Source organism: Ensifer adhaerens (assembly GCF_001270265.1).
In the GTDB taxonomy this organism is placed as follows: Bacteria; Pseudomonadota; Alphaproteobacteria; order Rhizobiales; family Rhizobiaceae; genus Ensifer; species Ensifer adhaerens_B.
In genome coordinates this window covers 426,715-483,481 of record NZ_LGAP01000002.1, presented here as the reverse complement: position 1 = coordinate 483,481, position 56,767 = coordinate 426,715, and the positions used below count along the sequence as shown (strand labels likewise).

Annotated in this window: 52 protein-coding genes and 2 pseudogenes; 20 read left to right on the top strand and 34 right to left on the bottom strand. The window is 62.4% G+C overall.

Annotated elements, in window-relative coordinates; translation table 11 throughout:
- Positions 1 to 210 precede the first annotated feature (210 nt).
- Positions 211 to 1,572, top strand: coding sequence for an NAD(P)-dependent oxidoreductase (locus AC244_RS07080; RefSeq protein ID WP_053248071.1), 1,362 nt, complete (start codon positions 211 to 213; stop codon positions 1,570 to 1,572).
- A 20-nt stretch (positions 1,573 to 1,592) separates the two neighbouring features.
- Positions 1,593 to 2,906 carry an NAD-dependent dihydropyrimidine dehydrogenase subunit PreA gene (gene preA, locus AC244_RS07075; RefSeq protein ID WP_053248070.1) on the top strand — a complete coding sequence of 438 codons (1,314 nt, stop codon included), beginning with the start codon at positions 1,593 to 1,595 and terminating at the stop codon, positions 2,904 to 2,906.
- Positions 2,907 to 2,963: 57 nt separating this feature from the next.
- Here the strand turns inward: preA and AC244_RS07070 are convergent, their stop codons facing one another.
- On the bottom strand, positions 2,964 to 3,986 hold the full coding sequence (locus tag AC244_RS07070; RefSeq protein ID WP_053248069.1) for a zinc-dependent alcohol dehydrogenase family protein: 1,023 nt from the start codon (positions 3,984 to 3,986) through the stop codon (positions 2,964 to 2,966).
- A gap of 105 nt (positions 3,987 to 4,091) precedes the next feature.
- Here AC244_RS07070 and AC244_RS07065 point away from each other — a divergent pair, with 105 nt between their 5' ends.
- From AC244_RS07065 to AC244_RS07050, 4 genes are all read left to right on the top strand, one after another.
- Entirely contained in the window at positions 4,092 to 4,991 is a 900-nt protein-coding gene (locus AC244_RS07065) for a LysR family transcriptional regulator (RefSeq protein WP_053248412.1), read from the top strand.
- A 59-nt stretch (positions 4,992 to 5,050) separates the two neighbouring features.
- Positions 5,051 to 5,422: a VOC family protein gene (locus AC244_RS07060; protein WP_053248068.1), complete on the top strand. Its 372-nt coding sequence runs from the start codon at positions 5,051 to 5,053 to the stop codon at positions 5,420 to 5,422.
- Between the two features lie 139 nt (positions 5,423 to 5,561).
- Entirely contained in the window at positions 5,562 to 7,238 is a 1,677-nt protein-coding gene (locus AC244_RS07055) for an adenylate/guanylate cyclase domain-containing protein (RefSeq protein WP_053248067.1), read from the top strand.
- Positions 7,239 to 7,390: 152 nt separating this feature from the next.
- Positions 7,391 to 8,320 carry a DMT family transporter gene (locus AC244_RS07050; protein ID WP_053248066.1) on the top strand — a complete coding sequence of 310 codons (930 nt, stop codon included), beginning with the start codon at positions 7,391 to 7,393 and terminating at the stop codon, positions 8,318 to 8,320.
- A 12-nt stretch (positions 8,321 to 8,332) separates the two neighbouring features.
- Here the strand turns inward: AC244_RS07050 and rutR are convergent, their stop codons facing one another.
- Entirely contained in the window at positions 8,333 to 8,986 is a 654-nt protein-coding gene (gene rutR, locus AC244_RS07045; protein ID WP_053248411.1) for an HTH-type transcriptional regulator RutR, read from the bottom strand.
- 285 nt (positions 8,987 to 9,271) lie between these two features.
- Between rutR and AC244_RS07040 the strand changes: the two genes are divergently transcribed.
- Together AC244_RS07040 and hydA are read left to right on the top strand one after the other, a co-directional pair.
- Entirely contained in the window at positions 9,272 to 10,522 is a 1,251-nt protein-coding gene (locus AC244_RS07040) for a Zn-dependent hydrolase (RefSeq protein WP_152975870.1), read from the top strand.
- Positions 10,523 to 10,604: 82 nt separating this feature from the next.
- Positions 10,605 to 12,056 (top strand): annotated as a pseudogene (gene hydA, locus AC244_RS07035) (dihydropyrimidinase); the annotation flags it as partial.
- Between the two features lie 107 nt (positions 12,057 to 12,163).
- Here hydA and AC244_RS35015 read toward each other — a convergent pair.
- A pseudogene (locus AC244_RS35015) lies at positions 12,164 to 12,559 on the bottom strand (cupin domain-containing protein); the annotation flags it as partial.
- Positions 12,560 to 12,680: 121 nt separating this feature from the next.
- Between AC244_RS35015 and AC244_RS07025 the strand changes: the two are divergent.
- The 10 genes from AC244_RS07025 (at position 12,681) to AC244_RS06985 (ending at position 23,071) form a co-directional block, all read left to right on the top strand.
- Positions 12,681 to 13,472, top strand: a complete 792-nt coding sequence (locus tag AC244_RS07025; protein ID WP_053248410.1) for an ABC transporter ATP-binding protein — start codon at positions 12,681 to 12,683, stop codon at positions 13,470 to 13,472.
- The gene (locus AC244_RS07020; protein WP_053248063.1) at positions 13,462 to 13,938 is read left to right on the top strand and encodes a GNAT family N-acetyltransferase; all 477 of its coding nucleotides are present in this window, start codon (positions 13,462 to 13,464) and stop codon (positions 13,936 to 13,938) included. The genes AC244_RS07025 and AC244_RS07020 overlap by 11 nt, the downstream gene beginning before the upstream one ends.
- Positions 13,935 to 14,270, top strand: a complete 336-nt coding sequence (locus AC244_RS07015; RefSeq protein WP_053248062.1) for a hypothetical protein — start codon at positions 13,935 to 13,937, stop codon at positions 14,268 to 14,270. Before AC244_RS07020 ends, AC244_RS07015 begins: the two co-directional genes overlap by 4 nt.
- Before the next feature lie 2 nt (positions 14,271 to 14,272).
- Positions 14,273 to 15,157, top strand: a complete 885-nt coding sequence (locus tag AC244_RS07010; RefSeq protein ID WP_053248061.1) for an ABC transporter permease — start codon at positions 14,273 to 14,275, stop codon at positions 15,155 to 15,157.
- Complete coding sequence (locus AC244_RS07005; RefSeq protein ID WP_053248060.1) at positions 15,154 to 16,023, top strand: ABC transporter permease; 870 nt, start codon at positions 15,154 to 15,156, stop codon at positions 16,021 to 16,023. Before AC244_RS07010 ends, AC244_RS07005 begins: the two co-directional genes overlap by 4 nt.
- A 94-nt stretch (positions 16,024 to 16,117) precedes the next feature.
- Positions 16,118 to 17,110 carry an ABC transporter substrate-binding protein gene (locus AC244_RS07000; RefSeq protein WP_053248059.1) on the top strand — a complete coding sequence of 331 codons (993 nt, stop codon included), beginning with the start codon at positions 16,118 to 16,120 and terminating at the stop codon, positions 17,108 to 17,110.
- 80 nt (positions 17,111 to 17,190) lie between these two features.
- Complete coding sequence (locus tag AC244_RS38585; RefSeq protein ID WP_268750762.1) at positions 17,191 to 17,322, top strand: hypothetical protein; 132 nt, start codon at positions 17,191 to 17,193, stop codon at positions 17,320 to 17,322.
- 323 nt (positions 17,323 to 17,645) lie between these two features.
- Positions 17,646 to 18,833, top strand: a complete 1,188-nt coding sequence (locus AC244_RS06995; RefSeq protein ID WP_053248058.1) for an efflux RND transporter periplasmic adaptor subunit — start codon at positions 17,646 to 17,648, stop codon at positions 18,831 to 18,833.
- A gap of 14 nt (positions 18,834 to 18,847) precedes the next feature.
- Complete coding sequence (locus tag AC244_RS06990) at positions 18,848 to 22,153, top strand: efflux RND transporter permease subunit (protein ID WP_053248057.1); 3,306 nt, start codon at positions 18,848 to 18,850, stop codon at positions 22,151 to 22,153.
- Positions 22,154 to 22,390: 237 nt separating this feature from the next.
- Entirely contained in the window at positions 22,391 to 23,071 is a 681-nt protein-coding gene (locus tag AC244_RS06985; RefSeq protein WP_053248056.1) for a Crp/Fnr family transcriptional regulator, read from the top strand.
- Between the two features lie 309 nt (positions 23,072 to 23,380).
- On the opposite strand, the gene ureG is transcribed toward AC244_RS06985, so the two are convergent.
- The 15 genes from ureG to AC244_RS06910 all read right to left on the bottom strand — a co-directional run bounded on the left by ureG (position 23,381) and on the right by AC244_RS06910 (position 33,909).
- Positions 23,381 to 23,992, bottom strand: a complete 612-nt coding sequence (ureG, locus tag AC244_RS06980; RefSeq protein WP_053248055.1) for an urease accessory protein UreG — start codon at positions 23,990 to 23,992, stop codon at positions 23,381 to 23,383.
- A gap of 129 nt (positions 23,993 to 24,121) precedes the next feature.
- Positions 24,122 to 24,793, bottom strand: a complete 672-nt coding sequence (locus tag AC244_RS06975; protein ID WP_082366784.1) for an urease accessory protein UreF — start codon at positions 24,791 to 24,793, stop codon at positions 24,122 to 24,124.
- Entirely contained in the window at positions 24,786 to 25,259 is a 474-nt protein-coding gene (ureE, locus tag AC244_RS06970; RefSeq protein ID WP_053248053.1) for an urease accessory protein UreE, read from the bottom strand. The genes AC244_RS06975 and ureE overlap by 8 nt, the downstream gene beginning before the upstream one ends.
- Position 25,260: 1 nt before the next feature.
- Positions 25,261 to 25,557, bottom strand: coding sequence for a putative quinol monooxygenase (locus AC244_RS06965; RefSeq protein WP_053248052.1), 297 nt, complete (start codon positions 25,555 to 25,557; stop codon positions 25,261 to 25,263).
- Positions 25,558 to 25,698: 141 nt separating this feature from the next.
- A complete protein-coding gene (locus tag AC244_RS06960) occupies positions 25,699 to 26,238 on the bottom strand; it encodes a peroxiredoxin (RefSeq protein WP_053248409.1) in 540 nt (179 codons plus the stop codon).
- Positions 26,239 to 26,430: 192 nt separating this feature from the next.
- Positions 26,431 to 27,132 (bottom strand): TIGR02117 family protein, encoded by a 702-nt coding sequence (locus AC244_RS06955; protein WP_053248051.1) that lies wholly within the window; start codon positions 27,130 to 27,132, stop codon positions 26,431 to 26,433.
- A gap of 12 nt (positions 27,133 to 27,144) precedes the next feature.
- A complete protein-coding gene (ureC, locus tag AC244_RS06950) occupies positions 27,145 to 28,857 on the bottom strand; it encodes an urease subunit alpha (RefSeq protein WP_053248050.1) in 1,713 nt (570 codons plus the stop codon).
- A gap of 4 nt (positions 28,858 to 28,861) precedes the next feature.
- Entirely contained in the window at positions 28,862 to 29,506 is a 645-nt protein-coding gene (locus AC244_RS06945; RefSeq protein WP_053248049.1) for a hypothetical protein, read from the bottom strand.
- A 5-nt stretch (positions 29,507 to 29,511) separates the two neighbouring features.
- On the bottom strand, positions 29,512 to 29,931 hold the full coding sequence (locus AC244_RS06940) for a lysozyme inhibitor LprI family protein (protein WP_053248408.1): 420 nt from the start codon (positions 29,929 to 29,931) through the stop codon (positions 29,512 to 29,514).
- The gene (locus AC244_RS06935) at positions 29,931 to 30,242 is read right to left on the bottom strand and encodes an urease subunit beta (protein ID WP_053248048.1); all 312 of its coding nucleotides are present in this window, start codon (positions 30,240 to 30,242) and stop codon (positions 29,931 to 29,933) included. The genes AC244_RS06940 and AC244_RS06935 overlap by 1 nt, the downstream gene beginning before the upstream one ends.
- Positions 30,243 to 30,258: 16 nt before the next feature.
- The gene (locus AC244_RS06930; RefSeq protein WP_053248047.1) at positions 30,259 to 30,513 is read right to left on the bottom strand and encodes a DUF1272 domain-containing protein; all 255 of its coding nucleotides are present in this window, start codon (positions 30,511 to 30,513) and stop codon (positions 30,259 to 30,261) included.
- Positions 30,514 to 30,525: 12 nt separating this feature from the next.
- Positions 30,526 to 30,828 (bottom strand): urease subunit gamma, encoded by a 303-nt coding sequence (locus AC244_RS06925; protein WP_053248046.1) that lies wholly within the window; start codon positions 30,826 to 30,828, stop codon positions 30,526 to 30,528.
- A 25-nt stretch (positions 30,829 to 30,853) separates the two neighbouring features.
- Entirely contained in the window at positions 30,854 to 31,687 is an 834-nt protein-coding gene (locus AC244_RS06920) for an urease accessory protein UreD (protein WP_053248407.1), read from the bottom strand.
- 117 nt (positions 31,688 to 31,804) lie between these two features.
- Positions 31,805 to 32,779, bottom strand: a complete 975-nt coding sequence (locus AC244_RS06915; protein WP_053248045.1) for a 2-hydroxyacid dehydrogenase — start codon at positions 32,777 to 32,779, stop codon at positions 31,805 to 31,807.
- 131 nt (positions 32,780 to 32,910) lie between these two features.
- Positions 32,911 to 33,909, bottom strand: a complete 999-nt coding sequence (locus tag AC244_RS06910; protein ID WP_053248044.1) for an alpha/beta fold hydrolase — start codon at positions 33,907 to 33,909, stop codon at positions 32,911 to 32,913.
- Between the two features lie 261 nt (positions 33,910 to 34,170).
- On the opposite strand from AC244_RS06910, the gene AC244_RS06905 reads away from it, so the two are divergent.
- On the top strand, positions 34,171 to 34,587 hold the full coding sequence (locus AC244_RS06905; protein WP_053248406.1) for a MarR family winged helix-turn-helix transcriptional regulator: 417 nt from the start codon (positions 34,171 to 34,173) through the stop codon (positions 34,585 to 34,587).
- A 224-nt stretch (positions 34,588 to 34,811) separates the two neighbouring features.
- Here AC244_RS06905 and AC244_RS06900 read toward each other — a convergent pair whose 3' ends face one another.
- From AC244_RS06900 to AC244_RS06850, 11 genes are all read right to left on the bottom strand, one after another.
- Entirely contained in the window at positions 34,812 to 35,930 is a 1,119-nt protein-coding gene (locus AC244_RS06900; RefSeq protein WP_053248043.1) for a branched-chain amino acid ABC transporter substrate-binding protein, read from the bottom strand.
- A 115-nt stretch (positions 35,931 to 36,045) separates the two neighbouring features.
- Positions 36,046 to 36,390, bottom strand: a complete 345-nt coding sequence (locus tag AC244_RS06895; RefSeq protein ID WP_053248042.1) for a DUF6867 family protein — start codon at positions 36,388 to 36,390, stop codon at positions 36,046 to 36,048.
- Between the two features lie 24 nt (positions 36,391 to 36,414).
- On the bottom strand, positions 36,415 to 37,140 hold the full coding sequence (locus AC244_RS06890; RefSeq protein ID WP_053248041.1) for an ABC transporter ATP-binding protein: 726 nt from the start codon (positions 37,138 to 37,140) through the stop codon (positions 36,415 to 36,417).
- Entirely contained in the window at positions 37,137 to 38,030 is an 894-nt protein-coding gene (locus AC244_RS06885; protein ID WP_053248040.1) for an ABC transporter ATP-binding protein, read from the bottom strand. The genes AC244_RS06890 and AC244_RS06885 overlap by 4 nt, the downstream gene beginning before the upstream one ends.
- Positions 38,030 to 39,415, bottom strand: a complete 1,386-nt coding sequence (gene livM / locus AC244_RS06880) for a high-affinity branched-chain amino acid ABC transporter permease LivM (RefSeq protein ID WP_053248039.1) — start codon at positions 39,413 to 39,415, stop codon at positions 38,030 to 38,032. The genes AC244_RS06885 and livM overlap by 1 nt, the downstream gene beginning before the upstream one ends.
- A gap of 4 nt (positions 39,416 to 39,419) precedes the next feature.
- A complete protein-coding gene (locus AC244_RS06875; protein ID WP_053248038.1) occupies positions 39,420 to 40,322 on the bottom strand; it encodes a branched-chain amino acid ABC transporter permease in 903 nt (300 codons plus the stop codon).
- 291 nt (positions 40,323 to 40,613) lie between these two features.
- Positions 40,614 to 43,040, bottom strand: a complete 2,427-nt coding sequence (locus AC244_RS06870) for a GcvT family protein (RefSeq protein WP_053248037.1) — start codon at positions 43,038 to 43,040, stop codon at positions 40,614 to 40,616.
- 242 nt (positions 43,041 to 43,282) lie between these two features.
- Positions 43,283 to 43,837 carry a sarcosine oxidase subunit gamma gene (locus AC244_RS06865; RefSeq protein WP_053248036.1) on the bottom strand — a complete coding sequence of 185 codons (555 nt, stop codon included), beginning with the start codon at positions 43,835 to 43,837 and terminating at the stop codon, positions 43,283 to 43,285.
- 10 nt (positions 43,838 to 43,847) lie between these two features.
- Complete coding sequence (locus AC244_RS06860) at positions 43,848 to 46,805, bottom strand: sarcosine oxidase subunit alpha family protein (protein WP_053248035.1); 2,958 nt, start codon at positions 46,803 to 46,805, stop codon at positions 43,848 to 43,850.
- The gene (locus tag AC244_RS06855) at positions 46,802 to 47,080 is read right to left on the bottom strand and encodes a sarcosine oxidase subunit delta (RefSeq protein ID WP_053248034.1); all 279 of its coding nucleotides are present in this window, start codon (positions 47,078 to 47,080) and stop codon (positions 46,802 to 46,804) included. Before AC244_RS06855 ends, AC244_RS06860 begins: the two co-directional genes overlap by 4 nt.
- Positions 47,081 to 47,161: 81 nt before the next feature.
- A complete protein-coding gene (locus tag AC244_RS06850; RefSeq protein WP_053248405.1) occupies positions 47,162 to 48,412 on the bottom strand; it encodes a sarcosine oxidase subunit beta family protein in 1,251 nt (416 codons plus the stop codon).
- A gap of 228 nt (positions 48,413 to 48,640) precedes the next feature.
- Here AC244_RS06850 and cysQ point away from each other — a divergent pair, with 228 nt between their 5' ends.
- Positions 48,641 to 49,417, top strand: coding sequence for a 3'(2'),5'-bisphosphate nucleotidase CysQ (gene cysQ, locus AC244_RS06845; RefSeq protein ID WP_053248033.1), 777 nt, complete (start codon positions 48,641 to 48,643; stop codon positions 49,415 to 49,417).
- Positions 49,418 to 49,459: 42 nt separating this feature from the next.
- Here the strand turns inward: cysQ and AC244_RS06840 are convergent, their stop codons facing one another.
- The 5 genes from AC244_RS06840 to AC244_RS06820 all read right to left on the bottom strand — a co-directional run bounded on the left by AC244_RS06840 (position 49,460) and on the right by AC244_RS06820 (position 56,604).
- The gene (locus AC244_RS06840; RefSeq protein WP_053248032.1) at positions 49,460 to 52,558 is read right to left on the bottom strand and encodes an efflux RND transporter permease subunit; all 3,099 of its coding nucleotides are present in this window, start codon (positions 52,556 to 52,558) and stop codon (positions 49,460 to 49,462) included.
- Positions 52,555 to 53,634 (bottom strand): efflux RND transporter periplasmic adaptor subunit, encoded by a 1,080-nt coding sequence (locus AC244_RS06835; protein WP_053248031.1) that lies wholly within the window; start codon positions 53,632 to 53,634, stop codon positions 52,555 to 52,557. The genes AC244_RS06840 and AC244_RS06835 overlap by 4 nt, the downstream gene beginning before the upstream one ends.
- A complete protein-coding gene (locus AC244_RS06830) occupies positions 53,631 to 54,689 on the bottom strand; it encodes an efflux RND transporter periplasmic adaptor subunit (RefSeq protein WP_234716864.1) in 1,059 nt (352 codons plus the stop codon). The genes AC244_RS06835 and AC244_RS06830 overlap by 4 nt, the downstream gene beginning before the upstream one ends.
- 247 nt (positions 54,690 to 54,936) lie before the next feature.
- Entirely contained in the window at positions 54,937 to 55,323 is a 387-nt protein-coding gene (locus AC244_RS06825; RefSeq protein WP_053248029.1) for a response regulator, read from the bottom strand.
- A 525-nt stretch (positions 55,324 to 55,848) separates the two neighbouring features.
- On the bottom strand, positions 55,849 to 56,604 hold the full coding sequence (locus AC244_RS06820) for a Crp/Fnr family transcriptional regulator (RefSeq protein ID WP_053248028.1): 756 nt from the start codon (positions 56,602 to 56,604) through the stop codon (positions 55,849 to 55,851).
- Positions 56,605 to 56,767: the final 163 nt, after the last annotated feature.

Below are 56,767 nucleotides of genomic sequence, written 5' to 3'. Positions count from 1 at the left end.
GCACACACCTTTCCTCATCCCGCTCTAATTTGCTGCCACTATTTGCCCTGCCCTGTCAAACAGCGGCCAAGAACAATGGCTTGGCAGGTCTGCCGCAAAGTCCCGGATCGCAAGGCTTTCCGGTCATTTCGATCTCAAACTTTTACCGTTTGATAAAAAAATAAAGCGTGTTACCGTTCCATCATCCTGAGAAAACATTGGGAGCCAAAAATGGGAACGACGCAATCTGGGATCCTCGGCGGCCGCCTGCCGCTCGCGGACTACGAAACCAATTTCTCCGACCTTCATCCAGCCCTCGACAGGCACGAGGCATTGGTCGCCTCCGACCGCTGTTATTTCTGTCATGATGCACCCTGCATGACGGCCTGTCCCACCTCCATCGATATCCCGCTGTTCATTCGGCAGATATCGACGGGCAACCCGATCGGCTCGGCCAAGACCATCTTCGACCAGAACATTCTGGGCGGCATGTGCGCCCGCGTCTGTCCGACCGAAACGCTCTGCGAACAGGCCTGTGTGCGCAACACGGCCGAGGAGCGTCCGGTCGAGATCGGCCGTCTGCAACGGTACGCGACCGACATCGCGATGAAGGAGAACAAGCAGTTCTATACCCGTGCCGCGTCCTCCGGGCAAAAGGTTGCCGTCGTCGGCGCCGGGCCGGCGGGACTTGCCTGCGCTCACCGTCTTGCGGTCAAGGGCCACGAGGTCGTCATCTACGACGCCCGTGAGAAATCCGGCGGCCTCAACGAATACGGCATCGCCGCCTACAAGACCGTCGACGACTTCGCCCAGAGCGAGGTCGACTACGTGCTGTCGATCGGCGGCATCGAAGTCCGCCACGGCCAGGCACTCGGCCGCGACTTCTCGCTTGGCGATCTGACCGAGCAATATGACGCCGTGTTCCTCGGCCTCGGCCTCGCCGGCGTCAACGCACTGCGCATCGAGGGGGAAAACGCGGAAGGGCTCGACGACGCCGTCGACTTCATCGCCGCTCTTCGCCAGTCGAAGACCAAGGCGGACATTCCCGTCGGTCGCCGGGTCGTCGTTCTCGGCGGCGGCATGACCGCCATCGACGCCGCCGTCCAGGCCAAATTGCTCGGCGCCGAGGAAGTGACGATCTGTTACCGCCGCGGCAAGGAACACATGAACGCTTCCGAATTCGAGCAGGATCTGGCGGCGTCCAAGGGCGTCACCATCCGCCATTGGCTGCAGCCGAAGCGCATCGCGCTCAAGGACGGCAAGGTTGCCGGCATCGAGCTCGAATACACCAGGCTCGAAGATGGAAAGCTGACGACGACGGGCGAAACGGGTATTATTGCCGCCGACCAGATCTTCAAGGCGATCGGTCAGACCTTCGAGGCGTCCGGCCTCGGATCGCTGGCGTTCGAAGCCGGCCGCATCGTCACCGATGCAGAAGGCAAAACCTCAGCCGCCAATGTCTGGGCCGGCGGCGACTGCGTGCTGGGCGGCGAGGACCTGACGGTTTCCGCCGTCGCCATGGGCCGCGATGCCGCAGAAGCGATCAACCGGGCTTTCGCCGCGGCCACGCCGCAGGCGAGTGCCGTTGCATAACGGATCGGGAGGACGGAACAATGGCTGATCTTCGCAACAATTTTGTCGGCATCAAATCCCCGAACCCGTTCTGGCTGGCGTCCGCGCCGCCGACGGACAAGGCCTATAACGTCGAGCGCGCCTTCAAGGCGGGCTGGGGCGGCGTCGTCTGGAAGACGCTCGGCGAGGAAGGACCGCCTGTCGTCAACGTCAACGGGCCGCGCTACGGCGCAATCTGGGGTGCCGACCGCCGGCTGCTGGGCTTCAACAATATCGAGCTCATCACCGACCGCGACCTTTATGTGAACCTGCGGGAAATGAAGCAGGTCAAGATGAACTGGCCGGACCGGGCCCTGATCGCCTCGATCATGGTGCCCTGCGAGGAAGAGGCGTGGAAGGCGATCCTGCCGCTGGTGGAAGAAACCGGCGCCGACGGCATCGAGCTCAACTTCGGCTGTCCGCACGGCATGTCCGAACGCGGCATGGGTGCTGCGGTCGGCCAGGTGCCGGAATACATCGAAATGGTCGTGCGTTGGTGCAAGCAATACACGCGTATGCCTGTCATCACCAAGCTGACGCCGAATATCACCGACATCCGCAAGCCGGCGCGCGCCGCCAAGGCCGGCGGCACCGACGCCGTGTCGCTGATCAACACGATCAACTCGATCGTCTCCGTCGATCTCGACAACTTCGCCCCGAACCCGACGGTCGGCGGCAAGGGCACCCATGGCGGCTATTGCGGCCCGGCGGTCAAGCCGATCGCGCTCAACATGGTCGCCGAAATCGCCCGCGATCCCGAAACCTCCGGCCTGCCGATCTCCGGCATCGGTGGCATCACCACCTGGCGCGATGCGGCCGAGTTCCTGGTGCTTGGCGCCGGCAACGTGCAGGTCTGCACCGCGGCGATGACCTACGGCTTCAAGATCGTCCAGGAAATGATCTCCGGCCTTTCGGACTGGATGGATGCCAAGGGTCACCGCGACCTCGACGACATCACCGGCCGCGCCGTGCCGAATGTCACCGACTGGCAGTATCTCAACCTCAACTACATCGCCAAGGCCAAGATCGATCAGGATTCCTGCATCAAATGCGGCCGCTGTCACATCGTCTGCGAAGACACCTCTCACCAGGCGATCACCCAGTTCGTCAACGGCGTGCGCCACTTCGAGGTAATGGACGACGAGTGCGTCGGCTGCAATCTCTGCGTCAGCGTCTGTCCCGTCGAGAACTGCATCACCATGGAAGAGCTGCCGGCCGGAGCCATGGACCAGCGCACCGGCAAGCCGGTCGATCCGAACTATGCCAACTGGACGACGCATCCCAACAACCCGATGGCCCGCCAGGCCGCGGAATAACCAAAACCGACGCCGCCGGATTTTTGTCCGGCGGCGGCGTTTCGAAATCATGCCCGATCAGACCTCGACAACCACCTTGCCGAAGGCACCGCGATCGAGATGCGCCAGTGCCTCGCGGAAATCCGCAAACCGGTAGCGCGCATCGACCACAGGCTTCAGACCGGTCTGATCGACAGCCGCCACCAGATCCTCCAGCGCCCGGCGATGGCCAACGCCGATGCCCTGAATGACAGGCGACTTCAACAGCACCGACGACACCGGTGCCGAGAGCTCGGCGCCTTCGAGCACCCCGATGACCGAGATCCGGCCCTGCACCGCCACCGCCTGCAGCGACCGGCCGAGATTGGCGCCACCGGCGAGCTCCAGGATATGATCGGCGCCGTGATCGCCGGTGATCTCAAGAACACGTTCCACCCAGTCTTCGTTCGCGCGATCGATGCCATGGTCGGCGCCGAGTTCGAGGGCGCGTTTGAGCTTGTCCCGGCTTGCCGACGTCACGATGACTTCGGCCCCATGCGCCTTGGCGATCTGCAGCCCGAACAGCGAAACACCGCCCGTCCCCTGCACGACGACGCGGTCGCCAGCCTTCGGGCGTCCCTTTTCGACCAGCGCAAACCAGGCGGTCACACCGGCGCAGGGCAACGTGCTCGCCTCCCCGTCGTCGAGGCTCTTCGGCGCATGCACGAACCAGTCTTGCGGGAATGCGACATATTCGGAAGCGACACCCGGGTTGAGACCGCCTAGCGCAAACGACGTTGGCCGGCGGGCAGTCCCCGGTTTTTGACCGTCGATCCATGAGGGGTCGAAGACGGAAATGACACGATCGCCGGCTCGAAAGCGCGACACATCGCTGCCGACCGCTTCGACCACGCCCGCCATGTCGGAACCCGGCACGAAGGGAAAGGCGAGCGGCATGCCCATGCCGTTTTCCAGCACCAGCTTGTCGCGAAAGTTGAGCGACACGGCGGTCGTGCGGACCAGCACCTCGCCCGGCCCCGCCTGCGGAACGGGCCGCTCCGTGAGCTTCAGGTTCCGAGCGCCGAATTCATCGATGGTCCATTCCTTCATCAGTCTTGCCATGGTCTTTCCTTTCATCGGATTGATCTGATGAAGGAAGCATAGCGTTGAAATTATCTCTCCAGTTGCGATATGATTTCGCCATATTGGTTCCATGAAGGATACAAAATGAGCTACCTGAACGGCGTTTCGGTGTTCGTGGAAGCGGCCGACGCGGGCGGCTTTTCGGCAGCCGCCGAAAGGCTCAACCTGTCGCGGTCCGCCGTCGGCAAGACGGTTGCCAAGCTGGAGCAAAGGCTGGGCGTTCGCCTGTTTCATCGCACCACCCGCACCCAGAGCCTGACCGACGAGGGCCAGTTGTTCTATGAAAACTGCCTGAGGGCGCTCAGCGAAATCAGGGCCGGTGAGGCCCTGCTGGAGTCCGGTAAACAGGAAATACAGGGACGTCTGCGCCTGTCGATGCCGGTGCATCTCGGCCGCCAATGCATCATGCCGCTGCTATCGGACCTGCTGCGCCAGCATCCGCGCCTGGAATTCGACCTCAACTTCAGCGACCGCAACGTCGACCTCGTCGAGGACGGCTTCGACCTCGCCATCCGCAGCGGCCCGCTGCGCAGCGACCCCGAGCTGATGACGCGCAAGATCGCCGACCAGCGCATGATCGTGTGCGCCTCTCCGGCCTATATCGAGGCGAACGGCGTGCCGAAAAAGATCGAAGACCTGATGACGCATCAGGCGATCCTTTATCGGCGCAGCGGGCAACCACTCGCCTGGTCCTTTCCGGTGAAGGCCGGCCAGACCCAGGCCATCACGCCGCCGGCACGACTGCGGCTCGACGACCTGACGTCGATCGCCGATGCGGCGGCCGGCGGCTTCGGCATCGCCTGGCTGCCATGCTGGCTCGTGGGCAACCGCATCGCCTCCGGCTCGCTCGTGCGCATACTGGCCGATGCGCCCGCCCTCTCCTACGGCACCTATGTCGTTTGGCCGAAAACCCAATATATGCCGCCAAAGCTGCGCCTGCTCATCGATACGCTTGCCGCGCGCCTGCCGCCCATGATGGAATGACTGTAACGGCCGCCGCCGTTGTGAGCGTGGCCAACGCATAAGTCAGGGAGGCGATCGACATGCAGAAAGTGGCAGGCATCGGCGGGCTCTTCTTCCGCAGCGACGATCCGGACGGGTTGGCCGCCTGGTACCAGACCCATCTCGGCATCGACACTGTGCCGTCGAGCTACGACGACACCTGCTGGCAGCAGCGCGCCGGCAGCACGGTCTTTGCCCCGTTCAAGCGCGATACCGACTATTTCGGCCGCAGCGAGCAGATGTGGATGGTGAACTTTCGCGTTGACGATCTCGACGCCATGACGGAGCAACTTCGCGCCGCGGGCATCGCGGTGACGATCGACCCGCAAACCTATCCGAACGGCCGCTTCGCCAGGCTTTACGACCCCGAGGGCAACCCGATCGAGCTCTGGCAGCCGAACCCCGCCGAATAGCGCCGGCAGCAGATGACGCGCAAGACACGAAAACGAAACAGATTGTGTAGAAAAGGTAAGTTGTCGGCGTATGCGATCTGGATAATAAAGGGGAAAATAACCGAAGCCGGCGTTTCGCCGGCGGAGCTGGGCTCGCTATTTGACGATCATTTCCGCCAATAGACGCAAGCGCATACACCTCATTTCCGGGGCCGTGCTTGGTACGTTCATCCTTGCCCATTTTCTCAATCATTCGCTCGGCCTGATTTCCATCGATGCGATGGAGGCCGGCCGCGAGGTCTTCAACGCCGTCTGGCACAGCGTGCCCGGCACGATCCTGCTCTATGGTGCGCTGCTGGCGCATTTCACCATGGCGCTCGATAGCCTCTATCGCCGCCAGACGCTGCGCATGCCCATGCGCGAGGCGCTCAAGATCGTCTTTGGTCTCAGCCTGCCTTTCCTGCTGATGGGCCACGTGACCGCCGCGCGGGTCGAGCCGCTGCTGACCGGTGTGGAGGCCGATTATCCCGGCATGCTGCGGGCGCTCTGGTCCAGCTGGACCAATGCCACCCGCCAGTCGCTGGCCCTCCTGCTCGCCTGGAGCCACGGCTGTCTCGGCGCCTGGTTCTGGATGCGCGGACGGACCTGGTTTCCGCGCTACGAGATCCTGCTCTATACGATCGCGATCCTCGTGCCGATCTTCGCGCTTCTCGGCTTCTTCAGCAGCGCCCGCTCGCTCGAGCGCGTCTATGCGGAGCACGGCGGCTATGGCGACAGCGCGGTAGCCAAGCCGCCCTACGATGTCGACCTGCTCGAAAATATCCGGCTCGGTCTTTATCTCGGCTTTGCCGGCCTGATCGCCGGCACCTTCGCCTTGCGTGTCCTGCCCAAGGGTGGCCGCATCCGCGTGCGTTATCCCGATGGCCGCGTCGCCACCGTCAATCTCGGCTTCAGCGTGCTGGAGGCAAGCCGCGCCGCCGGCATCCCGCATGTCTCGGTCTGCGGCGGTCGCGGCCGCTGCTCCACTTGCCGCGTACGCGTGATCCAGGGCCTCGAAGGCCAACCGGAGCCCGAAGATGCCGAGCTGACGACGCTGACGCGGATCGGCGCACCCGACAATGTCCGCCTTGCCTGCCAGTTCCGCCCGATCCACAACGTCACCGTCGTTCCTATCCTCGATACCGACAGCATCGGCATCAAGAAGCAACTCGTGCGCCAGGACGGCGAAGGCCGTGAACGGCGCATCGCCGTGCTCTTCTGCGACCTGCGCGGCTTTACCAGCATCGCCGAGCACAAGCTGCCGTTCGACACCGTCTTCCTCCTGAACCGCTATTTCGAGATGGTCGGCGAAGCGGTGGAAGACTCGGGCGGCGTCATCGACAAGTTCATCGGCGACGGTGCTCTCGCCATCTTTGGCCTGAAGAACTCCTTTACCGAAGCCTGCCAGCAATCGCTTGCCGCCGCCGTGCGCATCTCCAAGGGCATCGATGCCCTCAACCAGACCTTCCACGGCGAACTCGACGAGCCGCTGCGGATCGCGATCGGCATGCATGCCGGCCCCGCCATCATCGGTGAGATCGGCTACGGCCAGGCAACATCGCTGACCGCCGTCGGCGACACCATCAACACGGCAAGCCGCCTGGAAGGGCTTGCCAAGGAGCACGACGCCCAGCTCGCCGTCTCGGCCGAACTCGTCAACCGCGCCGGCGTGGTGATGGAGGCGCACAAACGGCTCGACATCAGCCTTCGCGGGCGTCAGGCGACGCTCGAAACCTGGATCGTCGAGGACGCCGGAGATATCGCCAAGGCCTTGCAACCGTCAGTGGCTCCGGCTTAGAGCATTTCCAGGAAAAGTGCGAAGCGGTTTTCCGTCAGGAAATGCGTAGAAACAGAGAGATAGGGCGTTTCTGTGACTCCGTTTACATCGGAAACGCTCTATAGGTGCGTGGGCGCACGTGCGCCCCGCCACCTCCAGTTCCGGAAGCAAGCATGAAACAGGACGTCTCGCCGAAAACGGCGCACCAGAGCCACGCCACCGGCGTCGAGAAGCTCAAGGCCCATCTGGCGATGCTGACCTTTTCTGCCCTGATCGCCGGTTCCTTCTCCTTCGGCGGATTGGCGGCGCAACATATGGGAGCCGGCCCGCTGACGCTCTGGCGCTACCTGCTGACCGTCGTTGTGCTGGGTGTGCTGACCTTCGGCTATGCCAGGGTGCCGTTTCATATTCCCAAGCAGTTGTGGCGCTTCCTCATCCTCGGCGGGCTGATCGCCGTCTACATGCTGACGATGTTCAAGGCTCTGGAGTTTACCGACCCGGTATCGACGGGCGCGGTCTTCACGCTGATGCCGCTTTTGAGCGCGGGCTTTGCCTTTCTGCTGCTCGGCCAGCACACCCGCCCAGGCGTGCTCGCGGGCCTGATCATCGCAGCGCTTGGCGCCGTCTGGGTGATTTTTCGCGCCAATATCCAGGCGATCCTCGCCTTCGATATCGGCCAGGGCGAGCTGATCTTCTTCGTCGGCGTCATCTGTCACGCGATCTACGTGCCGCTCATCCGCAAGTTCGACCGCAAGGAGAACCCCTTCGCCTTCGGCTTCTGGATCGCCGCCTTCACCGTGCCATGGCTCCTGGTTCCCGGCGCCGCCGGTCTTGCCACCACCGACTTCACGAGCCTGCCGGCGATCGTGTGGATTGCCGTCGTCTATCTCGCCATCGTGACGACAGCGATCACCTTCCTGCTGCTGCAATATGCGTCCCTACGCCTGCCGTCGTCCAAGGTGCTCGGCTACGGCTATCTGACGCCCAGCTTCATCATTCTGCTTGAAGGTATTCTCGGCCACGGCTGGGTCAGCCTGCCGGTTCTCGCCGGCGCGCTGACGACGGCCTGCGGGCTGGCGCTGATGGCGTTGCTGCCCGACTGATCGCGACAGCGTTCAGGAGATCGGCTGTTCGCTCACCTGCAGCCCGTCGACGAACAGGCGTTCGAGAAAACGCGCCGCGTCCTCGAACCGCCCCTCGCCGGAATTGCCTTGCCCAAGCACGGCCCTGACCTGGACGTCGAAGTCGGCATAATGCTGCGTCGTCGACCAGATCGCAAAGATCAGATGGTAGGGGTCGCATTTGGCGATCTTGCCGGCTTTCGTCCAGGCGCGGATGACCTCCGCCTTCTCGTCGACAAGTTCCTTCAGCGGCCCCTTGAGTTCGTCTTCGATATGCGGCGCGCCTTGCAGGACCTCATTGGCGAAGAGCCGGCTTTCGCGCGGAAAATCCCGCGCCATCTCCAGCTTCCGCCTGATGTAGCTGCGGATTTCGGCAACCGGGTTTCCCTCGGCATCGAAGGCGCGCAACGGGTCGAGCCAGGTATCCAGCACGCGGTCGATCAGCGCCCGGTGCATCGCTTCCTTGGTGCGGAAATAATAGAGCAGGTTCGGCTTCGACATGCCGGCCACATCGGCGATCTGATCGACCGTCGCACCGCGAAAGCCGTGGGCCGAAAACACCTCCAGCGCCGCCTCAAGGATGCGCTCTTCCTTCTCCTCCTGGATGCGTGTACGCCTCTGGGTCTTGGCCGCTCTCGGAAGTACCATTTCGTCCCCTGCCGGTGCCTGCGCGTGACAATCCGCGCAGACGGTCTCTGCCCAAATTTCGGCGCCGCCATCTTTTCGGGCAACAACTTCGTTTTTTTGTTTTTCCGGCTTGAGTGCCGCAACGGAAGTTGTAATGTTTACCAACCGGTCAAATTATCAGTCAGTTCGCCAGCAAAGGCAACGACTGATCGAAGGGCACCAGAAAAAACCAAGCCTGGATTTGACCAAGGGAACGTGAGGGCATGCACCACCCAAGGTGCCGCCGAAAAGAATGAGGAGACCGCCGTGGCTGCACCTGGCGAGAACATGCGCGTCAATGCCGACCGCCTGTGGGATTCACTTATGGAAATGGCCAAGATCGGCCCTGGTGTCGCCGGCGGCAACAACCGCCAGACACTGACCGACGCGGACGCCGAGGGGCGCCGGTTGTTCGAGTCCTGGTGCGAGAAGGCGGGCCTCACCATGGGCGTCGACAGTATGGGTAACATGTTCTTCACCCGCGCCGGCACCGACCCGGATGCCCTGCCCGTCTATGTCGGCTCGCATCTCGACACGCAGCCAACCGGCGGCAAGTTCGACGGCGTGCTCGGCGTGCTCTCCGGCCTCGAGGTCGTGCGCTCGATGAACGACCTCGGCATCAAGACCAAGCACCCTGTTGTCGTCACCAACTGGACGAACGAGGAAGGCGCACGCTTTGCGCCGGCGATGCTCGCCTCCGGCGTCTTTGCCGGCGTCCACAGCCAGGAATTTGCCTATGGCCGCAAGGATCCGGAAGGAAAGACATTCGGCGACGAACTGAAGCGCATCGGCTGGGTCGGCGACGAGGAGGTCGGCGCCCGCAGGATGCACGCCTATTTCGAATATCACATCGAGCAGGGCCCGATCCTCGAAGCTGAAAACAAGGACATCGGCGTCGTCACTCACTGTCAGGGCCTGTGGTGGCTGGAGTTCACGCTGACCGGGCGCGAGGCGCATACCGGCTCGACCCCGATGAACATGCGCGTCAACGCCGGCCTTGCCATGTCCCGCATCATCGAGATGGTTCAGGGTGTGGCGATGGAAAACCAGCCGGGCGCCGTTGGCGGCGTCGGCCAGGTGGTCTTCTCGCCCAACTCGCGCAACGTGTTGCCGGGCAAGGTGGTCTTCACCGTCGATATCCGCTCGCCCGACAAGGCGAAACTAGACCGCATGCGCGCCAAGATCGAGGCCGAAGCGCCGGGCATCGCCGACGCCCTGGGCGTCGGCTGCTCCGTCGAGGCCATCGGCCACTTCGAGCCGGTGACCTTCGATCCGAAACTCGTCACCGCCGTGCGCAACGCCGCCGAAAGGCTCGGCTACAGCCACATGAACATCATTTCGGGCGCCGGCCACGATGCCTGCTGGGCCGCCAAGGTCGCGCCGACGACGATGGTCATGTGCCCCTGCGTCGGGGGCCTCAGCCACAACGAGGCGGAGGACATCTCCAAGGAGTGGGCTGGCGCCGGCGCCGACGTCCTCTTCCACGCCGTCGTCGAAACGGCCGAAATCGTCGAATGAGTTTGCGGGCGGGACGAAAGTTCCGCCCTTTTTCGTGGCGGCCCCCGGGCCACCGGAAGCACAATCGCGAGGATGAAAAGCAATGAGCACTGTCATCAAGGGTGGAACCATCGTCACGGCCGACCTGACCTACAAGGCGGATGTGAAGATCGAAGGCGGCAAGATCGTCGAGATCGGACCCAATCTTTCCGGCGACGAGACGCTCGACGCCAGCGGCTGTTTCGTCATGCCCGGCGGCATCGACCCGCACACGCATCTCGAAATGCCCTTCATGGGCACCTATTCCTCCGACGATTTCGAAAGCGGCACGCGCGCGGCCCTTGCCGGCGGCACGACGATGGTGGTCGACTTCGCGCTGCCCTCGCCCAACCAGTCGCTGCTCGAAGCCCTGATCATGTGGGACAACAAGTCGACGCGCGCCAATTGCGACTATTCCTTCCACATGGCGATCACCTGGTGGAGCGAGCAGGTCTTCAACGAGATGGAGACCATCGTCAAAGACAAGGGCATCAACACCTTCAAGCACTTCATGGCCTACAAGGGCGCGCTGATGGTCGACGACGACGAGATGTTCTCGTCCTTCCAGCGCTGCGCCGCACTTGGCGCGCTGCCGCTCGTCCATGCGGAAAACGGCGACGTGGTCGCCCAACTGCAGGCAAAGCTGCTGGCTGAAGGCAACAACGGGCCGGAAGCCCATGCCTATTCGCGACCGGCCGAAGTCGAGGGCGAGGCCACCAACCGCGCGATCATGATCGCCGACATGGCCGGCAGCCCCGTCTACATCGTCCACACTTCCTGCGAACAGGCACATGAAGCGATCCGCCGCGCCCGCGCCAAGGGCATGCGCGTCTTCGGCGAGCCGCTGATCCAGCACCTGACGCTCGACGAAACCGAGTATTTCAACAAGGACTGGGACCACGCCGCCCGCCGCGTGATGTCACCGCCGTTCCGCAACAAGCTGCATCAGGACAGTCTCTGGGCAGGCCTTGCATCCGGTTCGCTGCAGGTGGTCGCGACTGATCATTGCGCCTTTACGAGCGCGCAGAAGCGCTCTGGCATCGGCGACTTCACCAAGATCCCCAATGGCACCGGCGGGCTCGAAGACCGCATGCCGATGCTGTGGACCCACGGCGTCAACACCGGCCGCATCACCATGAACGAGTTCGTGGCCGTCACCTCGACCAACATCGCCAAGATCCTCAACATCTACCCGAAGAAGGGCGCCATTCTCGTCGGCGCCGATGCCGACCTCGTCGTCTGGGATCCGAAGCGCACGAAGACCATCTCCGCCAAGACCCAGCAATCGGCGATCGACTACAACGTCTTCGAGGGCAAGGAGGTGAAGGGCCTGCCGCGTTACACGCTGACGCGCGGCGTCGTCGCCATCGAGGAAAGCACGATCAAGACCCGCGAGGGCCATGGCGAATTCGTCCGCCGCGATCCGTTCCCGGCCGTCAGCACCGCGCTCTCCACCTGGAAGGAAGTCACCGCTCCCCGCGCCGTCCAGCGCAGCGGCATCCCGGCACCCGGGGTGTACCCTTGGTGTTTCGCGGCCTGCACGTCTTCACACCGCTCTGCCCCACCGGACATGTCCCGCCGAACCGGCGGGACGCTTCGGCGCGCTTTCAGGTCGCGCCATCCAGGCACGAGAGCGGCGAGCTCCGGCCAGAGGACGACGCTTTCCTGCCCCCTGGGGTCGGTGCGGGCGATCGCCGCGGAACAGGGCGCGTCGGAGGGGTTCGCCGGCAGATGCGGCACGCCGGCCGGAATGTAGAACATCTCGCCGGCGCGCACGACGACGTGCTCCTCGAGTCGCTCGCCGAACCAGGCATGCGCTTCCCCCGACAGCAGATAGATCGCCGTCTCATGGCCCTCGTGCAGATGCGCCTTGGCACGGGCGCCGGGCAGATGCATGCAGATGCCCGTCGCGCCGATGGTTTCCGCGGCGATGCCCTCGAAATAGCTGAGCCCCTGCCTTCCGGCGCGTCCACCGCCGGGCCGAACCACGCGACAGCCAGGATTGGATGATCGAGACATGACTGTTCTCCAGAATTCCCTGAAAAACCAGCAGAAAACGGCTCCGCTTACAAATCCGCGATTGCATGTTGCCGGTCCGGATAGCAGTCTGACACAGCCAAGCCAGAATGAGTATTCGCCGATGACGTCCAATACCGCATCCGTGGTTTCGGCCCGGAACCTCTGCCTGACCTTCGAGACCGCCGACGGCCCGGTCAACGCGCTGACCGGCGTCAATCTCGATGTCGCCAAGGGCGATTTCGTTTCCTTCATCGGCCCTTCCGGCTGCGGCAAGACGACGTTCCTGAGGGTCATCGCCGATCTCGAAAAGGCGACCTCCGGCACGATCACCGTCAACGGCATGACGCCCGAAGAAGCCCGGCACCAGCGCGCCTATGGTTATGTCTTCCAGGCGGCGGCCCTCTATCCCTGGCGCACGATCGAGAAGAACATTGCCTTGCCGCTGGAGATCATGGGCTACTCGAGGCAGGAGCAGAAGGCGCGCATCGACCGCACACTGGAACTCGTCAACCTCGCCGGCTTCAGCAAGAAATACCCGTGGCAGCTGTCGGGCGGCATGCAGCAGCGTGCCTCGATCGCCCGTGCGCTCGCCTTCGACGCCGATCTTCTCTTGATGGACGAACCCTTCGGCGCGCTCGACGAGATCGTTCGCGACCACCTGAACGAGCAGCTCCTGAAGCTCTGGGCTCGCACCAACAAGACCATCTGTTTCGTCACCCATTCCATTCCCGAAGCCGTCTATCTCTCCACCAAGATCGTGGTGATGAGCCCGCGGCCCGGCCGCGTCACCGACATCATCGAATCGCCTCTGCCGCGCGAGCGTCCGCTCGGCATTCGCGAAACGCCTGAGTTTCTCGAGGTCGCCCATCGCGTCCGCGAAGGCCTGAGAGCGGGGCACAGCTATGAGGAATAGCGGGGCGTCTTCGACCATCTGCCGTGCTGCAGCACGGGCCGACATGAGCGCCTGCGCCGACATTCTCAATCGCTGGATCGACGCGACCCCGTGGATGCCGCGGATACACGAGCACGCCGACGTCGAGCGGTTTTATGTCGGGACGGTTTTTCTCGAACGGACGGTGGTCGTCGCTGAGCGGGACGACCGGATCGCGGGTTTCATGGCCCTCTCCAGCGATCATTATGTGACGGCGCTTTATGTCGACGACGCCTGCCGCGGCACGGGCGTCGGCAGCGATCTGCTCAAGACCGCCAAATCGCTGTCCGCAAGCGAGTTGAACCTCTGGACCTTTGAAGCCAACACGCACGCCCAGCGCTTTTACGAGCGGCAGGGCTTTTCGGCCGTTCGCCGCACCGATGGCGACAATGAGGAAGGCCTGCCGGACATTCTCTACCATTGGCGTGGAGCGGAGGTGCGGCCATGAACCTTGCCTACGCCCTCTGGCTCTTGCTCGCCACGGCCATCTTTCTCGGCGGCGCGACGGCCTCGCGCGCCTACGTCTCCAACAGCAACGTCGGCGTGCTGGTTCTGGCGCTCGGGCTCTACATGGTCGGCAACATCATCATGGTGAAGCTGATGCGTGACGGCGGCCTTGGCTTCGCGATCTCGCTGTCGGCCATAGTCCAATTGGTTCTCGTCAACATCATCGCCTTTGCCGTGTTCGGCGAAAGGCTGAGCCTCACCCAGGCGGCCGGCGTCATGCTCGGTATCGCCGCCATGGGCCTGATGTTGCTGCCGGCAAGCGGAAAGGCATGACGATGCGCGAGGAAAGCTTTCTCAGAGACAAACTCTTGCCCGTCGGCACCGTCGTCGCGCTGCTGATCCTGGTCTGGTATGTCGCAGTTATATTCCTGAATGCGCCGTTCGAGCGTGACACCGCTGCCCGTGCAGGCACCGAGATCGGTTTCTCGCAAATCGTCCACAACACCATGGCGCAGGAGCGGCCGGTGCTGCCGGCGCCGCACCAGGTGATCGCCGAGATCTGGGACACCACCGTCAACAAGCCGATCACCTCGAAACGCAGCCTGGTCTATCACGCCTGGATCACACTTTCGGCGACCCTACTCGGTTTCGGCATCGGTGCTGCGCTCGGTATTCTGCTGGCCATCGGCATTGTGCACAACCGTGCCATGGACCGCTCGCTGATGCCCTGGGTGATCGCCAGCCAGACGATCCCGATCCTCGCCGTCGCGCCGATGATCATCGTCGTTCTGAACGCGATCGGCATCTCCGGCCTGCTGCCGAAGGCGCTGATTTCGACCTACCTGTCGTTCTTCCCGGTGGTCGTCGGCATGGTGAAGGGCCTGCGCAGCCCCGAGGGGATCCAGCTCGATTTGATGCACACCTACAATGCCTCGCAGGCACAGACCTTCTGGAAACTGCGCTGGCCGTCGTCGATGCCCTATCTCTTCACCTCGCTGAAGGTCGCCGTCGCGATTTCGCTTGTCGGCGCCATCGTCGGCGAACTGCCGACCGGCGCCGTGGCCGGTCTCGGCGCCCGCCTGCTGGCTGGCTCCTATTATGGCCAGACCGTGCAGATCTGGTCGGCCTTGTTCATGGCGGCAGCGCTGGCTGCCGTCCTGGTCATGATCGTCGGCTTTGCACATACGGCCGTCCTGAAGCGCATGGGGGCCAAGCCATGAACCTTCCGATCCTCGTCAGTGCCATCGTTTTCTGGCTTGCGGCCTGGGCCGTCAACGAATGGCTGGTGCGCCAGCGTTTTGAAGGCGATGCCGCCAACCGGGCCGCGCGTTTCGCCGTTCCAATCCTCTTCGGCGTCACTCTCCTGGTGCTTTGGGAGGGCATCGTGCGTGGCTTTTCCGTGCCTTCGGTCCTGCTGCCGGCGCCGTCGATGATCTGGCAGCGCCTGATCAACTCGCTGCCGACGCTGGCGGCAGACTTCCGCCAGACCTTCCTGAAGGCGGTGCTGGTCGGCTATGCGCTCGGCTGCGGCCTCGGCTTCGTCGTCGCCATCCTCATCGATCGTTCGCCGTTCCTGCAAAAGGGGCTGCTGCCGCTCGGCAACTTCGTCTCGGCGCTGCCGGTCATCGGCGTCGCGCCGATCATGGTCATGTGGTTCGGCTTCGACTGGCAGTCCAAGGTCGCCGTCGTCGTCATCATGACGTTCTTCCCAATGCTGGTGAACACCATCGCCGGCCTGGCGGCGGCCAGCCACATGGAGCGCGACCTGATGCGCACCTATGCCGCCTCCTGGTGGCAGACGCTCGTCAAACTGCGTCTGCCGGCTGCCTGGCCGTTCATCTTCAATGCGCTCAAGATCAATTCGACGCTGGCGCTGATCGGCGCCATCGTCGCCGAATTCTTCGGAACCCCCATTGTCGGCATGGGGTTCCGGATCTCCACGGAAGTGGGCCGCATGAACGTCGACATGGTCTGGGCTGAAATCGCCGTCGCGGCGGTGGCAGGTTCGGTTTTCTACGGGGTGGTGGCGCTCGTCGAGCGCGCTGTCACCTTCTGGCATCCTTCCATTCGCGGAGGGCGCGCCTGAGAAAGACGCAGAGCCATTCCAGGAAAAGCGTGAAACGGTGTTCCTGGAATGGCGTAGTTCAAAGAAAATGAAGCAAAAACAAGAGGGAACTGACATGAACAAGAAACTTGCATCGCTTCTCGCCGCAGGCGTCTTTTCGCTCGCAGCGTTCCAGGCCGAAGCCGCCGACAAGGTGACGCTGCAGCTGAAATGGGTCACCCAGGCCCAGTTCGCCGGTTACTACGTCGCCAAGGACAAGGGCTTCTACGAGGAAGAAGGGCTCGACGTCGACATCAAGCCCGGCGGCCCGGATATCGCGCCGGCGCAGGTGATTGCAGGTGGCGGCGCCGACGTCGTCGTCGACTGGATGCCTTCGGCCCTTGCCACCCGCGAAAAGGGCGTGCCGCTCGTCAACATCGCCCAGCCGTTCAAGAAGTCGGGCATGATGCTGACCTGCCTCAAGGAGAGCGGCGTCACCAGCCCGGACAAGTTCAAGGGGCATACACTTGGCGTCTGGTTCTTCGGCAACGAATATCCGTTCCTATCCTGGATGGCGCACCTGAAGATCCCGACGGACGGCGGGCCGGACGGCGTGACCGTTCTGAAGCAGGGCTTCAACGTCGACCCGCTGATCCAGAAGCAGGCGGCCTGCATCTCGACCATGACCTATAACGAATACTGGCAGGTCATCGACGCCGGCATCAAGCCGGACGATCTCGTGACCTTCCAGTACGAGGACCAGGGCGTCGCAACGCTCGAAGACGGCCTCTACGTGCTCGAAGACAAGCTCAAGGACCCGGCCTTCAAGGAGAAGATGGTCAAGTTCGTGCGCGCCTCGATGAAGGGCTGGAAATACGCCGAGGAAAACCCGGATGAGGCCGCCGGCATCGTTCTCGAAAATGACTCGACCGGGGCGCAGACGGAAAAACACCAGAAGCGCATGATGGGCGAAGTGGCCAAGCTGACCGCCGGCTCGAACGGCGCTCTGGATGAAGCCGACTACAAGCGCACCGTGCAGTCGCTCCTTGCGGGCGGTTCCGATCCGGTCATCTCCAAGGAGCCGGAAGGCGCCTGGACGCACGAGATCACCGACGCTGCGCTGAAGTAGGAAGAACCGGGCTGAACGACAGGAAAGGGTCGCGCGACGGCAATCGCGCGGCCCTCTTCCGTTTCCGTGGGAGGCCATTCATGGCCCGCCAGGGTTGCCGCGAATTTCCGGGCGTGGGGGTGGTAATTCGGGTCAACGGGCCGTTGATGCGCCTCGATTGTCAAGATCGTGTCGAGATTGCAACCAAGACTGCAGAACAGAAGAAATATTGAGGAACCATCACTTCACCGCACTTGTAAGCACATGATGTGAAGATTACATAGGCGCGGATGTTTGTTGGAGGCAAGCAACACGGAGGAGTTCATTTTCCGAATGTTTTGCCTGCGGGATTAGGTCCCAGTTCTGCCTGCGCTCACGGTCTGATACCGTGTGAGCGGCGCATGAATACAATGGCTGTGCGCCTATGCCTTGCTTCGCCCGGTCCGCGAAAACGAGGCGTCGGCGAAACTGAAAATCGCTTGATTGTACCGGGATCCGGCCTTGTAAGGCACAGATCCGCTTTTATGTCGTTTCCGTTGCCAGGATTGTAAAGCCGATGGCTCAGAAAGTATTACCTGTTCTCAGCGTTTGCGTTGCGATGATCATTGCTCCGTATTCAAGTGCATTTGCCGAGGAAGCGACCAAGGTCCAGCCGGCGCAGAGCCTGCCGTCGATCGTCGTCACCGAGGCGGTCGATCAGTCAATCAGCGATCGCGTCGTTGCAACCGGGACGATACAGGCAGTGGAGCAGGTCTATGTCGCGCCGCTGGTCGAGGGTTTGTCGATCCGCTCCCTGAATGTCGATATCGGCGACAACGTCGAAGAAGGTAGTGTCCTCGTCGTTCTCAACGACGACGCGCTGCGGCTTGAAAAGAGCCAGCTCGAAGCGGCACTCGCCAAGGCGGAAGCCGGCCTCGCACAGCTCAACGCCCAACTCAGCGAGGCCACGGCCAATGCCGAGGAAGCGACACGCGTCAGCGATCGCAACGCAGAGCTTGCCAAGAACGGCACCGTCTCGACGGCCGAGGCCGATCGTGTCCGCGCTCTTGCCGCAGCCACCCGTGCCCGCGTCCGCTCCGCCGAACAGGCCGTTGCTGTCTCCAGTGCCGATATCAAGGTGGCGCAAGCCCAGATCGACGACATCGATCTTCGCCTCACCCGCACCGAGGTCAAAGCCCCGGTCGCCGGTGTCATCTCCGCCAAGAACGCCAAGATCGGCGCGATCGCCAATGGCAGCGGCGAGCCGCTGTTTGCGATGATCCGCGACGGCGCGATCGAGATGAAGGCGGACGTCGCCGAAGCCGACATCATCAAGCTTGCGGTCGGCCAACCGGCGACGATTACGCTAGCGGGCGGCGACACCAAGGTCGAGGGCGCCATTCGACTGATCGCACCGACGGTCGATCCCGTGTCTCGTCTCGGCACCGTCTTCATCAGTCTCAAGGACACCACCAAGGCACGCTCGGGCATGTATGCCAACGCCGTCATCACCGCCCAGGAAAAGCAGGCTGTCGTTCTGCCGCAAACGGCGGTTACCAATGAGAACGGCAAAACCATCGTCCGCAAGGTCGACAATGGTGTGGTGAACATCGTGCCGGTGAAAACGGGCATTTCCGACGGCAAGTTCGTCGAGGTTGTCGAGGGGTTGAAAGCGGGCGAGCAGGTCGTGGCAAGGGCCGGCGCCTATGTGCGCGACGGCGACCGCATCAACCCCGTCAAATCAGCGCAACCAGCGACCAACTGACAGGAACCGTGACCATGAACTTCTCAGCCTGGTCCATCCGAAATCCGATCGCCCCGATCCTCGCCTTCTTCGTGCTGCTGGTTCTCGGCTATCAGTCGTTCGTCGGCCTGCCGATCACCCGCTTCCCCAATATCGACGTGCCGATCGTCTCGATCAACGTCGCGCAGAGCGGCGCCTCGCCGGCTGAACTCGAAACGCAGGTCACCAAGGAAATCGAGGACGCGGTCGCCAGCATTACCGGCGTCGACCACATCCAGTCGACGATCAGCGACGGAGCCTCCACAACGGCCGTCATCTTCCGCATGGAAGTGCCGACGACCCAGGCGGTACAGGACGTCAAGGACGCGATCGACCGTATTCGCGGCGATCTGCCGACCTCGATCGAAGAACCGATCGTTTCCAAGGTCGATGTCGAGGGCCAGGCGATCCAGACCTTTGCGGTCTCCTCGCCCGGCATGTCGCTGGAAGAACTCTCCTGGTTCGTCGATGACGTCATCAAGCGCGAAATCCAGGGCAAGAGCGGCATCGGCCGCGTCGACCGTTACGGCGGTGCCGACCGCGAAGTCCGCGTCGAGCTCAACGAAGACAGGCTCAACTCGCTCGGCATAACCGCCGCCGACGTCAACGGCCAGCTTCGCCGCATGAACATGGACTTAGGCTCCGGCCGCGGCCAGGTCGGCGGCAGCGAGCAGGCGATCCGCACGCTCGGCGACGCCCGCAACGTCGACCAACTCGCCAACACGATGATCTCGGTTCCAAGCGGCCGCTTCGTCCGCCTGTCCGAACTCGGCACCGTCACCGATACCTATGAGGAGCCCCGCTCCTTCTCGCGCTTCAACGGCAATCCCGGCGTGACCTTCGCGGTCTTCCGCGCCAAGGGCGCCAGCGAAGTCAGCGTTGCCGAGACCGTTGCCAAGTCGCTGGAAAAGATCCGGGCGGCGAACCCCGATGTCACCATCGAGATGGTCGACGATTCCGTCTACTTCACCTACGGCAACTACGAAGCGGCGCTGCATACGCTGATGGAGGGCGCGCTGCTCGCCGTCATCGTCGTCATGCTGTTCCTGCGCAACTGGCGCGCAACGCTGATTTCTGCCATCGCCTTGCCCCTATCCGCGATCCCGACCTTCTGGATCATGGATATGCTCGACTTCTCGCTGAACCTCGTCAGCTTCCTGGCGCTGACGCTCGCTACTGGCATTCTGGTCGACGACGCGATCGTCGAGATCGAGAATATCGAGCGGCACATCCGCATGGGCAAGTCGCCCTATCGAGCGGCGATCGAAGCAGCGGATGAAATCGGCCTCGCCGTCATTGCCACGACCTTCACCATCATCGCCGTGTTCGTGCCCGTGTCGTTCATGCCGGGCATACCGGGCCAGTACTTCATCCAATTCGGCCTGACCGTCGCCGTGTCGGTGTTCTTCTCGCTTCTCGTTGCCCGCCTGATCACCCCTGTCATGGCCGCTTACCTGATGCGAGCATCGGATGTCGGCAAGCATCACAGCGACGAAGATACCGGCCTGATGAAGCTCTATGTCGGGCTGATACGGGTGACGACGCGCTGGCGCTACACGACGCTGCTCGCCGCCATCGCCAGCCTGGTGATCTCGGTTTACTTCCTGTTCCAGGTGCCCGGCAGCTTCCTGCCGCCGGAGGACGCCTCGCGCGTCAGCCTGTCGATCGAGCTGCCGCCGGACGCCATGCTCGAGGATACCGACCGGACGACCGCGGAGATCTACGAACGGGTCAAGGACCTCGAAGGCGTCGAAAGCGTCTTCGTACTCGGCGGCGCCTCGCCGAAGGGCGACCTCGAGCTGCGCCGCGCTGCGGTAACGGTGCTTCTGAAAAAGCTCGATCATTCGCTGCTCAACAAGATCGTCAACGACGTCATTGGCGGCCTGCCGGTCATCGGCCAGTACCTGCCGAAGCTGCCGCCGGCCGGTCGCATCATTCCGCAGTCGCAGATCGAAAAGGAAATCTTCGCACGGGTCGGCTCGATTCCGGATGTCCGGGTCATCAAGCTCAACGACCGCGGCGAACGTGACCTCTCGTTCAACCTGCTCTCCAACAACGAGGCCGATCTCGACAAGGCCGTTGCGACGCTCGAATCGAAGCTGCGCAGCGATCCGCTTCTCGCCAATGTCAGCCCCGATGGCGCCCTGCCGCGTCCGGAGCTGCAGATCCGTCCGCGTGACGAGCAGATGTCGCGCCTCGGCATCACGACCGCCCAGATCTCGGAAGTGATCCGTGTGGCGACTATCGGCGACATCGATGCTGCCTTGACGAAGATTGCGCTCGATGGTCGGCTCATTCCGATCCGGGTCCAGATCAACCGCGACTTCCGTACGGATATCGCCGCAATCCGCAATCTGAAGGTCCAGACGGCCTCGGGCTCGACGGTGCCGTTGTCGAGCGTTGCCGACATCAACTACTCCGAGGGCCCAAGCTCGATCAAACGCTATGACCGCAATCGCGTGGTCACGCTGGGCGCCGATCTGCCGATCGGCGTCGCCCTCAACACCGCGTCGGAACGCTTCAAGCAGATCGCCGATGGCGCCGAGCTTCCGTCTTCGGTGCAGTTCCTCGAAAGCGGCGACGCCGAGGTGCAGGCGGAGATGCAGCAGAGCTTCGGCAATGCCATGCTGCTCGGCCTGATGCTGGTGCTGGTGGTGTTGATCCTGTTGTTCAAGGACGTGATCCAACCCTTCACCATCCTGTTCTCGCTGCCGCTTGCCATCGGCGGCGTGGCAGGTGCGCTGATCCTCACCCAGAACGCGCTGTCGATGCCGGTGTTGATCGGTATTCTGATGTTGATGGGCATCGTCACGAAGAATGCGATCCTGCTTGTCGATTTCGGTATCGAGATGATGCATCACGGCATGGACCGGACGCTGTCGATGATCGAAGCCGGCCGCAAGCGCGCCCGCCCGATCATCATGACCTCGATCGCCATGTCTGCAGGCATGCTGCCATCGGCGCTTGGTGTCGGTGAAGGCGGTTCCTTCCGAGCGCCGATGGCGATTGCCGTTATCGGCGGCATCATCGTCTCGACCGTCTTGAGCCTCGTCGTCGTGCCGTCCTTCTTCCTGATCATGGACGACCTGTCGCGCTTGCTCGCCCGGATCTTCGGCCGCTTCGTCGGCAAGAAGGACGAGGAAAACCTGCCTCTCGATCGCGGGGCGCTGACGGAGCTCGTCAACGATCAGGGCAAGACGATCGAAGGCCTGGAAGAGCGCCTGAAGACGATCGAGGACGGCCAGTCGAAAGGCAAGCAAACGGGCAAGGTGATCAATCATCCGGCGCTTGCTGCCGAGTAACCGGCACAAATCACCTGACAATCGGCCCGCACCCACCGGTGCGGGCCTTTTTTGTAAGAATTGTTTGATCGAGGTCAATTTACGTTTCAAAAGCCCGGTTACCCTGACGGTAGAGCATTTCCAGGAAAAGTCCGAAGCGGTTCTTCGTCAGGAAATGCGTAGGAACAAGGAGCTAGAACGTTTCCGTGACTTCATCTGAGGCGGAAGCGCTCTAGACTTTTACTCAGGGCCGGTGTGATGAAGACCTTGCGATTGAACTCGAATGACAGAGCGGTTCTGCTGGGCTCTCGCTTTTTCGAGAAGCTGTCGGCAGCGGCATCCGATGCCATTCTCGAAGGCGCGGTCGTTTCCAACCACGAGGAACACGATATTCTGTTTCACCAGGATGAGCCGGTGGACAGTGTCTTCTGCGTGTCGTCCGGTCTCGTGCGCGTCTATCGGCTCGGCAAGGATGGGCGCGAAGCTGACATCGCCGTCTTCCCCAGGGGTGAGATTTTCGGCGAGAACGCGATGTTCCTCGGCAACCGCGCCACCGCCAATGCGCAGGCGGTCGAATCCTCGATGATTGCCCGGCTCGACAGCCGCAATCTGCGCAGGCTTGCCGAGCAGCATCCGGATATCGCCCAGGCGCTGATGGAACTGCTCTGCCGTCACGGCCAGATGGCCGAGGATTGCCTGGCCGAGGACCGTCTCCTGACGGCGCCGCAGCGCGTCGCGAGCTACATCCTGGGCCACTGCCCCGATGGTTCGACGACCTTCTCGTTCAGGCTGCCGTTCCAGAAGAACGTGCTGGCCGGCAAGCTGGGCCTGGCACCCGAGGCACTTTCGCGCGCCTTTTCTGCCCTTCGCCGCTCGGGCGTCACGGTCAAGGGCCGCATGATCGAGATCCACGACCGCCAAGCCCTGGAGCGCTTCTAGAGCAATTCCAGGAAAAGTGTGAAACGGTTTTCCGCCCGGAATTGCGTAGTTTCAAAGAGTTAGATCATTTCACTGTTTCAACGAAACAATGAAATGATCTAGCGGTCGCAGCCGGACCTAGAGCGCTTCCGCCTTGGGCGGAGTCGCGGAAACGCTCTATCTATTTGTTTTTAGGTATTTCCTGACGGAAAGCCGCCTCGCACTTTTCCTGGACATGCTCTGGCACCGAAGCGCGTCCTTATCCCGTGCGACAACGGTGTTCGAGAATTCCTCACAGTGGCCTCGGTTCGAGCCTGTCGGCGCGCGGCCTCAAAGCCCGCCGTGCAGCGTCAGGAAATCAACGATCCGGTTGACGCCGTCGCCGCGTTTCATGTCAGTGAAGACGAAGGGCTTGTCCGCCCGCATCCGGGTTGCGTCGCGATCCATGACATCGAGGTCGGCGCCGACATAGGGCGCAAGATCCCGCTTGTTGATGACCAGCAGGTCGGACTTGGTGATGCCCGGCCCGCCCTTGCGCGGGATCTCCTCCCCCTGGCAAACCGAGATGACATAGATCGTCAGGTCGGCCAGATCCGGGGAGAAGGTGGCAGCCAGATTGTCGCCGCCGGATTCGATGAAGACGACATCGAGATCGGGAAAACGGCGGTTGAGGTCGGCGATCGCCTGCAGGTTGATCGTCGCGTCCTCGCGGATCGCCGTGTGCGGGCAGCCGCCGGTCTCCACGCCGACGATACGATCCGACGGCAGTGCCTGCAAGCGCACGAGCGCCTCGGCATCCTCCTTGGTGTAGATGTCGTTGGTAACGACCGCGACCGAGTATTTCTCCCGCATCGCCTTGCACAGCTTCTCCGTCAGCGCTGTCTTGCCGGAACCGACAGGCCCGCCGATGCCGACGCGCAGGGGACCATTTTTCGATGCCATGTGACGTTCCTTTCGAAAGCGGCTGCTAGAGCATGTCGCGCAAAAGTCCGCAGCGATTTTGCGATAACGACATGCACAAAAACAAGAGCTTAAAGCGCGTCAAGCGAATCTGAAAGATCGCGGCGCACTTTAAGAGCGGAAAAGCCGCGAATGCAGGGTCTCGTGTCTGAGAGATGAAATATCGGCTGTTATCGTAGCCGAGCCAAGGTTTTCCAGCGACGCAGCCTCCGCTTCGCGCGCCACTGCAGCGATCGTCGGCTCCAGCGCCGCAACCAGGCCGACGCCATCGCGCTGACCGGTGACGCCGCAGCGGATCGCCACCGATATCGCATTCGAAACGGATGCATGGAGATAGGCGGCGATCGCCGGCTCGAGGCCGGTGGCATGGGCACCTGCAACTGCACCGACGGCGACGGGATAGGCGACGCCGTCACCCAGCCGATCTAGCACAGGATGCGGCCAATGCCGCGCCGCTGCGAGAAAAGCCTCGCCCTGCAACATGGTTTCCATGTGCCGCTCACGGCTTGCCGCCATCGACTCGGCAAGCTCGATGACCAAAGCAAGCCGCGCAGGATCGTCGAAGGCTCGATAGGCTTCGGCCAGAAGCACTGCATCGTTCCACCCGGATCCGTGGCGCAGAAGCGTCTCCAGCCACAATCGCAGGCTTTCGGCATCTGTTACATGGCCGTCGTGAACCGCCTGTTCCAACCCATTCGAATAGGAGAAGGCACCGACGGGGAAGGCCGGCGACAGCCAGGTCACGAGGCGAAGCAGCGCCTGCGTATCGACCCGTTCAGCCATGGTTATGATGATGGCCATGATCGTGGCCGCCGGCCGCGTGATAGGCGCCGCGCAGCGGTTGGAACGGCTCGGAAACGTCGACGACCGTGGCACCCAGCCCCTCGAGCATCGCCCGAATGACCGGATCGCGGGAAATCAGAATGCGGTTCGTCTCGATCTGGGCCGGGAGGTGGCGGTTGCCCAGATGCCAGGCCAGTTCGACCAGGTGCAACGGATCGCGTGGGCGGATCTCGTAAAGCGCTTCGGGTGCGGCGACGATGCGGATATAGCCGCCGCCTTCCAGCACGAGCAGGTCACCATCGGCCAGCATCGCCGCTTCCTTCAGGTCAAGCATGACCACATCATCGTTTTCGAGATGCAGCAGCTTGCGGCGCAGATGTCGCGCATCATGGGCCAAGATGACGCTGTGCAACGGCGCCTTGTCCTTGGGTCCGGGCGAGAGCACCTCGGTCGAGCGATAGGGCATGTCAGAGCACCTCGACCTTTTCCGGATGAACGAGTTCGATGCGCGCTTCGATCAGCAGGTCTGCCATTGCGGCCTGGAAAGCCTTCAGATGCGGCTCGGCGAAATGCGCATCGACCGCAGCCTTGTCCTTCCAGGTTTCAACAAACACCAGCGTGTCGGGGTCAGCAGGCTTTTGATAGAGCTCGTAGCTGATGCAGCCCGCTTCCCGCCGCGTCGCCTCGATCAAGGGGCCGGCTAGTGGCAACACGTCCGCGCCTTTGCCCGGGTGAGCCGTCAGATATGCGATAATGTAAACCATTGAACCCTCGACATCTTTTTCGCTGGTCAGTGTAGCAAGAAAAAACCCCGGTGCTAGCACCAGGCCCGAAAATCCGTAGGATTTTCCATGGGCCTGGCGCGCGCACGGGGGTTTCAAAAATCGGTTAGTCCGTCGGCCCGATCAGGCGGCGAGCTTCTGCGACTTCAGCGTTTCGAGAATGTTCTGCGGCGAGGAAACGCCGTAGGGATCGCTGTCGCAATTGTCGGAATAGCCTTCTTCTTCGAACCACTGCTCGACGACACCGTTGTTGACAACGGCGGCGTAGCGCCAGGAGCGCATGCCGAAGCCGAGATTGTCCTTGGCGACAAGCATGCCCATCTTGCGGGTGAACTCGCCCGAACCATCCGGGATCAGCTTGACGTTTGCGAGGTTCTGCGACTTGCCCCAAGCGTTCATCACGAAGGCGTCGTTGACCGAGATGCAATAGATTTCGTCAACGCCTTCGGCGCTGAACTCGGCCGTCAGCTTTTCGAAGTCGGGCAACTGGAAGGTCGAGCAGGTGGGCGTGAAGGCGCCCGGCAGCGAAAACAGCACGACGCGCTTGCCGACGAAATAGTCGTCGGAGGAAACGTCCTGCCAACGGAACGGGTTGGAGCCGCCGACGGCTTCATCGCGAACGCGGGTGCGGAACGTTACGGAGGGTACTTTTCTGCCGAGCATGGTCATCTCCTTCAGTGCAGGCACTCGATCGCGAGCGGTCTTGGGAGAACAGTCGTGATCGGAAATATCAGCCCGCTTCCTACCGGAAATTCCGCTGCGGTGCAGCACGAAAGGCTTCGATTCACGCCCATGCATGGCAGGCATGCGACCGACGCATGCCTGTGATGGTGTCGCATCAAGCCCGACAATGTCTCAGTTGTGGAGCCGCAAGGACAGGCCGAGGGTGGAAGGCAAGGGGCTCCAGAACCCCGTCTGCAATCCGGCTTCTCTCAGAGCCTGCGCCGTCCAGGTGTTGCATCCGAACAGTGCATTGAACGTGCCCTCCGCCTCGAAGAAGCGGTCGGCATAGCCATAGGAAAAGCCCCCGACTGGAACGACGGCGCTGCCGTTCCTGGCAAAGCTTTCAGAGATGAACGTCATGAGCGTCTCGAACTCGGTACGCTCGAGATCGACGCTTTCGACCGAAGGCTGGGGTTCGACGATTGCCCCGGCGATATCCACATGCATGACCGAGCGGTCGAGCGTCAGCGCCCTTACGACCGGCATCGGCTTCAGCTCCGACCATGTCGGCGTTTCCAGGTAAAACGAGCGACCGCCCCAGCCGAAGATCAACCATCGCGCCTGCGGGTGATCGAGAGGCACGCCCGCCTCGCCGGCGAAGGCGAACCGGGCCCGGGTCTCCTCATTGAGCGGGATGGCGATATCAGTGTGGATCGGGCCGGAAAGGATCAGGATACGCTCGCCGGCTTCAGCCGACGCAACCGCAGCGGCCGTGGCCGTCTTCGGCAGCAGCGGCCGTGGGACGATCGTTCCGAGAACGACAGCCAGGACAAGGCCCAGCAGTCCGTATGCGGCCCACTTGAGGACCCGCCAGCTGCCGTTTTTTCGAGACAATGCGTTTGCCGCTCAGAACAGGAAATAGCGTTGCGCCATCGGCAGAACGGTCGCCGGCTCGCAGGTGAGAAGCTCGCCGTCGGCTCGCACTTCGTAGGTCTCCGGATCGACCTCCACATGCGGCGTCAGGTTGTTGTGGATCATCGACGCCTTGCCGATGCCGCCGCGGGTGTTCTTGACGGCAACGAGTTGCTTGGCGACGCCGAGCCTCGCCGCGAGCCCCGCATCGAGCGAGGCCTGCGATACGAAGGTGACGGAGGAATTCGTCCGGCTCTTGCCATAGGCGCCGAACATCGGTCGGTAATGCACCGGCTGCGGCGTCGGGATCGATGCATTGGGGTCACCCATCGGCGCTGCAGCGATCGTTCCGCCGATCAGCACCATATCGGGCTTCACGCCGAAGAAGGCGGGGTTCCAGAGGACGAGGTCGGCACGCTTGCCGACTTCGAGCGAACCGATCTCATGGCTGAGGCCATGAGCGATCGCCGGGTTGATCGTGTATTTGGCAATATAGCGCTTGACCCGGAAATTGTCGTTGTCGCCGCTTTCCTGCGGCAGCGCTCCGCGCTGGCGCTTCATCTTGTCGGCCGTCTGCCAGGTGCGGATCGCCACCTCGCCGACGCGTCCCATCGCCTGGCTGTCGGACGAAATGATCGAGAAGGCGCCGATATCATGCAGGATGTCTTCGGCGGCGATCGTCTCCTTGCGGATCCGGCTTTCGGCGAAAGCGATATCCTCGGGGATCGACGGCGACAGGTGATGGCAGACCATCAGCATGTCGAGGTGTTCCGCCAGCGTGTTCTTGGTGTAGGGCCTCGTCGGATTGGTCGACGATGGAATGACGTTCGGCTGGCCGCAGATCTTGATGATGTCGGGCGCATGCCCCCCACCTGCCCCTTCCGTGTGGAAGGCATGGATCGTGCGGCCCTTGATCGCCGCGATCGTGTCCTCGACGAGGCCACTCTCGTTCAGCGTATCGGTGTGGATCATCACCTGCACGTCGTATTCGTCGGCGACACCAAGGCAGCAGTCGACGGCGGCCGGCGTCGAGCCCCAGTCCTCGTGCAGCTTCAGCGACGTGGCGCCCGCAAGCACCATTTCGACCAGCGCGCCCGGCAACGAGGCATTGCCTTTGCCGGCAAAGGCAAGGTTCATCGGGAAGGCGTCCGCCGCCTCGATCATGCGGGCGAGATGCCACGGGCCAGGCGTGCAGGTGGTTGCGAGCGTCCCATGCGCAGGACCCGTGCCACCGCCAAGCATGCAGGTGAGCCCGCTCATCAGCGCTTCCTCGATCTGCTGCGGGCAGATGAAGTGGATGTGGCTGTCCATGCCGCCGGCGGTGACGATCTTGCCTTCGCCGGCAATCACCTCGGTGCCGGGGCCGACGATGATCGTCACACCAGGCTGCATGTCGGGATTACCGGCCTTGCCGATCGCCGCGATGCGCCCGTCCCTGAGCCCGATATCCGCCTTGACGATGCCCCAGTGATCGACGATCAGCGCGTTGGTGATCACCGTATCGACGGCACCCGCCGCACGCGTCACCTGGCTTTGGCCCATGCCGTCGCGGATGACCTTGCCGCCGCCGAATTTCACTTCCTCGCCATAGGTGGTGAAGTCCTTCTCCACCTCGATGAACAGTTCCGTATCGGCGAGCCGAACCTTGTCGCCGACCGTCGGGCCGAACATGTTGGCATAGGCCGCGCGCGACATCTTGTAGGGCATGGGCTCAGGCTCCTTGGGACAAGTCTGAAGAAGAAGGGGAAAGACGACGAAGACGGCGTTCGGCAACAAGAGCGTCGACGAACTGCCGCTCGGCAGCGAAGGGATGCAACGCCCAACCGGCATGGCCGAAACCGGCAAGAACGACATCATCGTCAGGTGCTGCAAAGCCGGACAGCACGTCGGCGATCACCACCATGCCGCTCGACGGCACCACATAAGGCGCGGGCGCAAACCGGGACAAATCCCGGTCCAACCGCTCATGAGACGCGCTGGAGATGACCCGATGAGCCCGACCGGTCGACACCGCAAAACTCTCGAAACCGGCCGTGTAGTCGTCACAGAAATCATCGAGGTCCGGGTGCGTTTCGGCCAATGCCGCGCGCATGCCGGCAAACTTCTCAGCCGAACGCACGCTCCAGATCTCGCGCGCCTGTCGCACAGGGGCGCTGTTCTTCCAGCGCCCGCCGCCGAGCATGGCAAACGCCGGCCGGCCCGTGTTGCAGACGGCGACGATATCGGTCCTCATCCCGCCGGCGCCGACGGAACGGCAATCGTTGAAGCGGATGACGATATCGGCCGCATCGATCGTTGCGGCAGCGCCGTCCGGCAGCTCTCCGTTCCCCACGATCATGATGGTGCGGCGAGACATCTGGGTCAGTTCTCTGTGGGCTCGAGCAGTTGTTTGAGTTCCTTGGTCCGTGCCGTGGTCAATTGCGCCAGGCAACCGGACACCAGCGCCGGCTCCATCGATCCGCCGCGCGCTTCGAAGCCGGCAAGCTCGCACTGGCCGTCACGGTAGCCGATCCAGGCACGCTGCGCTTTTTTCAACGTCTCCTCCGCACCGACATAGTCGGCGCTGATGTCTCCAAAGTCCTTGTCCTTGGCCCGCATCGCCGCAACGGTCAGCTTGTAGACCGTGTTGAGTTCGGCATCGGCCGCCTCATAATCCTTGTTGGAGCAGATGTTCATATCCGCCTGCGTCATCGCATTGGCGCAATCGACATCGTCCTCCTGCGCCAGGGCGGGCATGGCCGCAAGCAGCAAGGCGCCTGCGATAAGTGTCGTTCGCGTCATCATCCCTCTAGCTTTCCCATGACCTGCTGGCGGAAACCATAAACCTCGCGTTTGCCCGAAAGCGGGATCAGTGTCACTTGCCGCGTCTGTCCCGGCTCGAAACGAACGGCGGTGCCTGCGGGAATGTCGAGCCGCTTGCCATGGGCAGCGCTGCGGTCGAAGTCGAGCCCGGCATTGGTTTCGGCAAAATGATAGTGGCTGCCAACCTGCACCGGTCGGTCGCCGGTGTTGGAGACCTCGATCGTCACCGTCTCAAGGCCGTGATTGAGCTCGATATCGCCGCTTGCGGCAATGATTTCCCCTGGAATCATCTGTCCCTCTCCCCTGTCAGGCCGCGTCGGCGCCGGCGCAGCCTTGCGGCTTCAGCACCCGTTCAGTCGATGCCGGATACTTTGCCAGCAGCGCGGCCGGGCGAACCGGGCGGCGCGTAAACTCACCGCCGCAGTTCGGGCAGGTGCCACCGAGCGTGCCTTCGACGCAATCGACGCAGAAGGTACACTCGAAAGTGCAGATCATCGCCTCGCGGCTGTCGGGCGGCAGATCCTTGTCGCAGCATTCGCAGTTCGGGCGCAGTGCCAGCATCTCTTCGCCTCCTCAGCGGATCGGTTCGTGCACGGTGACAAGCTTGGTGCCATCCGGGAAGGTCGCCTCGACCTGGAGGTCGTGGATCATTTCAGGAATGCCTTCCATCACCTGCGCGCGGGTGATCACATGGGCCCCCGCTTCCATCAGTTCCGCGACCGATCGACCGTCACGCGCACCTTCGACGACGAAGTCGGTAATCAGCGCGATCGCCTCGGGATGGTTGAGCTTGACGCCGCGCTCCAGGCGGCGGCGGGCAACCATCGCGGCCATGGAAATCAACAGCTTGTCCTTTTCGCGCGGGGTAAGATTCATGCGTCGCCACCGGTTTGATTGCGGATTAGAGAACCCAGACTTTCGGCACTGTCGTTTGCTTGCGCAAGTGCGAAATGACCGGGATGAGGATTTTTCTGAGCGAGAAGCCGTCCGCTGCTGCAAAGCGCGCAACCAGCTTGTCACGACCGCCGACTTGGACGTGGCTGACGCCGGCCCCAGCTTGCGTTTCGAGCTGTGCGCGCAGTCGTGGCAGCAGCAATTCGCAATCGGGTCCGGTATAAAACAGCGTCGCAAAGGCCACCCTGTCGCCGAGGACCGCGGCGCGCGCTGCAAGGGCGGCGATATCGTCGGCAAAGGTCAGGTTTTCAGCGTGCAGCAACCGGCCGTCGACGCGAATGCGCCACCGATCGCGAAAGAGGCCAGTCTGCATCGCCTCGCCCATGGCCTTGCGGCCGAGCAGCACGGCTTCGACGCCAAGAAATGTTGCGCCGTCGTCAAGCTCGACGTCAAGCGAGCGCGTGAGCGATGCGCGATCGAACAGGATCGTCTCCTGCGGCAGCCACTCGACCCGCGCCCCGGCTGCCACGTCAATGCGTGTCGTGACATCGACCGTGCCGGCACTGGCCTTGTAGATCTTCTCGCAGGCCTGCGTGGTGACGGTCAGCTCGGTCGCCGCACCGGCTTCGATCTTCCAGGCCATGCGATCACCGCCGGTCAGCCCGCCCGACGAATTGATCAAAACGGCCTCCATGGAACCGTCGAAGGTTTTCGGCAGCCGAATCTTGGCGCAGCCTTCCTGGTAAAGCTCGGCAATGCGCGTTCGGCCGACGGCCGCCTTGGCCACCAGCCGTCCTTTTCCGAACGCCCGCTGCGGGGCGATGATTGCCGCATTGCTCATGTTCATCCGTCGCCATCGTCGGCATCCGGAGACGTCAAGTCAAGCTATTGTTTTGCAAAGAAAATCATCAGAGTGACCGCTTTATGAGCAATCAATGCCCAACGAGCGACCAAGTCCTCACGCCACCCGATCCGGTGGCTCACGCCCGTCGAAGAAGGCGGTGATGTTGTCGACCACCTTCATGCCCATCGCGACGCGTGTTTCCTCGGTCGCACTGCCGAGATGCGGCAGCAGAACGACGTTCTCGAGCACTCGCAGGCCGGCCGGGACATTCGGTTCCGCCTCGAAGACGTCGAGGCCGGCGCCTCTGATGACCCCGTTCTTCAGCGCCTCGATCAGCGCCGGCTCATCCACCACATCGCCGCGCGCAGTGTTGACGAGGTGGGCGCCTTTTTTCATCATCGCCAGCCGCTCGGCATTGATGAGGTGCCGGTTCTCGCCACCACCCGGGCAGTGCAGCGAGACGAAGTCGGCGACCTTCAGCACCTCATCGACGGTATCGAGCTGACGTGCGCCGTAGCGTGCAGCTTCCGCCGCATCGATAGGCGAGCGGTTGTAGAACACCACCTCCATGTCGAAGCCAAAGTGACAGCGCTTTGCCATCGCCTTGCCGATCCGGCCGAAACCGATGATGCCGAGCGTCTTGCCGGTCACCTTGCTGCCGATCATGTGAGTCGGTCGCCAGCCGGTCCATTCGCCCGCCCTGATCTGGCGCTCCCCCTCGCCCGCACGCCGCGCAACGGCCAATAGCAATGTCATGGCGATATCGGCGGTACAATCGGTCAGAACGCCCGGCGTATTGGTGACGACGATATTGGCTGCCTTGGCCGCCGCAACGTCGATATGGTTATAGCCGACACCATAGTTGCCGAGGATCCTTGCCTTGATGCCGCCGCCGTCGAACAGATTTGCCGGCAACCGGTCGGAGACCGTCGGCAGCACTGCATCGAATTCGCGAAGCGCCTGTGCCAATGCATTCGCCGGCATCGCCACATCGTTGCCGTTGAACGCCATGTCAAAGCGATCGGCCAGCACACGCTCCACCGCTTCGGGCCAACGGCGGGTGACGAGAATGCGCGGCTTGGAACTCATGGGGCAACCTCCGAAACAGAATCGTTCGGCGATAGTGCACGAATTGGCGGCGGCGGTCAGCCCGGGCGACGCCAACGAAAAGAGGCGCCACAATGAGCGCCTCCCTGATACAGGCCTTCGAGCTTCAGACGTTACGACCGAGCGAATTCCAGCAGGTCGGCGTTGAGCTGGTCCTTGTGGGTGTCGGTGATCCCGTGCGGGGCGCCGGGATAGACCTTCAGAGTGGCGCTCGGCACCAGCTGCTTCGAGGCGCGGGCGGCGGCATCGATCGGCACGATCTGGTCGTCGTCGCCATGGATGATCAGTGTCGGCACGTCGAACGTCTTCAGGTCCTCGGTAAAGTCGGTCTGCGAGAAGGCGACGATCGAGTCATAGGTGTTCTTGTGCCCGCCCATCATGCCCTGCAGCCAGAAACTGTCGATCATGCCCTGCGAGGCGACGGCGCCCGGCCGGTTGAAGCCGAAGAACGGACCCGAGGCGATGTCGCGATAGAGCTTGGAGCGATCCTTCAGGCTGGCCGCCTGCAACCCGTCGAACACCTCCTTCGGCAGGCCGCCAGGATTGCTGTCGGTCTTGACCATCAGCGGCGGCACCGCCGAGATCAGCCCGGCCTTGGCGACGCGGCTCGTTCCATGGCGGCCGATATAACGGGTGATCTCGCCGCCGCCGGTGGAGAAACCGGCGAGGAAGATGTCCTTCAGGTCGAGCGCATTGATCAGGTCGGCGAGATCGTCGGCATAGTGATCCATGTCGTTGCCGTCCCACGGCTGCGAGGAGCGGCCATGGCCGCGACGGTCATGGGTGATGACGCGGAAGCCGTTGTTGGCGAGATGGAAGGCCTGCGCCTCCCAGCTGTCTGATGACAGCGGCCAGCCGTGGCTGAGCACGACCACCGGGCCATCCCGGTGCCCCCAGTCCTTGTAATAGATCTCGACGCCATCGCGGGTGATGATGCGGCTGCCGGACGCGTTGCCACCAGCAGGCTTGCTCGTGGGCGTCGCGGTTTCGGCAGCCGAAGCGGGCCTAACGGATGCGATCGCAGCGGCGGCACCGGCTGCGCCCATAGCGCCAGCCAGAATGTCCCGGCGGGAGATGCGATTGTCGTTGGTCATTGTCTCTGCCTTGCTCATGGGTACCGCTCCTTGTTCGCGGCTGCGCCGCTTCTGTTGAATAGCTAGCGATTAAATCGTGCACGATATCAAAGAGCGGAGATTTACATAGCTACAGTAGCCGCTTCCATTGTATCGCTGTCGATTAGATCGTGCGATAATGATTATCTGTCGATATTTCCGATGTCAATGCCTTGCGATTAGATCGCGAACGATTTATTTTAAGAAATGGAAAGCAGGACTGAAACGATGACATCCGATGCCAAAGCCGACGACGAGTTGATGAAGCTCGACAACTTCCTCTGCTTCGCGGTCTACTCCGCCAACCACGCCTTTACGCGTGTCTACAAGCCGCTGCTGGAGGCACTCGACCTCACCTACCCGCAGTATCTCGTCATGGTGCTGCTCTGGGACAACGACGACCAGACGGTCGGAAGCCTTGGCGAAAAGCTGTTCCTGGAATCGAGCACTTTGACGCCGATGCTGAAAAGGCTTGAGGCGGCGGGCTATATCTCCCGCGTCAGGGATAAGGCCGACGAGCGGCAAGTGCGCGTGCAGCTGACCGATATCGGCCGCTCGCTGCGCCAAAAGGCGACCGACGTGCCACGCGGCTTGATGGATGTCATGCATCTCAGCGCCGAGGATCTCGAGCGGCTGCGCCTTGAGGTCTCGAGCTTGCGGAACACCTTGCTGAAATAGCGCGCCTGGCACCCGCCCGTCTGCCAACGACAGCGCCGCACGTGTCGGCCCGAAAATGTACGGCGGTTTCGCTGCAGCGACATGCGAGAAAAGTACGTCACCTGAATCCGTCCTCGGGCCACGTGCTTCAGGCACCAGCCGGCCCATCGAGAAATGAGAAAGCCCGGCGATCGCTCGCCGGGCTTTCGAAGTTCTGACGTGGTTCAGCGAATCCGAAGCGAGACTTACTCGTTTTCGAAGTAGGTGTACTTGCCGTCTTCGCCCTTCTTCCAGGTGTACATGACGTAGTCCGGGCGGGTGATGTCGCCCTTTTCGTCATAGCCGAGCTCGCCGATCGCGGTCTTGAACGGACCCTTGGCCTTGATCGCTTCGGCAACCGCCTGCGCATCGGTCGTGCCGCCAGCCTTCGCAGCTTCTGCGATGACCTGGAGAGCGGCGTAGGAATAGAGCGTATAGGCTTCCGGCTCGAAGCCGGCAGCGCGGAACTTCTCGACGAGTTCCTTGGAAGCGGGGTTCTTGCGCGGATCCGGCGCGAAGGTCATCAGCGTGCCGTCGACGGCGTCGCCGGCGATCGAGGCCAGTTCGTTCGAAACGATACCGTCACCCGACATCATCGTTGCCTTCAGGCCCTGGTCCTTCATCTGGCGCATGATCAGGCCGGCCTCGGTGTGCAGACCGCCCCAGTAGACGACCGAAACGCCGGCTTCCTTCATCTTGGCGATCAGTGCGGAGAAGTCCTTGTCGCCGATGTTGACACCTTCATAGAGGGCCTCGGTGAGGCCGGCTTCGTTCATCGACTTCTTGGTTTCATCGGCAAGGCCCTGACCATAGGGGGTCTTGTCGTGAATGACGGCGATCTTCGCGTCTTTATGGTTGGCGGCGAGGAAGGCGCCGGCAACTGCGCCCTGCTGGTCGTCACGGCCGCAGGTGCGGAACGTGTTCCACATACCCCGCTCGGTGAACTGCGGGTTGGTCGCAGACGGCGTGATCTCCAGGATGCCGTTTTCGGCATAGACTTCCGATGCCGGGATCGACACACCGGAGTTGAAGTGACCAACGACGAACTTCACACCGTCAGCGACGAACTTGTTGGCGACCGAGATGCCCTGCTTCGGGTCCGAAACGTCGTCGCCGAGCACAAGCTTGATCTGTTCCCCGTTGATACCGCCAGCGGCGTTGATGTCGGCAGCGGCCTGTTCGGCACCTTTCTGGAGCTGCGCACCGAAGGCGGCGTTCGGGCCAGTCAGCGGGCCAGCGACACCAACGAGAATATCAGCCCAGGCGGTGCCGCTGAAGGCGACCATAGCCGTCAGCGCAACGGCCGACAGAAGAGATTTTTTCATCTTGTTACTCCCAAATATTCGAGCGGGTCTCGTTATCAACCTGCGCAATGCCCACCATAGTTGCGCCGGTGTTTCCTTCGCACCGGCCGCGGCGGACCGGCACGCGCTGTTCCCTTTATTTGGTCTTCCAGGAGAAGGGCGAAGCCTTCTCGTAGAGCCAGTAGTAGATGTTGGTCATTTGCTTGGTCCGATAGTACCGGAAACTTACGGTAGCAAACAACAAAAGCACGATCGTGTCCACGATATAGTATTGCAGGCTGAACATCGTGCCGCCGAAGAGGGCGTGATGGATGAAACGGATCGCCAGCCCGAGCAACGCCACATAGAGCAGCAGCCGCGGAACGTTATGCCAACTTTCGGCGACACTCTTGCCGGTACGCCATGCGGTCCAGCCGCCAAGCACACAGCTGATGAAAAGAAACTGCCAGATCGACGCTTCTTCGTAGAGAATTCCCTGCATGTCACTTGCTCCAGATGCAGCCCGTCAATGACGGCCGCCTTCGAGATAGGCCGCACGAACTTCGGGATTGGCAAGCAGGTCCTTGCCGGTGCCGCTCATCGTCACCCTGCCGTTGACCATCACATAGCCGCGATCCGAAAGCTTGAGCGCTCCGAAGGCGTTCTGCTCGACGAGGAAGACCGTCAGACCTTCCTCCTTGTTGAGTTTCTTGATCGCCTCGAAGATGCCCTTGACGATCAGCGGGGCAAGACCCAGCGACGGCTCGTCGAGCAGCAAGAGCTTCGGCCGGGCCATCAACGCTCGGCCGATCGACAACATCTGCTGCTCGCCGCCTGACAGCGTGCCGCCGCGCTGCGCCTTACGCTCCTTGAGCCGGGGAAAGAGCCTGAAGATCTTTTCCACGTCCTCGTCGAAATGCTTCAGGTTGTCGAGGCTCGCCCCCATCTGCAGGTTTTCGAAAACCGTCATGCGCGGGAAGATGCGGCGGCCTTCCGGCGACTGGGCAATCCTCATACGCGCGATTTCGTGGGTCGGCAGGCGCGTGATGTCATGGCCGTCGAACATCACCGTGCCGGTACGCGCCTGCGGGCTGCCGCAGATCGTCATCATCAATGTCGACTTGCCCGCGCCGTTGGCACCGATCAGCGAAACGATTTCTCCGCGATGGACCTCGACATCGACGCCGCTCAGCGCCCGAATGTTGCCGTAGTAGGTTTCGACGGCTTTCACTTGCAGCAGCGGCGCAGTCATTGCTTGGTGCCTCCCTGCCCGCCTTCGATTTCCTCGATTTGTTCGATCACCTGTTCAACCTCTTCATCCTCGACACCCAGATAGGCCGCGATGACCCTTGGATCGTTCTTGACGAAATCCGGGGTGCCGTCAGAGATCTTCTGCCCATATTCGAGCACGACGACATGGTCCGATATCTCCATGACCACGGACATGTCATGCTCGATCAGCAGGATGGAGGTGCCGGTGTCGCTGCGGATGCCCTGCAACAGTTCATTGAGGGCATGCGATTCGCGCGGATTGAGGCCAGCCGCAGGCTCATCGAGGCACAGCAACTCCGGTCCCGTGCACATGGCACGAGCAATCTCCAACCGCCGCTGCGCGCCATAGGGCAAGTCCCCGGCCGGGTCGTCTGCCCGGTCCATCAGCGATGCCTTTTCGAGCCAATGCTTGGCGAGTTCAGTCGCCTCCCTGGAGGCCTGCCGGTAGGCAGGAAATCCAAGGAGCCCGAGCACGGTATAGCCCGACGCCAGCATCAGTTTGTTGTGCTGTGCGACCAGCAGGTTCTCGAGCACGGTCATGCCGGAGAACATCCGGATGTTCTGGAACGTGCGCGCCACCTTTGCATGCTTGGTGATCTCGAAGTCCGGCAGCCGCTCCAGGAGATACTCCTTTCCGGACTGCTGCTTCATCGTGATCATACCCATCGTCGGCTTGTAGAAACCGGTGATGCAGTTGAATACCGTCGTCTTGCCCGCTCCGTTCGGGCCGATCAGCGCGGTGATGTCGCCGCGATAGGCCTCGAAGGAGAAGTCGTTGATGGCCATCAGACCGCCGAAGCGCATCGACAGGTGCTCAACCTTGAGAATGGGGTCTTGTGTCATTGTCATCGTCGTGGTCTCGAGGGCCATCAGCCATGCCCTTCCTTGGTAAAGCTGCCGGAGACGGCCTTGCGTTCGCGCAGGAACGCGGTCGGTTCACGCGATCCAACGAAGCCGCGCGGCTTCCAGACCATGACGACGACCATGGCCAGGCCAAAGATCAGCATGCGGTAGAGTTCCGGCGTGAAGTTCGGTCCGAAGATCAGCTTCATGAACGTAAGCTCACGCAGGATTTCGGTGCCGCCGATCATGACGATCGCTGCGATCGCAATGCCGGTCAGCGACCCCATGCCGCCGAGAACGACGATTGCGAGGATCACCGCCGATTCGAGGAAGACGAAGGATTCCGGCGACACGAAGCCTTGGCGCACCGCGAAGAAGGACCCGGCGATGCCGCCGAACATGGCGCCCATGGCAAAGGCCGTCAGCTTGGTGGTAACCGTGTTGATGCCGAGCGAACGGCAGGCGATCTCATCTTCGCGCAGCGCTTCCCAGGCGCGCCCGATCGGCATCCGACGCATGCGGATCGTGACGAAGGCCGTGATCAAGCAAAGACCGAGGATCAGGTAGAATAGGAAGATCTTGTAGTAGACCGACGAGATCGGCAGCCCCATCAATGCGGCAAAGCCATCCTTGGAGGCATCGAACTTGATGCCGAACAGCGTTGCCTTGGCAATGCCGGACACGCCGAACGTACCTTTGGTGACCTCGGTCCAGTTGATCAGGACAAGACGGATGATTTCGCCGAAGGCGAGCGTGACGATCGCCAGATAGTCACCGCGCAGACGAAGCACCGGGAAGCCGAGGACCACGCCCCAGCAGGCGGCGAGGAGGCCGGCCACCGGCAACAACACCCAGAAGGACAGGCCCAGATAGGTGGAGAGCAGCGCGTAGGAATAGGCACCGACTGCGTAGAAAGCGACGTAACCGAGGTCCAGAAGGCCGGCGAGGCCGACGACGATGTTCAGGCCCCAGGCGAGCATCACATAGATCAGGATCTGGATGCCGAAATTGTCCACCCATTTCAGCGAGCCCTGAACACCGGTTAGCGCGACTATGACCGGCGGATAAAGAATCAAGGCAGCGATCGCGATCGTCGAGAAATTGCGGCTGAAGAAGCTTTCTTCCTTGGCAACTTCCGGTGCCGCCGCTTTTTCAGCCTTTCGCTGGGCAAGCCGCGGCTGGACGTAGGCGACCATGAGGAAGCGGCCAACCATGGCGATGATCACGAAGATCGCCAGCAGGCCCCAACGTTGTGTCAGGATCAGCTCGTTGCGGATGTTCTGGTCGGTCTTGAGGCCGACGAAGAGCACGAACAGTCCGAGCGTGATAAGGCCCGCGAAGACAGACTCGCGCAGGGCCCGCGCCGTCACCTCAGTGCCGGCGCTTGCAGTTGTAGAAGCAATGTTTGCCATTGAATTATACCTTCTCGACTTCCGGTCGTCCGAGAATACCCGACGGCTTGAAGATCAGGACGATTGCGAGAATGGAGAATGTCGCAACGTCCTTGTAGTCGATGGTGAAATAGGCCGACCACAGGGACTCGATCAGACCGATCAGAAGTCCGCCCAAAACAGCGCCCGGCAGCGAGCCAATGCCTCCGAGAACGGCGGCGGTGAATGCCTTGACCCCGGGAACGAAGCCGTCCGTAAAAACGACCACGCCGTAATACATCAGGTACATGGTTCCCGCGACAGCAGCGAGTGCCGCACCCATGATGAAGGTCACCGAGATGGTGCGGTCGACGTCGACGCCGAGCAGAGCCGCCATCTTGCGATCCTGCTCGGTGGCGCGCTGTGCACGACCAAGCGGCGTTCTGTTGACGATGTACCAGAAGACGGAAAGCAGGATCGCCGTGATGATGATGATGATGATCTGCTTCAGCGAAATGGAGATGCCGAAAACCTCATAGACCGAGGAAACGAGCGGCGGAATCGGCTTGTTGCGCGGTCCCTGCGTCACCTGGATGAAGTTCGACAACACGATCGACATGCCGATCGCGGTGATCAGCGGCGCCAGCCGGAACGACCCGCGCAACGGCCGGTAGGCCACCTTTTCGATCGTCCAGTTCCACAGCGACGCCGCGAGCATAGCCACGACCATCATGAGCAAAAGCGCAAGTACAACCGGCACGCCTGCTATAAATGAGGTGAGAAGCAGAAAGACAATCAATGCGGCAAAGCCGCCCAGCATGAAGATATCGCCGTGGGCGAAGTTGATCATGCCAATGATGCCGTAGACCATGGTATAACCGATTGCGATCATACCATAAATAGACCCAAGAGTCAGCCCGTTGACGAGCTGCTGGACGAAATACTCCATCAATCTTCCCCTGGACCAGATCCCTAAGGTCCGGTCTCTTGTTTTTTGAGCTCATTGTTGAGCGTTCTGTTTGATCGATTCCATACCTCTTTCAAACGAAAAGAAAAGCTAAAAAACGTGGGACTGGCAAAATCTTCGCCGATAAAATCGATTTGACGCTTTTGAAGTCAGAAAAAACAAAAAAAATGCACGTCTCGCCTGCGCAATAGTCAACTTTAGTCTAAAACGGCGAGCAATCCGGGCTGTGGATGAATCGGCAAACAACAAGACCAGCTTGCCGGTTCGGCCGTTTCAGGCACGCATGCGCTCACCGTTTGCGTCGAACAATGGATAGGGTTGCAACCGCGCCGGCAGGATCTCGCCGAGCAGCTCGATCGCCCAACCTTCCGCTTCATCGGCGATCTCCTTGGGCACGTAACCGAGCGCCACCGACACGCCGCTGGCATGAGCGTAGCCGCCTGATGTCACCCAACCGCGCACGGCACCGCCGAAGTAGATCGGTTCGTCGCCGATGACGTCGGTATCCTGGGTCTCCAGCAGGAAGGTGCGCAGACGAAGCTGCCCGCCCTCTGCTTTCTCGCGGGTCGCTGCCGCCTTTCCAATGAAATCCGCCGGTTTTCCGAGCGCGACGAACCGGCCAAGGCCGGCCTCCAGCGGGCCGTAGAGCGGCCGAAACTCACGCGACCAGCTGCCGAAGGACTTTTCGACCCTGAGTGCATTGAGGGCACGAAGGCCAAACAGCCTGATACCGAAAGCCGCTCCCTTCTCCAGCATCAGGTCGAAAAGATAGCGCTGGTATTCCGGCTTCATCCAGATTTCGTAGCCGAGATCGCCGGTATAGCTGACGCGGCCAACGATCGCCGGCACCATGCCGAGATCCATCCGGCGAATGTCCATGAAGGCAAAGGCCGAATCAGCGACATCGAGATGTGTCAGCGCCGCCAGGACGTCGCGCGCCTTCGGCCCGGCGATCGACAAGCCGACCAGTTCCAGCTTCAGCGGACGGATCGAGACCGAGCCATCATCCGGCAAGTGCGCCTCGAACCAGCGCATGTGGTAATCCTCGGCGATGCCGGAACCGATGAGGAGGAAATCCTGCTCGCCGAGTTTGGCGAGCGTGAAGTCGCCGATCAGCTTGCCGTCGTCCTTCAGCATCGGCGCCAGCGACATCCGGCCCACCGCCGGAATGCGGCAGGCGAGCATCCAGTCGAGCCAGGCTTCCGCCCCCGCACCCTTGATCTCGTACTTGGCAAAGCCGGAGGTTTCCATCAGCCCGACGGCGGCACGCACGGCACGGGCCTCATCGCCGACAGTGTCGAAGTCGGTCGAGCGGCGCCAGGAGAAGTGATCCTCGACGCCGGCAGGCGCAAACCAAAGCGGAGTTTCCAGACCATAGGAAGCGCCGAACACAGCGCCGGCCGCCTTCAGCCTGTCATAGATCGGCGTCGTCAGCAGCGGTCGTGCCGCCGGCAGCTCCTCGTTGGGGTAGCGGATCGAGAAGCGACGCGAATAGTTCTCGCGCACCTTGGCGTTGGTATAGGCGAGCGTGGCGAAATCGCCATAGCGCGCCACGTCCATGGCAAAGACATCGAAGCCGGGATCGCCCTCGATCATCCAGTTGGCGAGCGCCAGTCCGACGCCTCCGCCCTGGCTGAACCCGGCCATGACGGCGCAGGCCGACCAGAAATTGCGCAGGCCCCGCACCGGCCCGACCAGCGGGTTTCCGTCCGGCGAGAAGGTGAAGGGGCCGTTGATGACTTTCCTGATGCCCGCCTTGTTGAAGGCCGGGAAATGCCGGAAGCCGACTTCGAGCTCCGGCGAGATCCGGTCGATGTCTTCGGCCAGCAGTTCGTGGCCGAAATCCCAGGGTGTCGTCACCGGCGACCAGGGGCGGCAGGCCTTCTCATAGGTGCCCATCAGCATGCCGTTGCGCTCCTGGCGCAGATAGATCTCGCCGTCGAAATCGACGCAGTGCATCAGCTCCTTGCCGCGCGTCTGGTTGAACTCGATGACCTCGGGCATGTCCTCGGTGATGAGATACATGTGCTCCATCGCCAGAACAGGCAGTTCCAGCCCGACCATGCGACCAACCTCGCGCGCCCAGAGGCCCGCGGCATTGACCACATGCTCGGCAATGATTTCACCCTGATTGGTGATGACGCGCCACGACCCGTCCTCGCGCTGCGTGAGATCCTCGACCTTCGTGTGCAGATAGATCTCGGCGCCATTCTTCTTGGCCGACTTGGCATAGGCATGCGTCGTGCCATAGGGATCGAGATGCCCCTCGACCGGATCGAACACCGCGCCGACGAACTGATCGGGATCCAGCAGCGGCATCAGATCGTGCGCTTCCTTGGGCGTCAGCAGCTCGGCCTCGAGCCCCATGTAACGTCCCTTGGCGAGGATCGACTTCATCCAGTCGAAACGCTCCTTGGTCGCAGCCAGCATCATGCCCGACGTCATGTGCAGGCCGATGTCCTGACCGGAATATTCCTCGATCTCCTTGTAGAGCTCGACGGTATATTTCTGCAGCTTGGCGACGTTGGGGTCGCCGTTGATCGTGTGCATGCCGCCGGCTGCGTGCCAGGTCGAGCCGGAGGTCAGCTCCGATCGCTCGAGCAGCACCACGTCGGTCCAGCCGAACTTCGTGAGGTGGTAGAGGATCGAGCAACCGACAACGCCGCCACCGATCACGACGACTCTGACATGGCTTTTCATGCGCGCACTCCGCTTTCCCGCGCATCCGGCGAAGCGCGGCTCAGTTTTCAGGGGAAAAGGATCAGGCACGACTGCCGCCCGCCCAGGTCTGTTCCGGCACGGGAACGGCAAGTGGCGAACAAGGAAAGCCTAGTCAGAAAGGCGGCTGCGATAAAGACGTGGCTGCGAAGGAGGCTTGTCCGTTTCCGCCATCCGCTGGCGGATCGGCGACCCAAATGCGGCATTCGATGCCGCATTTGTTTTTAGTCGGAAAAAGCGGCCGAAAGGTCGAACGCGCGCCCCATCGTCATCAGGTCGTCGAACAGCGATTCGGCAAAGCTGCGCGAAACGATCAGTTCGAAGAGATCCTCGCCGGTACGCGCCAGATTGATGGCGATATGGCCGCAAAGCACGTTGGTGCTGCCGCCGCGTGCGAAGGCTGCAGGGTGGAGATCGACGCCGATGCCCTTGGCAAGGATCCGCCGCGCGCACGGCCCGGACAGACGCATGAGAACGCGGCCGTCGCTCTGGTCGACGACATGCGCCTGCGTGCCACAAAGCATGTCGAGACGGCGCATGAGGCCGACCGGTGTGTCGACCTCGGATACGACCAGCCACTCGCCGGGTCCGCAATAGCGCAGAGACAGCTCAGGCGTCGACGAAAGCGCCCGCTCCACGGCCGTTTCAAGTCCGACATGCGCAAGCACCGTCGCGATCGCCTGCCAATGGCCGACCTCCAGGTGATCCGCATTGGCGGGCTTCGGCGTGCCGCGCAGCTTCTGGTCGAGCGCATGGCGGTTGTTGTAGTCGCGAACCATCACCGCCTCCTCAGGCTTTCAGCTTCTTGTTTTCGGGATCGACGAACACCGGATCGCAGACCTCGGCGATGACCTCGTGATCGCGCAGCTTGTCCCATACGGCGACCTTCTCGCCATAACGCTCGCGCCCGGATTTGAGGAAGGCCAGCGCGATGTGGTGCCCCAGGACCGGCGAGTAGCCGGCGGAGCTGACCCAGCCCTGATCGTTGAGCGTCGACGGTTTCATGCCCTCTTTTAGAAGATGGGCGCCCGCGCGTATGTCCTTGTCCTTGTCCACCGGCTTCAGCCCGACAATCTGCATACGGTCTGCCGCCGTCAGGCCGTAGCGCGCCGACAGGTGCTTGCCGATGAAGTCGGGCTTCTGCGCCGAAAACATGCGTCCAAGCCCGGCATCGTCGGGCGTCACGCGACCGTCGAATTCGGCGTGGGTCAGCAGACCTTTCTCCAGCCGCAGCACGTTTAATGCCTCGACGCCATAGGCGCAGATCTTGTGCGCCCTTCCCGCCTCCATGATCTGGTCGGCAACGGCTTCGCCGTAACCGGCGGGAACCGCGAGCTCAAAGGCGAGTTCACCGGAAAAGGAAATGCGGAACAGCCGGGCATTGATGCCGCCGCGAAGAGCCGTTGCGCGTGCCGACAGAAACGGGAACGCCGTTTCCGAAATGTCCTCGTCGACCAGTTGCTGCAGCACCTCGCGTGCATTCGGGCCGGCAATGGCCATCTGCGCCCATTGATCGCTCACCGAGCAGAACCGCACCTTGAGATCGGGCCACAGCACCTGCGCGCAATAATCCATATGGGACATGACGGCGCCGGCCATGGCCGTGGTCGTCGTCACGAAGAAATGGTCGTCCGCAAGCCGGCTCACCGTGCCGTCGTCGAAGACGAAACCGTCCTCGCGCAGCATCAATCCGTATCGGGCCTTGCCGACGGGCAGCTTCAGAATGGCGTTGCAGTAGAGGCGGTTGAGAAACTCCGCCGCGTCCGGGCCGAAGACTTCGATCTTGCCGAGCGTCGACACATCGCAGAGCCCGACATTGGCGCGAACGTTGAGGACCTCCCGGTCGACGCTTTCGCGCCAGGTCTTTTCGCCGGCCCGCGGGAACCAGGCCGAGCGGAACCAGAGCCCGGAATCAACGAAGGTCGCACCGTGCTTCTTCCCCCATTCATGCAAGGGCGACTTGCGGGTCGGTGTCGCATGGACATCGCGAGACGTGCCTGCCAACGCACCGAAGGAAACCGGCGTGTAGAACGGCCGGAACGTGGTCGTGCCGACCTCGGCCGGGCTCACCCCGCGCATGCCGGCGAGAATGCCGACCGCATTGATGTTGGAAAGCTTGCCCTGGTCGGTGGCCATGCCGCTGGTGGTATAGCGTTTGGCGTGCTCGACATGGCCGAAACCCTCGCGCAGCGCGAGGCCGAGATCCTTGGTATGCACATCGTTCTGGAAATCGACGAAGGCTTTCGACTTGGCGCCCGGCACATACCAGAGGGCTGCAAAAGAAGGTTCCGCCTCGGTCTCCGTCACCGGCAGCGGCGCTGCGGCGGCGTTGAAGCCCAACTCGGCGGCAATCGCCGCCGCCTTCTCGGCGCCGTCGCGCAGGCAACCGGCAAGCGTGTAGACACCATTGGCCGCGCCGACGACGCGAAGGGTGTCGCCGACGTCGGGTGCTGCGAATGCCTTCAGCGCATCCGACCACACCGGCCGCGCGCCCCGCTGGCAGGCGAGATGAACGACCGGGCTCCACCCCCCGGACATGCCGAGCGCATCGCAGGCAATCAGTTCCTCGAAACCCGAGCGCTCGACGACGATGCCCGACAGTCGCTGGCGGCCCTTTGTGTCAACGATCGAACCGGAGCGGATCACGCGCACGCCATGGGGTACAGCGTCGCTGGCCTCCGGCCGACTGTCGATGATCGTCGAGACGGTCACACCCTTCGCCGACAGGCTGCGCGCCGTGCGATAGCCGCTGCTGCCGCTGGTGAAGATCGCGACCGACTTGCCGGCAGAAACGCCATGGCGATGGGCGTAGGTGCCAATCGCGCCGGCCATCATCACGCCGGGACGATCATTGCCGCCAAACACCAGCGGCCGCTCTTCGGCACCGGTCGCCAGCAATGCCCGCTTGGCGGCGATACGCCACACGCGCTCGGTCGGCAGCTTGGCCGATGGTTCGGCCACGTGCTTCTGCACCCGCTCGACGGCCCCGAAGACATTATCGTCATACCAGCCGAAGACCGTAGTGCGCGACAGCAAAGTGACGTTTTCGAGCGACTGCAGTTCGGCGACGACGCGCTCTGCAAACGCCGGCGCCGCCCCGCCGTCGACCGTTTCGGTTTCCGAGAGCAGCGATCCGCCGAGGCGAAAATCCTCGTCCGCAAGGATAACGCGAAGTCCGGCGCGGCCGGCCGTCAGGGCCGCCATCAAACCTGCCGGGCCACCACCGACGACAAGCAGATCGCAGAAGGCCCAGGACTTTTCATAGCTCTCCGGGTCGCGTTCGAGCCCCGCCCGCCCGAGACCCGCAGCCCGCCTGATCACGGGCTCATAGAGCTTTTCCCAGAGTTGCCGCGGCCACATGAAGGTCTTGTAGTAAAAGCCGGCACCGAGAAACGGCGAAAGCAGGCCGTTGACCGCACCGACGTCGAAGCCGAGCGAGGGCCAGCGGTTCTGGCTGCGGGCCGTCAAACCGGCATAGAGCTCGGCGACGGTTGCCTTGGTATTGGGGTCGCTGCGGGCACCCGAACCGAGGGTCACCAGCGCGTTCGGCTCCGATGGCCCGGCGCTGACAATGCCACGCGGCCGGTGGTACTTGAAGCTGCGTCCGACCAGCAATTGGTCGTTGGCAAGCAGGGCAGACGCGAGTGTGTCGCCGGCAAAGCCGCGCAGCGGCCGACCGTCGAAGGTGAAGCTCAGTGCCTTGCTGCGATCGACAAGACCGCCGGAGGACAGGCGATAGGCGGTCATCGCCGGGCCTCCCGCGCGGCGGCCGTGCCGTCGACAACCGAATAGACCTCATGGGTGACCGTATCGCGCTCGACGACCAGGAAACGGCGACAGCCGGCAATATGATGCCAATGCTCTACCGTTCGGCCCCGCGGATTGGCGCGCACATAGACATAGTCATGCCAGGCTTCATCCGATGCCGAGGGCGCGGGCCGAATGAGCGACGCATCGCCGCGAATTGCGAACTCTTCCTTGGGACGGACCCCGCAATGGGGGCAGGTGATCAGGCTTGCCATTGTCTTCCGTATCCTGGAGCCCCAACGCGGCTCGCTCATATTCCTGGACAGCCGGATGGTCGTCATCCGACAGACGCCGCTTTAGTGAAGATTGGGTTGCGGTCCGGCGCCGGCCTCGTCGACCGCATAGCCACGCGCGAAACGATCGAGCCGCAGGGCGCGCGCCACCGGGTGGGTGTCGTTCCTGGCGATCAGATGTGCGAAACAGTAGCCAGATGCCGGCGTCGCCTTGAAGCCGCCGTAGCACCAGCCGCAGTTGAGGTAGAGGTTGTCGATCGAGGTGCGGTCGATGATCGGCGAGCCGTCCATGCTCATGTCCATGACGCCGCCCCAGGCGCGCAGCACCCGGACGCGCGACAGGCCGGGGATCATCGACACCCCCTCCTCCATCACATGCTCGGCCGTCGCGAGATTGCCGCGCTGGGCATAGGAGGAATAACCGTCGATCTCGGCGCCGAAGACCAGTCCGCCCTTGTCCGACTGCGAGATGTAGAAATGGCCGCCGCCATAGACGATCACATGATCGATGCATGGCTTCAGCCCCTCGGTCACGAAGGCCTGCAGCACATGGCTTTCGAGCGGCAGCTTCAGATCCGCCATCTCACCGACGCGGGAGGAATTGCCGGCCGCCGCCAGAGCCAGCTTGCCGCAACCGATGAAGCCGTTCGACGTCTCCACCCCGGTAACGACGCCGTTTTCGCGGCGAATGCCAGTCACCTCGCAATGCTCGATGATATCGACGCCGTGCTGGTCGGCCCCGCGGGCGTAACCCCAGGCGACGGCATCATGGCGGGCCGTGCCGGCGCGCCGCTGCAAAAGGCCGCCGAGGATAGGGTAGCGCGCATGATCGTAATTGAGGAAGGGGATCATCTTCTTCAGCTGGTCGCGCTCGATCAACTCGGCCTCTACCCCTTCCATCCACATCGCATTGCCGCGCCTGACATAGGCGTCGCGCTGCGCGTCGCTGTGGTAGAGCATGATGACGCCGCGCTGCGACAGCATGACGTTGTAGTTCAGATCCTGCTCCAGCCCCTCCCAGAGCTTCATCGAAAACTCGTAGAAGGGTTCGTTGCCGGGCAGCATGTAGTTGGAGCGCACGATCGTGGTGTTGCGGCCGACATTGCCCGATCCGAGATAACCCTTTTCGAGCACCGCGACGTTTTTCACGCCGAATTCCTTGGCGAGGTAGTAGGCGGTCGAAAGGCCATGGCCGCCGCCGCCGACAATGATCACGTCATAATGGGATTTCGGCTGCGGCTGTCGCCATTGCGGTTTCCAGTTCAGGTTTCCGGAAAGGGCGTTCCTGACGATCGAGAATGCGGAATAACGCATGAAGGCATCCAGTTCAGTTGCATCGGCACATTTGCACAGCCGACGCGAGGAGCAAAGATGCAAGCTTCTCGCAGGTGCAAAAATCAGGTTGGCCTTTTGCCGTAAGGCCCGAGAATTCGCCGCACTGGCATTTGCAAGAAGACATTTCGCCATAACCGTCGAAAACTATGGGCAACTTCCGCCGCCGAGTGTGGTATGGCGCGACAAAGGCCCGAAAGACGAGAAGCAATGCTGCACATTCTGCAAAAAACCGCGATCGCCGCCGGGCGCGCCATCCTCGACATCTACAACTCCGGTCCGGCGGTGACCTACAAGCCCGACTGTTCACCGGTGACGGACGCCGACGAATGTGCCGAGCGCATCATCCTGGCTGATCTCACGGCAGCTTTTCCGGAAATTCCTGTTGTGGCCGAAGAATCGGTCACGGCCGGCTCCATTCCCGACATCTCGGGCAAATCGTTCTTCCTCGTCGATCCGCTCGACGGCACCAAGGAATTCATCGGCCGCCACAACGACTTCACCGTCAACATCGCGCTCATCGAAAACGGCGCTCCGGTTGCCGGCGTCGTCTACGCGCCAGCACTCGGTATCCTCTACGCCGCGGCCGGCGGCAAGGCGTTGAAATCCGTCGTCTCCGAAACCTTTCAGGTCCAGCAGGAAACCGTCATCGGCTGCCGCAGTCGCGGCGATCGGCTGGTGGCGCTGGCGAGCCGTTCGCACAACAGCGCAGAGACCATCGCCTATCTCGCCGAACATGGGGTCACCGACCACGAGGCCGTCGGCTCCTCGCTCAAGTTCTGTTTGCTGGCCGAAGGGCTTGCCGACGTCTATCCGCGCTTCAGCCGTACGATGGAATGGGACACGGCCGCAGGCGATGCCATCCTGCGTGCGGCAGGCGGCGAGACGCTGACGATGGAAGGCACGCCGCTCACCTATGGCAAGCGCAACCAGAAAAGCGACAGCGATTTCGCCAATCCCTGGTTTGTTTCGCGCGGCAAGATCTGAGGCCGACACCGGCCCCAAGCGAGCCGCATCGCCCGCAGAATGCTACACAGGCACTGCCTCACCATCGCTCGGCGTCGCCTCTCCTTCGGCACTGCCGCTCTCGACCGGTGGCTTGATACGGAACCAGGCGAGATAAAGCGCCGGCAGGAACAGCAGCGTCAGCACCGTCCCGACGATGATGCCGCCCATCATCGCATAGGCCATCGGCCCCCAGAAGATTTCCCGCGCAATCGGGATCAGCCCGAGGCTCGCGGCCGCCGCCGTCAGCATGATCGGTCGCATGCGATGTTCGGTCGCCTCCCGCACCGCATCCCAGGCGGCCACCCCTTCCTTGCGCAGATCCTCGATCTGCACGACGAGGATGACCGAGTTGCGAATGAGGATACCGATCAGCGCCAGCACCCCAAGGATCGCGACGAAGCCGAGCGGTGCGCCGCTCGGAAGCAGCGCTGCGACGACGCCGATCAGCGCCAGCGGCGCCACGGCAAAGACCAGGAACAGGCGCGAGAAGCTCTGAAGCTGGATCATCAGGATCGTCGCCATGGTGAACAGCATCAGCGGCACGACGGCGGCGATCGGTGCCTGGCTCTTGGCGCTTTCCTCGATCGTGCCGCCGATCTCTATTCTGTAGCCGTCGGGAAGCCCAGCGGCGAACGCCGCCACGTCCTTTTCCAACTGCGCCGAAACCGTCGACGGTTGTGCAATGCCGTTGACCGCCGCCTTGACCGTGATCGTCGGCAGGCGCGACCGGCGCCAGACGACCGGCTGCTCCATCTCGTAGCGGAAGTTGGCGACCGCCGCCAAGGGCACGGAATTGCCGCTGGCGCCGGGAAGCTGGAGATCGCGCAACGTCTCTATCGATTGCCGCTCGGATTCGCGCGCCCGGCCGACGACGTCGATCAGGTAGATGTCGTCGCGGACCTGGGTGACGGTCGTGCCGCCGACGATGCCGTTGAGCGCCGTCGCGATATCCTGCGAGGTGACGCCGAGCTGGCGCGCCTTGTCCTGCAGGACATCGACCTTGATCATGCGCGCCGGCTCGCTCCAGTCATAGACGATCTCGCCGAGCAGCGGATTGCGTCCGAGGACAGTGCTGAGGTCGAGCGCATGTTTGCGCACCTGGTCGATATCCGGTCCGCTGACGCGATACTGGATCGGGCGTCCGACCGGCGGGCCGATATCGAGCAATTTCACATAGGCATCCGTTCCCGGGAAAGTCTGCTTGAGATAGGCCTGCAGATCGGCACGCACCTTGTCGCGCACGTCGAGCCCCTTGGTGACGATGATCATCTGCCCGAAGGACGGATGCGGCGGCTGCACGTCGAAGGACAGGACGAAACGCACGGCCCCCTCGCCGACATAGCTCGACCAGCGCAACACATCCTGGTTGCCGACGAGCTTCTCCTTCTCGAACTTCGCCATCTGCGCATTGGTTTCCTCGATCGAGGAATTCTGCGGCAGCGACCAGTCGACGATGATTTCAGGCCGGTCCGAGGACGGGAAGAACTGCTGCTGCACGAAGCCCATGCCGAAGACCGAGAGGCCGAAGACGGCGATCGTGGCGATGATCGTCGTCCAGCGCCAGTGCATGCAGAGGTCGAGCAGCTTGGAAAACAGCCGTCCGATCCGACCTTTTTCGCCGGCATGCTGTTTCATCGTCTTCGGCAGGATCGTGACGCCCAAAAGCGGCGCGAAAATCACCGCCACGATCCACGAGACCAGCAGCGAAATCGCGATGACGACGAACAGCGTGAAGGTGAATTCGCCGGCCGCGCTGTTGTTGAGGCCGATCGGAATGAAACCGGCAACGGTGACGAGTGTGCCCGTCAGCATCGGAAAGGCGGTCGAGGTATAGACGTAGGTCGCCGCCTTGCGCAGCGAATCGCCGACCTCAAGCCGTGCCACCATCATTTCCACCGCGATCATCGCATCGTCGACAAGCAGGCCGAGCGCGATGATCAGCGCGCCGAGCGAAACGCGCTGCAGCGAGATCCCCCAATAGGACATGAAGACGAAGGTGATCGCCAGCGTCAGCGGGATGGAGAGCGCCACGACAAAGCCGGCGCGCATGCCGAGGCTGACGAAGCTGACGGCAAGGACGATAATCACCGCTTCGAACAGTGCCTGCGTGAAGCCGGAGACGGCCTCTTCGACCACAAGCGGCTGGTCGGACACGAGGTGAATGTCGACGCCGACCGGCAGCCTCTCTTCCAGGAGCTCGATCTTCTCCTCCACTGCCTTGCCGAAATCGAGCAGGTTCGAGCCCTGCTTCATGCCGATCGCCAGCCCGATCGCCGGTTTGCCCTCGAAGCGGAACAGGGCAGACGGCGGGTCGACATAGCCGCGGCTGATCGTGGCAATGTCGCTCAGGCGGAAGAAGCGGTCGTTGACCTGCAGGTTGACCGATTGGATGCTCTCTTCCGATGAAAACTGGCCGCCGACACGGATGCTGACGCGTTCGCCTTCGGTCTGGATGACGCCCGATGGCGATACGGCGTTCTGTGCCTGCAGCGTCTCGACCACCTGCTGCTGGTTGATGCCGAGTGCGGCGAGCTGGCGCGGCGAAAACTCGAGATAGATCACCTCATCCTGCGCGCCGATCAGATCGACCTTGCCGATATCAGGCACCGTCAGGATATCGCGGCGCGCATCCTCGACATAGTCGCGCAGCTGCCGCTGGGTGAGACCGTCGCCGGTGAAGGCGTAGATATTGCCGAAAACATCGCCGAAGCGGTCGTTGAAGGCGGGGCCGACGACGCCCGAAGGGAACTCCCCGCGAATGTCGTTGATCATGTTGCGAACCGTCACCCAGGTCGCCGCCACATTGCGCGCTTTCGTCTCCGGTTTCAGGTTGACGAAGACCAGCGTCTGGCCTGGCGTCGTCATGCTCTTGGTGTAGTCGAGCGATTCCAGCTCCTCGAGCTTGCGCTCGATGCGCTCGGTGACCTGAAGCGTCGTTTCCTCGACCGAAGCGCCCGGCCAGGCGGCCGAGATCGTCATCGTCTTGATGGTGAAGGACGGATCCTCCTCACGACCGAGCTCCACATAGGAGGTGATGCCGAGCACGACGAAGACGATCATGAAGTACCAGACCATGGAGCTGTGATCGAGCGCCCAGTCCGAAAGGTTGAACTTCTTCATGAACGCGCTCCGCCGGAAATCTTCACTTTCTGGCCTTCCTCAAGGCTGTGCGCGCCCGCCGTGACGACACGCTCCCCCGGGTTGAGGCCGGCGGTTACTGACCGGTTGCCGCCGACATCGGCACCGACTTCGACCTCGCGTGCCGCGACATCGCCGCCCTGTTCGTCGACGATCCAGACGAAGTTCTTGCCCTCCCTCTCGAACACGGCGGTTGAAGGAACGAGCATGAGTTCATGCTCGGCGCCCTGGCGCGTCGCTGTTATGGTTGTTCCCAACCTGAATCCCACCGGCGGATTGTCGAGCGCGATCTTCACGCGTCGCGTCCGGGTAACCGGGTCGGCCGCCGGCGCAATCTCGCGTACCGTGCCATTGACCCGCAGATCCGGATTGATCTGCAATGAGACTGAAAACGGCGTGCCGATCGGAAACAGCGCGATGCCGTCGGGTATGTCGACTACTGCATCGCGCTCACCGGGTCTGGCGACGGTCACGACCATCTCGCCTGCCGACACCACCTGGCCGACCTCGGCCCCGGTCGCCGTGACGATGCCGTCGAAATTGGACTTCAGCTTGGTATAGGAGAGCTGCTCCTCGGACTTCGAGAGCCCCGCCGTCGCCCGTATGAGGGATGCCTGTGCCGCCTCGCGGGCTTGCTGGGCGCTGTCGACCGTGGCTTGCGATTCCGTATCTGTTTTTAGAAGGGCGGTCAGTCGCTCCTCGGCCGCGGTCGCATTGGCAAGCGTCGCCTCGGCACTCGCCAGATCGGCCTTGGCTGACCGCAGGGCCAGTTCGAAAGCGGTGGGATCGAGCGCGGCAAGCTCGGCGCCGGCAACCACCTCATCCCCGACCGTAACATCGCGGGCGACCAGCCGACCGATCACCCGGAAGCCAAGCTCCGTCTGCACCTTCGGCTGTACCGTTCCGGCAAAGCTCGCAGCCGCGTCGACACGTTTGCTGACAACCATCGACAGCACCGGTCGAACGACGTCGCTCGCCCGCTCCTCTTCCTTCTGGCATCCGACCAGCAGCAGCGCAGCGACCGGCACGACCAGCCGGGTAAATGTCGACCAGCTCATTTCGCCTGCTCCTCTGCCACCGCATGCACCGCCAGGCCCGGGCGCAGGAACTTAGCCCCCTCAGCCACGACCTTGTCGCCGACCGAAAGCCCGGAAGCGACCAGCACCCGGCCGCTCTCATAGGTCTTCACCTCGATCGGCTTGAGGCTGACCGTGCTGTCCCTGGGGTCGACGATCCAGACCGCCGGCTTGCCGTCCACGGCGGTCAGCGCCGTCCACGGCAGCGCGATGACCTTCGCGGGTTCGAAGCGGGCGACACCGATCACCGACGAGCCGAGCGTCATGCGATCCGGCGTCTGTTGCATTGCCAGCTTCACCCGCACCGTACCGGCCTTGTCGTCGATGGTAGGCGAGATCTCGCTCACGCGCGCGATCGCCGTAACCGAGGGGTCGCTGACCAGCGCGAGCATCACGTCCTGGCTCGCCGGCTTCATGAACAACAGGCCCTCGTGAACATTGAAGATGGCGTCACGCGGCCCGTCCTTGGCAACGGAGAACATGGTTTGCGCCGCCTGCACCACCTGCCCCACTTCGGCATGTCGCACCGTCACGATGCCGGCGGCGCTCGAACGCAACTCGGTATAGGAAAGGGCCGTGCGGGCCGCGCCGAGTTCTGCCTTGGCGGCATCGAGCGCACTTGCAGCGGTGCGTTCGGCGGTCTCCGCCTGAACGAGATCCCGCCGCGTCGTAAAGCCTTGCGTCATCAGAGTGTTTTGCCGGGTCAACGTCGCCGAAACCTGCCGCAACTGCGCTTCTGCGGCCTTCACCGCCGCCTCGGACGCCTGAACATCGGCTTCCTGTTCGCGCGGATCGACCTTTGCCAGCAGCTCGCCTTCATCGACATGGGCGCCGACATCGGCAAACCACTGCGTCACCTGACCGCTGACGCGAAAGGCAAGGTTCGCCTGCACATGCGCCACGACTTCGCCGGTCAAGGTGACAGTCTGCTGGTAGTCGGTGAGTTGTGCTTCGACGATCCGGACGGTCGTTTCCGGCCTGGCGGCCTCTGCTTCCTGCTTCTGGCACGAAGCCAGGAAGACGGTGGAGGCGAGCATGACGCCCCAACCACATTGCCGCACCCTGCATGTGAATTGCTGCATACGCTCCACCCGGCTCCGGCATTGATCGGGGCATTTTTCTATTGCCCTCAATACGCAAGATGCACACCGCGTTCATCGCGAGGATGCCAATAAAGTCGCATACTTGGCCGTCGTCTGGAAGTCCCGCAATAGCAAACGGCGCTGCGACCGATGGTGGCAGCGCCGCTCGACACACGCGATGAAGAACGGCAAGGCGACGGCGTTAAGCGCCTTCCCGCCGGGTGGCTGTGGCAATCAGGTTCCCGATCGAGTTCTCGTTGAACGGTTTGTCGATCCTCGGTATGCCGCGCAGATGCGCCGGGAAGATCTCCGCGTCGCCATAACCGCTGGTAAAGCCGAAACACAGGCCGCGGGCGAGGATCGCATCTGCGACGGCAAAGCTGGTTTCATCCTCGAGATTGACATCGAGCAGGATGAAATCGAACGACTGGGCGGCGATCAGCTTCATCGCCTGATCGGCGTTGGTGGCGATCTGGACGTCGCTGATACCCATTGATTTCAGGATTTCTTCGGCATCCATCGCGATGATGAAATTGTCCTCCAGAACGAGCACAGTTCTGACCGACGGTGGAATCTCGATCGTTGGCATTCCGTCCACCTTTCGCGAGAACCATGCTCCGGCCGCAGAAGTGACCACCGCATTCAACACCGATGTATAGCCCCCGCGAACCCACCCGGCATTTAAAAAAGACATGTCGGGCATCGCTTGCGATTTTGTCTCATCTCCACCCGGGCATGCGAAGGAACAAGGTGCGCGCCGGGGCGTTCAGTGGACCCCTGGGCACTGGCCCCGGCAAAGCTCGGCGAGGCCAATCAGTTCGCGCCGACCAGCGCCTCCGTCAACCATACCACCGCCGCCGAGATGGTCGCAGACCTGATCGCCAGATCGCTGACGAACTCCCGTTCGGTTCGGTGCAACGCGGATCGCCAACAGTTCCCCCTCTCTCCGTCATGCTCGGGCTTGACCCGAGCATCCAGCGCCCTCAAGCCATTGCGCCATGGGACAGGGCTGGATCCTCGGGTCAGGCCCGAGGATGACGACCGAGCGGTCGGGCGGCGAAAACAGCTTTGCCATCATCCTCGCTTCTCGCGCCTTACTCCCGCCGACGACGTGTCAGATGAGCGGTCGCTTGCTCTCGCTGAAACCTTCCCAGCCGGCGATTGCCAGCAGGCCGTCGATATCGCGAACGTTGCAGCCCTTGTCCGCCCAGCGGATCATGCCGCGCTCGGCCAGCTTCTTCAGCGTCTTGTTGGTATGGACGATCGAAAGCCCGAGCGTATCGGCCACGTGCTGCTGGGTGATCGGGATCGCGACACGGCTGCCCTTGAAGAGGTCGAGCGCCTTGGCACGTTGATAGAGAAAGGCGATGAGATAGGCGGCCCGCTCCAGCGCCGACCGGCGGCCGATGCTCAAGAGGTTCTCGTCGAGGATGCGCTCTTCGCGCGCGGCGATCCAGGTCAGGTCATAGGCGAGATCGGGATAGCTGCTGTACAGCCGATTGAGCTTGCCGCGTTCGAAGACGCAGAGCGTGACGGGAGAGAGCGCCTCGATCGAGTGCTGCATCTCCCCCATCAAGCTGCCCTGCAGCCCGACAAGATCGCCGGGCATGATGTAATTGAGGATCTGCCGCCGCCCGTCGTCGAGCATCTTGTAGCGAAAGCCCCAGCCGGTCAGCACGGTGAAGAGATGAGCGCTGTGCGCGCCTTCCACCAGGATCGTCGCCCCGCTGTCGACCGCGAGTTCTCCGGTCTTGAACTCCGAGACGAAGGCAAGCTCGTCCGAGGTAAATGCCCGGAAATGATCGAGCTTGCGCAAGGGACAGCTTTCGCATGGGATGCGTTTGTCGTTGCGGGTTGCCGTTCCGGCCATCAATCCATCCGATACATGTTGCGGCAGGCCGCTTTGGCTACCATGGTCCTGATCGGAACTAGCGTGCACGGCCAGGGCGGCAAGGTTTGCCGGGCCGAAAACGGATAGATTTCAGGCGCTTCATGGCTCGCTACTGTGAGCGGTGATGATGGACAGCCGTCGC

Excerpts from the sequence above, each read along its gene's own strand:
- AC244_RS06855 (WP_053248034.1), bottom strand. The coding sequence starts at position 47,080 with ATGGCAAGCCTGATCACCTGCCCCCATTGCGGGGTCCGTCCCAAGGAA.
- AC244_RS06985 (WP_053248056.1), top strand. The coding sequence starts at position 22,391 with ATGAAGACCTTGCGATTGAACTCGAATGACAGAGCGGTTCTGCTGGGC.
- AC244_RS38585 (WP_268750762.1), top strand. The coding sequence starts at position 17,191 with ATGGCCCGCCAGGGTTGCCGCGAATTTCCGGGCGTGGGGGTGGTAATT.
- livM (WP_053248039.1), bottom strand. The coding sequence starts at position 39,415 with ATGGCAAACATTGCTTCTACAACTGCAAGCGCCGGCACTGAGGTGACG.
- AC244_RS06910 (WP_053248044.1), bottom strand. The coding sequence starts at position 33,909 with ATGAGCAAGGCAGAGACAATGACCAACGACAATCGCATCTCCCGCCGG.
- AC244_RS07065 (WP_053248412.1), top strand. The coding sequence starts at position 4,092 with ATGAGCTACCTGAACGGCGTTTCGGTGTTCGTGGAAGCGGCCGACGCG.
- AC244_RS07080 (WP_053248071.1), top strand. The coding sequence starts at position 211 with ATGGGAACGACGCAATCTGGGATCCTCGGCGGCCGCCTGCCGCTCGCG.
- AC244_RS07015 (WP_053248062.1), top strand. The coding sequence starts at position 13,935 with ATGAACCTTGCCTACGCCCTCTGGCTCTTGCTCGCCACGGCCATCTTT.
- AC244_RS06830 (WP_234716864.1), bottom strand. The coding sequence starts at position 54,689 with ATGCTCGCCTCCACCGTCTTCCTGGCTTCGTGCCAGAAGCAGGAAGCA.
- AC244_RS06945 (WP_053248049.1), bottom strand. The coding sequence starts at position 29,506 with ATGTCTCGCCGCACCATCATGATCGTGGGGAACGGAGAGCTGCCGGAC.
- AC244_RS06990 (WP_053248057.1), top strand. The coding sequence starts at position 18,848 with ATGAACTTCTCAGCCTGGTCCATCCGAAATCCGATCGCCCCGATCCTC.
- AC244_RS06940 (WP_053248408.1), bottom strand. The coding sequence starts at position 29,931 with ATGACGCGAACGACACTTATCGCAGGCGCCTTGCTGCTTGCGGCCATG.
- AC244_RS06935 (WP_053248048.1), bottom strand. The coding sequence starts at position 30,242 with ATGATTCCAGGGGAAATCATTGCCGCAAGCGGCGATATCGAGCTCAAT.
- AC244_RS06960 (WP_053248409.1), bottom strand. The coding sequence starts at position 26,238 with ATGCTCGGCAGAAAAGTACCCTCCGTAACGTTCCGCACCCGCGTTCGC.
- AC244_RS06975 (WP_082366784.1), bottom strand. The coding sequence starts at position 24,793 with ATGGCTGAACGGGTCGATACGCAGGCGCTGCTTCGCCTCGTGACCTGG.
- AC244_RS07010 (WP_053248061.1), top strand. The coding sequence starts at position 14,273 with ATGCGCGAGGAAAGCTTTCTCAGAGACAAACTCTTGCCCGTCGGCACC.
- AC244_RS06850 (WP_053248405.1), bottom strand. The coding sequence starts at position 48,412 with ATGCGTTATTCCGCATTCTCGATCGTCAGGAACGCCCTTTCCGGAAAC.
- AC244_RS06860 (WP_053248035.1), bottom strand. The coding sequence starts at position 46,805 with ATGACCGCCTATCGCCTGTCCTCCGGCGGTCTTGTCGATCGCAGCAAG.
- AC244_RS06825 (WP_053248029.1), bottom strand. The coding sequence starts at position 55,323 with ATGCCAACGATCGAGATTCCACCGTCGGTCAGAACTGTGCTCGTTCTG.
- AC244_RS07005 (WP_053248060.1), top strand. The coding sequence starts at position 15,154 with ATGAACCTTCCGATCCTCGTCAGTGCCATCGTTTTCTGGCTTGCGGCC.
- AC244_RS06925 (WP_053248046.1), bottom strand. The coding sequence starts at position 30,828 with ATGAATCTTACCCCGCGCGAAAAGGACAAGCTGTTGATTTCCATGGCC.
- preA (WP_053248070.1), top strand. The coding sequence starts at position 1,593 with ATGGCTGATCTTCGCAACAATTTTGTCGGCATCAAATCCCCGAACCCG.
- AC244_RS06875 (WP_053248038.1), bottom strand. The coding sequence starts at position 40,322 with ATGGAGTATTTCGTCCAGCAGCTCGTCAACGGGCTGACTCTTGGGTCT.
- AC244_RS06840 (WP_053248032.1), bottom strand. The coding sequence starts at position 52,558 with ATGAAGAAGTTCAACCTTTCGGACTGGGCGCTCGATCACAGCTCCATG.
- AC244_RS06890 (WP_053248041.1), bottom strand. The coding sequence starts at position 37,140 with ATGACTGCGCCGCTGCTGCAAGTGAAAGCCGTCGAAACCTACTACGGC.
- ureE (WP_053248053.1), bottom strand. The coding sequence starts at position 25,259 with ATGCCCTATCGCTCGACCGAGGTGCTCTCGCCCGGACCCAAGGACAAG.
- cysQ (WP_053248033.1), top strand. The coding sequence starts at position 48,641 with ATGCTGCACATTCTGCAAAAAACCGCGATCGCCGCCGGGCGCGCCATC.
- AC244_RS07070 (WP_053248069.1), bottom strand. The coding sequence starts at position 3,986 with ATGGCAAGACTGATGAAGGAATGGACCATCGATGAATTCGGCGCTCGG.
- AC244_RS07060 (WP_053248068.1), top strand. The coding sequence starts at position 5,051 with ATGCAGAAAGTGGCAGGCATCGGCGGGCTCTTCTTCCGCAGCGACGAT.
- AC244_RS06930 (WP_053248047.1), bottom strand. The coding sequence starts at position 30,513 with ATGCTGGCACTGCGCCCGAACTGCGAATGCTGCGACAAGGATCTGCCG.
- AC244_RS06920 (WP_053248407.1), bottom strand. The coding sequence starts at position 31,687 with ATGAGCAATGCGGCAATCATCGCCCCGCAGCGGGCGTTCGGAAAAGGA.
- AC244_RS07020 (WP_053248063.1), top strand. The coding sequence starts at position 13,462 with ATGAGGAATAGCGGGGCGTCTTCGACCATCTGCCGTGCTGCAGCACGG.
- AC244_RS07025 (WP_053248410.1), top strand. The coding sequence starts at position 12,681 with ATGACGTCCAATACCGCATCCGTGGTTTCGGCCCGGAACCTCTGCCTG.
- AC244_RS06995 (WP_053248058.1), top strand. The coding sequence starts at position 17,646 with ATGGCTCAGAAAGTATTACCTGTTCTCAGCGTTTGCGTTGCGATGATC.
- AC244_RS06835 (WP_053248031.1), bottom strand. The coding sequence starts at position 53,634 with ATGAGCTGGTCGACATTTACCCGGCTGGTCGTGCCGGTCGCTGCGCTG.
- AC244_RS06905 (WP_053248406.1), top strand. The coding sequence starts at position 34,171 with ATGAAGCTCGACAACTTCCTCTGCTTCGCGGTCTACTCCGCCAACCAC.
- AC244_RS07050 (WP_053248066.1), top strand. The coding sequence starts at position 7,391 with ATGAAACAGGACGTCTCGCCGAAAACGGCGCACCAGAGCCACGCCACC.
- ureG (WP_053248055.1), bottom strand. The coding sequence starts at position 23,992 with ATGGCATCGAAAAATGGTCCCCTGCGCGTCGGCATCGGCGGGCCTGTC.
- AC244_RS07000 (WP_053248059.1), top strand. The coding sequence starts at position 16,118 with ATGAACAAGAAACTTGCATCGCTTCTCGCCGCAGGCGTCTTTTCGCTC.
- AC244_RS06895 (WP_053248042.1), bottom strand. The coding sequence starts at position 36,390 with ATGCAGGGAATTCTCTACGAAGAAGCGTCGATCTGGCAGTTTCTTTTC.
- AC244_RS06900 (WP_053248043.1), bottom strand. The coding sequence starts at position 35,930 with ATGAAAAAATCTCTTCTGTCGGCCGTTGCGCTGACGGCTATGGTCGCC.
- AC244_RS06870 (WP_053248037.1), bottom strand. The coding sequence starts at position 43,040 with ATGAAAAGCCATGTCAGAGTCGTCGTGATCGGTGGCGGCGTTGTCGGT.
- AC244_RS06965 (WP_053248052.1), bottom strand. The coding sequence starts at position 25,557 with ATGGTTTACATTATCGCATATCTGACGGCTCACCCGGGCAAAGGCGCG.
- AC244_RS06885 (WP_053248040.1), bottom strand. The coding sequence starts at position 38,030 with ATGGCCCTCGAGACCACGACGATGACAATGACACAAGACCCCATTCTC.
- AC244_RS06865 (WP_053248036.1), bottom strand. The coding sequence starts at position 43,837 with ATGGTTCGCGACTACAACAACCGCCATGCGCTCGACCAGAAGCTGCGC.
- ureC (WP_053248050.1), bottom strand. The coding sequence starts at position 28,857 with ATGCCCTACAAGATGTCGCGCGCGGCCTATGCCAACATGTTCGGCCCG.
- AC244_RS06820 (WP_053248028.1), bottom strand. The coding sequence starts at position 56,604 with ATGGCCGGAACGGCAACCCGCAACGACAAACGCATCCCATGCGAAAGC.
- rutR (WP_053248411.1), bottom strand. The coding sequence starts at position 8,986 with ATGGTACTTCCGAGAGCGGCCAAGACCCAGAGGCGTACACGCATCCAG.
- AC244_RS06915 (WP_053248045.1), bottom strand. The coding sequence starts at position 32,779 with ATGAGTTCCAAGCCGCGCATTCTCGTCACCCGCCGTTGGCCCGAAGCG.